The sequence below is a fragment of the Acinetobacter sp. YH12156 genome, assembly GCF_013418235.1.
Classification (GTDB): domain Bacteria; phylum Pseudomonadota; class Gammaproteobacteria; order Pseudomonadales; family Moraxellaceae; genus Acinetobacter; species Acinetobacter pseudolwoffii.
Genome location: NZ_VPCL01000006.1, coordinates 57672 through 104590, shown reverse-complemented (window position 1 = coordinate 104590; position 46919 = coordinate 57672). Strand labels below are relative to the sequence as shown.

Sequence of the window (46919 nt, the reverse complement as noted above, 5' to 3'; positions counted from 1 at the left end):
GACAGGCCGGTATTCTAACCAACTGAACTACCGCTGCATCGCAAAAGATTATGGTGGGCGCTGACGGGATCGAACCGCCGACATTCTGCTTGTAAGGCAGACGCTCTACCAACTGAGCTAAGCGCCCTGATAAAGAGTGTCAATCTTTAGTTTAATCAAATTTAAGCTCAGGGACCTAAATTTAATTTCTTTTGAAATGGCGCAGCGGACGGGGCTCGAACCCGCGACCCCCGGCGTGACAGGCCGGTATTCTAACCAACTGAACTACCGCTGCATCGCAAAAGATTATGGTGGGCGCTGACGGGATCGAACCGCCGACATTCTGCTTGTAAGGCAGACGCTCTACCAACTGAGCTAAGCGCCCTCAAAAGGTCTATCGTATAAATGGCGCAGCGGACGGGACTCGAACCCGCGACCCTCGGCGTGACAGGCCGATATTCTAACCAACTGAACTACCGCTGCATTTACACAATGTCGCTATTGTGGCAAACGAGAATCAAGATCTTAAAGTGGCGCAGCGGACGGGGCTCGAACCCGCGACCCCCGGCGTGACAGGCCGGTATTCTAACCAACTGAACTACCGCTGCAACTATAAGGTCTCAACATGAAAGAGCTTGGTGGGCGCTGACGGGATCGAACCGCCGACATTCTGCTTGTAAGGCAGACGCTCTACCAACTGAGCTAAGCGCCCTTTCTAAACGTCTATCATCGTTTGATGGGTGCATTATAGAGAATCTGCACAGCCTGTCAAACGCTTTTCGGAATGTTTTCCACTTTTTAGGTGTGAGTGATTAAAAAATAGGTTGTTTGTTAAAAAAAACAACACTTTTTGTTTATTTTTTAAGTCTCTACCGAAATTTTTTAATTTCCAAAATGAAAATCACAACAAAATTTCCTGTCTTCTCTTGCGAGATTTCAGACTCACTCAGGCAGTATGCTTTAGTTCCGATCAAGAATTATACAAAGCTTTAAAATTACTCGGCGTTGTGTTCATGTAATCTTTCAACTGTCATTTATTTTTATGTGAAAAATAGCGATAAAGTTTAGCTTTAGACGATGATTCAACCCGTTTCATGCTGTAAAAATAGGATCTGGATCAGATTAATAAATGTCTTAAACTGTATTAAATCATCTCATCCCGCCCGTAAAAACAAAATCATTTTCACATGACATTAAAGATCGATTCATTATTCAGTATGCACACCCTTCAGCATTTTTGAATCTAATGCATGTTCCGAGATATACACCAAGGCATTCTCACCCACCAGGTCAAAGAGTTCAGCGACCTCCAGATTACGCATACGAATACAGCCATGAGAAAGTGGCTCTCCCATCATTTCTGTTTCTGGCGTGCCATGAATATAGATATAACGTTGATAGGTATCGCAGCCCTCGCCTTGATTAAAACCAGCTTCAAGCCCACTCAACCATAAAATACGGGTCAAGATCCAGTCACGTTGCGGAAACTCTGCTGCCAGTTCAGCATCATAAATTTCACCCGTCGCCTGACGTGCAATAAATACACTGTTTAAAGGTGCATTCTGACCAAACTTTTCAGCGATCTTGTGCCAGCCACGTGGGGTCTTGCCACTATTTTCAGTTTCACCAATGCCATTTTTACCAGTGGAAATCAGATATTGCTTGTTTAGACGTGGCAAATACAGCTTTTGTTGGGCGAGATCAATCAGGATATCTGCTTGATCCAGATGCAAGGTATTCATGACTTGTTATTCTCTGAATCTACTTTATTTAACTCTGTTTTCTTTAACTTTATCTCTGTTTTCTTTAACTTTATCTCTGTTTTTTCAATATGAATCGTTTCTTGATGAAGCATCACCTGATCCGGTTCAGGACGTCGCCATAACCAGATGGCCACAATCAGCATGGTGATATTGGTAAAGGCTTTTACTGCCAAGGGTGCGGTAGTAAACAGCATGATAATCCCGCTGATCAGCATCATGATACTGGCCAGCCATTTGGCCTTACGCGGTACAGTACCATGTGCCCGCCAATCTCTTAAAGTCGAGCCATATTTGGGATGGTTCAATAACCAGTTATCCATTTGTGGCCAACCTTTAGATGCCGCCCAAGCAGCCAGAATCAAAAAGACCGTTGTTGGCATACCCGGCAGGATTGCACCGATAAAGCCCAGGATCACAAACAGCACCACCAGACTCCGCCAAAACAACACTTTCATACATCAACCCTAACCGCAGAATTCAGGTAGTATAAAGCGTTTTCCGATACTGTCCGTTGTATTTCTGCACTTTTCACAGGTTGTACCATGTCTTTTTCCAGTTTAAACCAAAATCTTGTAGAAGCATGGCATCGTTATCAACATCCTCTGGTACGGCAACTGGCATTTGCTGTCGGCAGTCCGAATATCCTGTCCGGTATTCCCGAGGAGCTTGAACTCATACATCGCTTTGAGCTGCATGACAGCCAGACTTGGCAGCAATATCTTAGCCAGTATCATCCACGTTTGGAATTTCTCGATCAGCATCCAGAAGAATTAATCGAGTTTGTGCAGCGACTGAAAAGCACGCGTTTGGGGCTGCGCTTTGAAATGCTGGTCTGGTTCTGGTTACTCGACGATGCTTATCATCCCTATCGGCTACTCGGTCATAGTATTCAGCAAATTGAGGGTGCAAAAACCTTGGGTGAACTGGATTTCCTAGTCCTTAATACCGATACCGGACTGGTTGAACACTGGGAAATTGCCCTAAAATATTATCTGGCCGAAGCAGATTTTAGTCTGCCGCATTGGTACGGTTTGAACCGCACCGATACCTTAATCAGAAAAATGAACCATTTCACACAAAAACAGTTCCAATTTGATGAAGCTTTAGCACATTCTATTCAAAAACGTTTTTGTGTGATGAAGGGACAGTTGTATCTGCCGACCCATCATGCTGACCAGCCTATTCCCACCTGGATCAATACCGAGCGTCGCCTAGGTCTATGGGGACAGCATATTCCTGCTGCACAAGATGCGTTCTATCGCCTGCAACGGCATGAATGGATTTATCCGCAAGCCCAGCCAAGCAGTTTGACTGCGACCTGGTGGACGGATGGTCTCTATAAAAAAATCGATCGCAATGACTTCTATATGTATCGCCAACCGGTACTAAGCCAGTATCCATCACATAAGCCCCTATAAAGCATTACATTTATTAACCGAAGCACTATGAAAACCACATATTTTTTAGTGCGTATATTTTCTACTCTAAGTTCCACATCATAATAATTTTATTATTGATTATACGGAGATGATGATGAAAAAAATTCTTGCTGCTTCATTAATGATGGCTTTTGTATTAACTGGCTGTAACACCGTAAAAGGTATGGGCAAAGACGTGTCTAAGGCGGGCGATGCGGTAACCAATACTGCTGAAAAAACCTCTGACGAAATCCGTCAAAACTAGTTTTTTCTTAAATGCTCATAGAACCCTATCTCAGATAGGGTTTTTTTATATCGATCGTTCACATTCAAGCCGATATTCGCCTATTATAGAGCCGAGAAAATTATCGACTGTTGAAAACCGCATGAGCTCTTCCGCTACTCTCGATTTAAGCCTGCAACTATTACGTCAGCCTTCTGTCACCCCCATTGATCATGACTGCCAGAATATTATGGCGGAACGTTTAAAAAAGATTGGTTTCAATATTGAATCCATGCGTTTTGAAGATGTCGATAATATCTGGGCACGCAAAGGCACAGAAGGTCCGGTCTTCTGTTTCGCTGGCCATACCGATGTGGTGCCAACGGGCAACCTGGATGACTGGAACTCAGATCCATTTTTACCCGAAATCCGTGAAGGTAAACTTTATGGTCGTGGCAGTGCCGACATGAAAACGGCTTTGGCAGCTATGATCGTAGCGACAGAACGTTTTGTAGAAAAACACCCAAATCATAAAGGTTCAATTGCTTACCTGATTACGTCAGATGAGGAAGGCCCATCAATTAATGGTACAGTCAAGGTCATTGAAACCCTGGAAGCGCGTAATGAAAAAATTACCTGGTGTCTGGTCGGTGAACCGTCAAGTACCCATAAACTGGGGGATATTGTCAAAAATGGCCGTCGCGGTTCTTTAAATGCCAATCTCACGGTAATAGGCAAACAAGGTCATGTGGCATATCCGCATCTGGCAGTGAACCCGATTCATACTGCCTCTAAAGCGATTGCCGAGCTGTGTGACACCGTCTGGGACCATGGCAATGAATATTTCCCGGCAACCACTTTCCAGATTTCCAATATCAATTCGGGTACAGGCGCAACCAATGTTGTTCCGGGTAGCATGAATCTGCTATTTAACTTCCGTTATTCAACTGAAGTGACTGCCGAAGAACTTAAAGCACGTACTGTGGAAATTCTGGATCGTCACGGTGTGGATTATGATATTTCCTGGACTTTATCTGGCTTGCCATTTCTGACCCCGGTCGGCGAGCTGGTCAATGCTGCTAAAACTGCTATTCTAAATGTCACAGGCACTGAAACCGAACTTTCTACTTCTGGTGGCACCTCAGACGGCCGCTTTATTGCACCTACAGGCGCACAGGTACTGGAACTTGGGGTGTTAAATGCCACCATCCACCAGATCAATGAGCATGTTGATATTGCCGATCTGGAGCCACTGGCTGAAATTTATGAACAGATTTTAGTAAATTTACTCGCCAATTAAGTAAATTTATAACGCAATAAAAAAGGAACTCCATGGAGTTCCTTTTTGATATTTGATAGTTTGCATTACAGCCCGATTGTAGCCTGAATATTCGTCATATTCGGAATATGGAACAGCTGTTCATTCATTCGTACATATTGGAAAATTGCAGGGTCATTCACCGGCTGATCGACATCGACTACTTCAGAAATACGAATCCGGATGGTTTTCGGCATTTCATTGCACATTAGGGCAAAACGCTGATTGATCTCATCACCTTCAATCACCAGTGCCACGCCATGTTGACGTGAAGGCTCATTGATGGCATAGACTGGCAATTGTGCTTCATGCCATTCCACTATCTTGACCTGGGTATTGCTGTCCAGCGCTGACAGCACAATGTTTTGTGGCAATAACATCGGATCTTTGCCATGACAGTCAATAATATAGGCATCAATAAATCCGGTCGATACCGTAATCAGATGCTGAAGTTCCTGCTGGCTAATCTGATCAGCCATCTTGCTCGTCGAATTGCTCTGACTCATCGATTACCCCTGTTTTTCGGCAATTAATTGTTGAATATTGGCCAGCAGTTCAGCTTCCTGGAACGGTTTACCCATGTAGTGGGTCACGCCCAGACTGAATGCACGTTCACGATGTTTCTCACCAGTACGCGACGTAATCATGATAATCGGCAAGTCACGGTGAATATCATGGTGACGAACCAGGTTGGTGACTTCAAAACCATCCATACGTGGCATTTCGATATCCAGCAGCATCAGATCCGGTCTGACATTTTCTAGCTGCTCGATCGCATCTACACCATCTTTGGCAGTCACAATGTCATAGCCCTGACGTTCAAGCAGACGCGAAGTTACCTTACGTACTGTCACCGAGTCATCGACAATCATCACTAGACGGCGTGCATTGGAATGACGCGAACCATCACGCTGATCATGCATCTGTTTCACACGCTGTGTCGCCTGAATCTGACGCGCAATATTCTGGCCATCGAGAATCAGACAGACCTGACCATCACCCAGAATCGTAGCACCCGCCACGACCCCGATGTTGGCAAACTGCTGTCCAATCGGTTTCACCACAATCTGTGCACGTGAACCCACCAGTTGATCGACCAGCAAGGCAATGGTTTGGCCACTGTTGCCTTTAATCAGAAGCACCGGCAATGAATGACCGACATTATTCAGACGTGGAATCGGCTGAGTACCGACAAATTCAGACAGATAACGCAGCTTGTAGTTTTCACCATCAATCTTGAAGTAATCGTCTTTACTGTTAAAGTAAGTTTCCAATGTGGTCGGCGCAATCCGCACGATTCGGTCAATCTGCGCCAGAGAAATTGCATATTGCTGATCGCCCGCTTTCACCATCAAGGCATCACTAATGGCCACTGTCGTCGGTACGCGAATCATAAAGACCGTGCCCTTACCCAGTTCCGAGCTGACCGAAACATGACCACCGAGCAACTTGATTTCACTTTGTACCACGTCCAGACCAACGCCACGACCGGAAATCTGGGTGACTGCTTTTGCGGTAGTGAAACCAGGATGGAAGATATATTGTAGTATTTCATCCTGATCAATCGGCTGGTCGGCTTTGATCAGATCCAGACTGAGGGCTTTCTCACGAATTTTCTCCGCATCGATCCCCTTGCCATCATCACTGAAAGAAACGATGACATCGGTTCCTTGGCGGCTGATGTTCAATACAATAGAACCCACTTCCGGCTTGTTCAATGCCAGACGATCTGCGGTATCTTCCAGACCGTGGTCAATCGCATTACGCAACATATGTTCAAATGGCGTAACCAGACGTTCCAGAATATTACGGTCCAATTCACCTTCAGTATTCTGCACAATCAGTTCGGCAGGACGGTTCAAGGTGGTTGAGGTTTGACGCACAATACGTTGTAAACGCGGCAACATCCGGTCAAACGGCACCAGACGGGTACGCATCAGGCTTTCCTGAATCTCGGCCTGAATACGCGATTGTTGTAATAATAAACCTTCAGTTTCACGAATCTTGTCGGCCAAGGTGCTCTTGAAATCGACCAGATCCGATGCTGATTCTGCCAGAGATTTGGATAACTGGTTCAACGATGAATACTGGTCCATTTCCAGCGGATCGAAGTCGGCATAGCGCGAATTTTCTGAACCATGTTTGGCAATAATCTGTGATTCCAGCTCGCCTTCCATTCGACGCAACTGGTCGGCAAGTCGTTTGATCGCCAGTTCCATCTCGTTCAGGGTATTGCCAAGCTGACCCAGATCCATCTCGATCCGCGAACGGTTAATCGAGTTCTCACCCGACAGGTCAATCATCTTCTCGACCAGATCAGCAGAGATACGAATCATCTCGTTATTGCTATCGCTACTGCCTGTATTCGCCCACTCACCCATCATCTGTGGCGGTTCAGTACCATCACCCTCAACAAAACCAAAGTCGGTACTGACCACCAGATGTTCTGTTTTTGCCAGACGCTCAGGCAATTGCGCAGTGACGTCCACATAAGCAATCTTTTTCAGACTGCTTTGAAGCTGCTCAAAACCGCTATAGTCGCGCTGGAAAATTGCCTGTTTTAACCAGGCCAGTGTTTTCTGCAATAAGCCATCATAGGCATTCGAGTTAAATTGATAAACTGCAAACTGCTCGAAAGTGGTTTCCAGTTCATAGGCAATGCTGGCCACCTCTTCAGTTTCAATCATGCGTGCACCACCTTTAATACTGTGGGCAGCACGTTGTAACTGAAGTAATAAACTACGGTCACTACGCTGATCAAACCATTGATTGAGCAGCTTCTCTGCATTGGCCAGAATTTCTTCAGACTCTTCGAGGAAGGTTTCTTCAACGATTGATTTCAGCTCATCTTCTTCAGAGCGTTCAACTTGATTTTCAGTAAATCCAGGGATTTCAACTAATTTTTCTGTTTCAGCCAGATCAGTTGCAGGCTGTTCTGTCGCCACTGATTCTTCGAATGGCACTTCAGGAGTTGATAGCGTCTCTAACGCGGTCACGTTAAATGCAGCGGTTGTGCTTTCAACAGCAGCCAGCGTTTGCCCAGAAAGTAGTGCCTGAATATTTTGTAAAATTGCCACCGCTTCTGTCGCCGGATAATCAATGCCATCATCTCGAATGGACTGAATACGGTCGGACACGTTATCCTGTACCAAACGGACAATCTGGATTAAAGCAGGTGTTACGGCAATCTGCTGACGGATCACCCGTTCATAAATACTTTCCAGTTCATGGGCAATCAAACCGATATGCGAAGCCGCAATCATGTTTGCACCACCTTTTAAGGTATGCAAATGACGCATCAGATTGTTCAGTGAAGTCGTATCATCCTGTTTTTTGCTCCAGGTATTCAGATCTTCATCAATACCTGCCAGCAATTCATCGGCTTCTTCCAGAAAGATACCTAACAGTTCTTCATCGAAATCACGGTTGGTTTCAGCACTCTCGCGCTGTTGACGATCGGCTGCAATACGCTGGCTCAAGGCAGCGAAATCTACGCTGCCTGTGCTTAAGGTGTCAGCCGTTGGGAGAGTATCTGTGGTCGGCTCAACGCCTGACTTTTCAGTCTCTTCAGCAAAGATCTCAAGATCCTGTTGTACAAATGCCGACAGTTCACTTAAAGTTTTTTGAATGTCATCATTTAGAATGACGCGCTGTCCTGCAGCCAGGGTATCAAATAAATGAATAAATTCCTGATGTGCCTGTGCAAACAGTTCATAAGCATAATTGCTGTTTAACAGCACCGGCTTTTTAAGCAGGGCATCATAAGCCGATTTCAGATCTGCCGTGAATTCATGAATTCCTTTGGCCGCGCGGCTATCAGTATGCGCCAGTAATTCTGCAGCCTGTTGACTCAGTGCCTGGATATATTCCGGATAATCGACTTGTGCGCGTTTATCGAATTCAAACTCAGCATCGAGCAACAGGTCAATATCCAGTTCAACCAGTTTGGACACCAGACCTTGGGTTTGAACCGCATCTGATTCAGTGACCGCAAAGCCATAATCACTCCAGACTGCTTCAAAAGTGGCATAGACCGCATCTAGTTTTTCGGTATCCCCCTGACCTAATAAATGCACATAGTCACTGATAAATTCGGCATATTGAATCAGTAAGGCTGTTTCTTTTGAGGTCGAGACTATTTCATCTTGTAGCAAGGTTTTAAATAACTGTTCAACTTTAGAGCTGGCTTCAAAAATCTGTTCAATCTGCGCCATCGATGAACTGCCACGCAAGGTATGAATGGCACGAATCAGGGCATTATAATCTTGTGATTTTTCATCTTCAGTACGCAGGAAGGTGGCAATCGTTTCCAGATGCTCTTCGGCTTCTTCAATGAAGATGGCCACGGTTTCTTCAATATCAGTGCGAACCGCTACTTCTACCGGCGCTGTTTCGATAATAGCAGCAGATTCACTTAGGTCATGATCTGCAATTTCCAGCCCTGTGGTCTGACCTTCGGCAGTCAAATGATCGGCCAATGCTAATAATTCTTCTAACGCAGGTTCAGGTGAAAGGTTTTGTTGTAATTGTTGTCCCAACAGCAGCATTGGACGCAGGTCGAGATCGATTTCCTGTACATGTTTGAATTTTGGATATAAAGCATATTGATAGACATTCAGTACCGCTTGGGCAAATTTTTGCACCATCGCTGTCAGCTGAATTGAACCGGACAAGACCCGGTTCAGGGTATCTTCAACTGCCCAGGCCATTTCCCCTGCCGATTTTGCACCCACCATACGACCTGAACCTTTCAGGGTATGAAAATGACGGCGAATGGTCTTCAGATTTTCCTGATGATCTGGATTGACCAGCCATTCTGGAAATAAAGCATTTAACTCAACGAAGATTTCTTCGATTTCCTCAACAAAAATTTCAAGAATTTCTGCATCTTGATCAAGATAACTATCTTCAGGAAGCGTTGTCGTTTCAACTAAATTTTTTAATATTTCTTTCATAGCTTATGCTTCTTACGTTATGCCGCCAAGAAGGGCGCTCAAACTTAATTGTGACCGTCACGCAATACCTAATGTTTGAGGTTAAGTACATCTTGTCGAGGCTTTATCTGTATTTTTTGAATGTGCCTCAATCGTAATCAAGGCACATTCTCCCCATCATCGCTAACTTTATTCTGGTAGTTTAAAGTCAGCTACAGATTCACGTAATGCATCGGCCATATTTGCCAGTTCAGATACCGAACGTGCTGTATCGAAGGTGGCACTGGTGGTTTGCGAAGTAATTTCCTGTACGACATTCATCGTGGTCGCAATATGACCTGCAGATGCAGACTGCAGTTTCGCTGCATCGGAAATGTTCGCAATCAGTTTCGCCAGGTTATTCGATACTGTTTGAATCTCATCCAGTGCCACACCGGCATCTTTAGACAAGTTCGCACCACGTACAACCTCGGCTGTAGTTTGCTCCATCGAAATAACCGCTTCGTTGGTATCGGTCTGAATGGTTTTTACCAGGCCTTCAATCTGCTTGGTTGCAGACGCAGAACGCTCTGCAAGACGCTGTACTTCATCGGCTACAACTGCGAAACCACGACCGGCTTCACCCGCCATCGACGCCTGAATGGCTGCGTTCAATGCCAAAATGTTGGTTTGGTCGGCAATATCGTTAATCAAGGCAACGATGTTACCAATTTCCTGAGAAGATTCACCCAGACGTTTAATACGTTTTGAGGTTTCCTGAATCTGTTCACGAATCGTGTCCATCCCCTCAATCGAGCGTTGTACGACATCCGCACCATTTGCAGCAATTTGTACCGAACGGTCTGCTACCACAGCAGATTCATCGGCGTTGGCAGATACCTGATCAATCGACATGGCCATTTCGTTAATTGCCGCAGAAGCACCGGCAATTTCCTGAGCCTGATGTTCAGAAGCTTCAGCCAACTGGTTGGTAATGCCCTGTGTGGTTGCGGTATATTGCGCAACTTCTTGTGAAGTTTCAGTAATACGCGATACCAGGTCACGTAACTGGTCGATTGCAAAGTTAATCGAGTCGGCAATCGCACCGGTAAAGTCTTCCGATACTGTTGCGTATGAACGTAAATCACCATCTGCAAGATCGGCGATTTCATCCAGTAAACGTAAAATCGCATTCTGGTTACGGTCATATTCTTCTTGTAAACGGCCTACACGCTGCTTATCCGATACACCACGTAAAGAAAGCAATTTGAATACACAAAGCAAGAAACCAAGTAACAAGGCAATCAACAGGATGGCTGGAATAACGGTTTTAAGACCTGAGTTACCTGATAATTTGTTCAGGTTATCTAAAAGCACATCAGACTGGGCAAAAATAGATGCAGCGGCCTGACGAACTTTTACAATTTCAGTCGAGTTCTTCAGAATAATTGCTGATGCTGATTCGAGTACTTCATCATATTCAGCCTTAATACCTTCTAGAGATTCACGCATTGCTGGATCAGCAATACGCTGTACGCCCAGTTCAACAGAACCATTCAATTGTGCATTTAAATAAGAGCCGAAAGTTTCGGTATCGGCACTAAAGTCATCCGCCGATTCACGAGAGCCATCACTACCCGTCAATACCAGACTGATTGAACGTAAAATACGTTCTGCAATAAATACCTGGTTCTTGGCAATCACCACCTGGCTCGATGGCATATCTTGACGCGCCATCTGGTCAACCATCAAGTTATATTCCGCCTGAATCCCGGGAATTGCTTCACCAATGGCAATGTTGGTGTCGTATAACTGGTTAATGATTTTTTGTTGCGAAGTAATCAGATCAATACCGCTAGAAACTTCTGTCCACTGTTTATCAACAGCTTGTAGCGCCTCATTATCTGAATGAATATTTTTAACTGTTTCAAGGTTCTCAGCAAAAGATTTTTGCGAGTCAGTTAGGTTTTTCATTGCCTCCGGTGTACCCGAAGCGGTTGCTTCAGTTGCTTGGCGCGAAATCGTTTGCGAGAGGAGACGTAAATCACCCAGACTTTGAGTGAGTTCGTTGCTACGTGGCACACTATAAAAAAGATATAATAAAGTGATCAGTGCGGCTAAAAGACAGCCTGCTGCCCCATAGATCAGCGGTTTTGACTTTTCACTATCACCAAATACACGTGATAATTGATCTATTTGCGATTGAATCTTAGTGAAAAAAGCATTACCGCCTTTGCGGCCAGTGCTTTCACCTGTATTTTTCTTTTTAAGTTTAAAGCCCATGCAGCCTCTCCCCGGTTGACGCCTTGATCACTTTCGTGCGCGACATTTAATTTATAAATTTTATAGATGCGTTCATAAAATTTGGATTTTGCAACAGACGACTGAATAAGAACACATGCCACTGCTGGTTGTGCTGATGAAAAAATCCTTGACAGTATTCTTGTAAGTTTTCATCTAATTCAGATTTCTTCGAAAAGAAACTTTTCTTATTGAAATGTTGTATACCCAAAACTTGATCTACGACCAAACCGACATACTGGTCATTATGGTTGATGCACAATACTTTTTGAGTCGGTGAAAACTGACTGCTATGCCCTGATACGTATTGAGTGAGATCAGAAACGGATAACAGTCTTCCCCGGATATTCGCCAGACCCAACACCCATGCTTGTGTCTTGGGTACCGGCGTATATTTTGGGGGATAAATCACTTCTGATACTTCCCCCAGCGGAGCAACAAAATATTGCCCCATCATCTCAAAAGCAATGCCCGACCATCGGTTCACTTCATTGTCATTGGAAACGTAGTTTTTATTTCCCCGTTTCGCAATGCGAAGCAATTCGATAAATCCATTTGCTGCCATAGAGCTTATCCTGCATTGAGGTGTTGCTTAATTACTTCTATTAATTGTTTTTCATCTACTGGTTTTGTTAGATAGTCTGCTGCACCCTGACGCTTGCCCCACACGCGGTCAGTGGCCTGATCTTTGGTACTGACAATCACAATTGGAATGTGTTTGGTGGTCGCCCCACGCGCAATCTGACGGGTCGCTTGGAATCCGTTTACGCCCGGCATCACAACGTCCATCAGGACCAGATCAGGCAATTCAGCCTGTGCCATGGTGACGCCATCGGCCCCATTGGCTGCTTCAATCACCTCAAAGCCATGTTTAGAAAGAATTTCTCTAAAGCGAAAAGTTTCTGTCGGTGAGTCATCCACAATTAGGATACGTGCCATGCCAATTCCCCAAAAAAATCAAATATTAAGCACTAATATGGTTACGGATTGCGTTCAGCAATTCATCTTTACTAAAAGGTTTGGTCAGGTATTCATCTGAACCCACAACACGACCTTTGGCCTGATCAAATAAACCATCTTTACTTGATAGCATAATCACAGGAATATTCTGGTAATTCTGAGAATTTTTAATTAACGCGCAAGTTTGATAGCCATCTAGACGCGGCATCATGATGTCTACAAACACGATATCTGGATTTGCTTCGGCAATTTTTGACAAAGCTTCAAATCCGTCGACGGCAGTAATCACTTCATAACCTTCGCGCTGAAGAAGAGTTTCCGCGGTACGACGAATGGTCTTTGAGTCATCAATAACCATAACTTTTAGATTTTGGAATTTATCGTCCATTTGTTTAACCCTTCCCATTTTAGAAACTATTATGCCATAAGGCTCATAGGATTATTTTATTACGATCGATAAACATTTTTAACATAAAGTCACTTGTATTATCAATGAACATTTTCTACACAAGTAGACAAAATCAGTTATTTTTAACAACAGCTTCACATTTTACCCACGCCGATGTTTTTTTTTTGACTAACGGTAGTTTTTAATTCGTAAATTTAAGTCTAATATAACAAGATTATTACTTTAAAATAAGTAATTTAGTCAACTTTAAATTTAGGGAGCCAATGATGGGTCAGTTTTCAGAAAAACTTGCTGTCATTGATAAAAATAAAATGACTGGTCAATTCATTGTTGCTGTGCTGTTACTATTACAGGTGACCTTAGTTTGTGCCAACAATAACCAAATCCAGCAAAAGGCCACTTGGTACCGCTATTACGATAGTAAAGGCGTGGCCAATATCAGCACTAATGTGACGCCCAATCATATCCGTTACGGTTATGAAGCGCTTGACCAGAATATGCAGGTCATTAAACGTGCTCGTCCTTATAATGCCGAAGCCGATATCAGACAGGCTCCCCAACGTGCTCAACAGGCCAAGCGGATCGCTGAAGACAATAGACTGAAGCGAGCGTACAATAATAGTCAGACCGCCTTACAGAAAAAAAATGACAGTCTGCTACAGTTGAAAAAGCAAATTGATTTTCAGCAAGAACAAATGAAGCAATTGCAAAAAGATCGAGTGATGTTTGTACGCCAAGAACGTGAATATTTACGTAAAGGTAAGGCTCCACCGGCACACCTGAAAACCACACTTGAGAATAATCATAAAAATCTCATTTCCCAAAAAGAAAATATTCAATCTTTACAAAGTCGCTATCGAAATCTGGAAGCAGAATACGACAAAATTATCGCCCGTTTAAAAGCACTTGAATAAATACAGATAGCTTGTGTTGGTTTTAAACCACAATAAGCTACAAGGACTCTTATGCAAACTGCACCACATGCTCATGGTTTAAATATGCCTTCTCCGCGCTCTCTCCTGATCATGAGTGCACTTTGCTTAAATATGTTGTTAGTGGCTTGTGATAAAAATGAACCCGTACAGCAAGCCGAAACACCCACATCCATTGAAGTCATTCCTCAAGACCTGATTGCAGTACAGTCCGGCAACTCAGTTCAAAAAACTGCGTTTACCGGCACGATTCGGGCTGTCAATCAAAGCAGTATTCAGGCGCAGGTGTCTGCCACCGCCACCAGTGTCAATGCCCAAGTCGGTCAGACCGTTTCCAAAGGTCAGGTGCTGGTACGGCTAAACAATCAGGACAATGCTGCCCGACTGGCACAGGCACGTGCCAATCTGGCCTCTACTCAAGCTCAGGCCAATCAGGCTCGAAACATGATGCAACGTAAAAAGCGTCTGCTCGATCAGGGCTTTATTTCAAAAGTAGAATATGAACAGAGTCAGGTCGATTATCAGGCACAGCTGGAAAATGTACGTGCCCAGCAAGCCAATGTCGATATTGCCGAGAAAGCAGATCGTGACGGAACCATGACCAGTCCGATCAGTGGCGTGATTACCCAGCGTCAGGTGGAACCTGGCCAAACCGTGGCGATTGGACAAACCCTGTTTGAAATTGTCGATCCTAAACAGCTGGAAATTCAGGCACGCGTGCCTAGTGACCTACAATCAAACTTAAGGCTAGGCAGTCAAGTCGAATACAGCATTCAAGGCAATCCCAATCGGCTCACTGCAGTGATGAGCCGGATTTCCCCGATCGCCGATCAGGCCAGTCGCCAGATCGAATTCTTTGCTACACCGAATGAAACGATTCCTTCTTTAAGTATCGGTTCCTTTGTAGAAGGCAATATTTTGAGTTCACGCCAAATCAGTGGGCAGATTATTCCCCTAGATACGCTGCAGGATATCCAGAACAAACCCTATGTCTGGGTGATTCGCCAGAATAAACTTATCAAGGTCAATGTGCAGGTACTGGAACAGCGCTATAACGACAATATTGCGGTGGTCAAAGGATTGGAAAGCACCGATCGGGTCAGCCGAATTAAATTTAGCGAAGCCGATCTACAAAAAACTGTCACACTTCGCTCGAACTAAAGCGCCTCACACAGGATCATTGACATGTGGTTTACCCGAATTAGTGTGAAGTATCCAGTTTTCACCATCATGATGATGTTCTGTCTGATGGTATTGGGACTGGCTTCCTGGCAGCGGATGGGCGTTGAAGAATTTCCCGATGTCGATTTTCCCTTTGTGGTGGTGTATACCAACTACCCGGGCGCTTCTCCAGAAACGGTCGAGTCAGAAATAACCAAGAAACTCGAAGATCAGATCAATACCATTTCTGGTTTAAAACAGGTGATTTCACAGTCCAGTGAAGGCCTGTCGATGATCACCACTGAGTTTAATCTGGACGTACCTTCTACCACGGCCGCTCAGGATGTACGGGATAAAATTGCCTCGGTAACTGCTGAATTTCGTGATGAAATTCAGGATCCGATTGTCGAACGTTATGATCCAACCGCCAATGCGGTCATGTCGATCGTATTTGAATCCAATAACATGGATATCAAAGCACTCAGTTCTTATCTGGATCAGCGGATTGTACCCCAACTGCGCACAGTTGCTGGCGTGGGAACGGTGAATTTACTCGGCGATGCACAGCGCCAGATCCGGATTCAGGTAGAACCACAAAAACTGCAAGCTTTTGGCCTTGGTGTAGACAGTGTCATCAATACCTTAAAGGCTGAAAATATTGAAGTTCCAGGCGGCACACTCAAATCTGGCAACTCGGAACTGGTGATTGAGATCAATTCTAAAGTGCTGCATCCCTTGGCCTTCGGCGATCTCATCATTGCCAATAAAAATGGCGTACCAATTTTCCTGAGACAAGTCGCAGAGATCCAAGACAGTCAGGCAGAACTAGAATCTGCTGCCTTTTTAAATGGCAAAACCGCAGTTGCGATTGATATCCTGCGTAGCTCGGACTCTAACGTGATTGAGGTGGTCGATAGAACTTACAAAACTTTAGAAAGTATTGAGACCCAGCTTCCTCAGGGGACGACCTTGCAAGTGGTGGTGGATTCTTCCAAAAGTATCCGTGGCACCATTGGCGATGTAGCCCGCACCATTATTGAAGGTGCGGTACTTGCCGTGCTGATTGTTCTGCTCTTCCTTGGTTCATTCCGCTCCACTGTGATTACCGGTTTAACTCTGCCGATTGCATTATTAGGTACTTTGACCTTCATCTGGGCCTTTGGCTTCAGTATCAACATGATGACCTTGCTGGCGTTATCCTTGAGTATTGGCCTGTTGATTGATGATGCGATTGTAGTGCGAGAAAATATTGTCCGGCATGCCGACATGGGCAAAGATCATGTGACTGCCGCACTGGATGGCACCAAAGAAATTGGTTTAGCTGTTCTGGCCACCACCCTGACCATTGTCGCCGTGTTTCTGCCGGTGGCCTTTATGGGCGGGATTATTGGTCGTTTCTTTTATCAGTTCGGGGTTACAGTTAGTGTGGCTGTGCTGATTTCGATGTTTGTTAGTTTTACTTTAGATCCGATGCTTTCTGCACATTGGGCCGAAAAGAAAAAAGATCCAAATAAAAGACCCGGACGGGTGAAACGTTTCTTTAGCTGGATTTCTGGCAAGCTGGACAATTTAAGCCATGTCTATGAAAAGCTGCTCAAACTGGCGCTGCGCTTCAGATTCATTACCTTAATGATTGCCGTAGCTTCATTATTTGGTGCCTTGGGATTATCGAAACTGATTGGCACCGAATTTGTACCGGTTCCTGACAAAGGCGAAATCCGCATTAAGTTTGAAACACCGGTAGATTCTTCGCTTGAATACTCACAAGCCAAACTGCAACAAGTCGATCAGATTATCCGTCAACACCCTGATGTTAAAGCAACTTATGGCGTAATTAATGGTGTAACTGACCGTGGTAAAAACCACGTCAGCCTGCGAGTGACCGTGACACCACGGATCGAACGCGAAAAAAGCCTGACCGAGCTCAACAATGAGTTTCGACAACGCCTGCAATCGGTTGCCGGGATCAGTATTACCTCGGTTGCATCTGCCGATGAAACCGTTTCGGGTGGTCAAAAGCCAATTATGATCTCGATCAAGGGCCCCGACCTGGATGAACTGCAAAAAATTTCCGATCGTTTTATGACAGAGATTGCCAAGATTGACGGTATTGTCGATTTGGAAACCTCACTGAAAGAACCCAAGCCAACACTCGGCGTGCAGATCAATCGTGTCTTGGCCAGTGATTTAGGATTATCCGTGAATCAGATTGCCAATGTGGTTCGTCCACTGATTGCCGGTGATGATGTCACCACCTGGCAGGATGAAAAAGGCGAAACTTATGATGTGAATTTGCGCCTGACGGAAGACCAGCGCAGCTTGCCACGTGATTTACAGAACATGTATATCACTTCAAATAAAACCGATGCCAATCATCAGCCGATTCTGATTCCACTTTCGAGTGTGGCCAAGTTTGAAGAAAAACTCGGTGCTTCACAAATTAACCGCCGTGATCTGGCACGTGAAGTTCTGATAGAAGCCAATACCGCTGGTCGTCCTACAGGAGATATCGGCACGGATATCAGCCGGCTACAAGCCAATTTTGATATGCCGCCAGGTTATAGTTTTGATACCCAAGGTTCAAATGCCGATATGGCAGAATCCGCAGGCTATGCCCTGACCGCCATCACCCTGTCGATTGTGTTTATCTACATTGTGCTGGGTTCACAGTTTAATAGCTTTATCCATCCTGCGGCGATTATGGCCTCCTTGCCATTATCCTTGATTGGTGTGTTCCTGGCGCTGTTCCTGTTTAATTCCACCATGAACCTGTTTTCGATTATCGGGATTATCATGCTGATGGGACTGGTGACCAAGAATGCGATTCTGCTGATCGACTTTATTAAAAAAGCCATGGATCGCGGTGAAGAGCGTTATGATGCGATTATTGCCGCGGGGAAAACCCGACTGCGTCCCATTTTAATGACCACCAGCGCCATGGTCATGGGTATGGTGCCCTTATCCTTAGGGCTGGGTGAAGGCGGTGAACAAAGTGCGCCGATGGCCCATGCCGTGATTGGCGGGGTGATCACCTCAACCCTGCTCACTTTGGTGGTTGTCCCCGTGATCTTTACCTACCTGGATGACTTTAAGAATTTTATGCTGCGTCAGATGCGTAAAATCATGGCATAATTTAATGCAACACAATGAGGTGACATTCCCAAATGCTCATCTCATTTTTTATTGTATAATCTCTGCTTTAACGCTTAATTTTTTAGGACAGTTTCCATGCGCGCGAGTCGCTTTTTATTTGCAACGTTAAGAGAAACCCCGAACGATGCTGAGGTTATTTCCCATCAGTTGATGCTTCGTGCCGGTATGATTCGTAAGTTGGCTTCAGGTCTGTACACCTGGTTGCCGATGGGCGTTCGCGTATTAAATAAAGTTGAAGCGATCGTTCGCGAAGAAATGGACAAGGTCGGTTCACTTCAGGTCTATATGCCGGTGACTCAACCTGCGTCTTTATGGGAAGAATCAGGTCGTTATGTACAATACGGTCCTGAACTGTTACGTTTCAATGACCGCCACGGTAACCCGTTTGTACTGGGTCCAACCCATGAAGAAGTCATCACTGATTTAGCACGCAATGAACTAAAAAGTTATAAGCAGCTCCCTGCCAACTTCTATCAGGTGCAAACCAAATTCCGTGACGAAATTCGTCCGCGTTTTGGGGTAATGCGTTCACGTGAATTCATCATGAAAGATGCCTACTCTTTCCATGCCAATCAGGAATCATTGCAACAAACCTACGACGACATGTATGCAGCCTACTGCAAAATCTTTACTCGTCTTGGTTTAGATTTCCGTCCGGTTCAAGCAGATACCGGTTCGATTGGTGGTTCAGGTTCACACGAATTCCATGTACTGGCTTCAAGCGGTGAAGATGATATCGCATTTTCGACCGAATCAGACTACGCCGCCAATATTGAAATGGCTGAAGCCGTTCTGGTCGGCGAACGTGCGGCACCAACTCAAGAACTTAAACTGGTTGATACGCCAAATCAAAAAACCATTGCGGATGTATCTGCCTTCTTGGGCACGGATCCAGCTCACTCAGTAAAAGCATTGCTTGTTCAAGGCATTGCAAAAGAGGATGGTTCTGTTCCTGTGGTTGCTTTATTCCTTCGTGGCGATCACGAACTGAATGAAATTAAAGCCGAGAAGCATGCACAAATTGCAGCTCCACTCACTTTTGCAACCGAAGAGCAAATCGCAGCACTTGGCTTGACAGCTGGTTTTGTAGGCCCACAAGGTCTGGTTGAAAAAGGTGTCATCGTCATTGTTGACCGTGCAGCATCAGTATTGTCTGACTTTGTTGCAGGTGCTAATACAGCTGACAAGCATGCAACCGGCATAAACTGGGAACGTGATGCACAGTTCACTGAAGTTTATGACTTGCGTAATGTAGTTGAAGGTGACCCTTCTCCAGATGGCAAAGGTACACTGCAAATCAAACGTGGTATCGAAGTGGGTCATATCTTCCAGTTGGGTCAGAAATACTCTGAAGCATTGGGCTGTAAAGTCTTGGGTGAAGATGGCAAACCATTCACTGTGACCATGGGTTGCTATGGTATTGGGGTAACACGTGTGGTTGCGTCTGCCATTGAACAAAACTTTGACGAGAAAGGCATTATTTGGCCAACTGCCATTGCCCCGTTTGAAGTGGCCATTGTACCGATGAATGCACATAAATCACCACGCACAGTAGAAGCAGCTGAAGCGCTTTATGCTGAACTCACTGCTGCGGGTTATGACGTAATTCTAGATGATCGTAACGAACGTCCAGGCGTTAAATTTTCTGACCTTGAGTTGACCGGTATTCCACATCGTATTGTGATTGGTGAAAAAGGCTTGGATGCAGGTACTTTTGAATATAAAGGTCGCCGTGATGCTGAATCTGTAAATATTTCCAAAGAAGAGTTATTGGCTAAAATCGCGAAATAATTTTGCTTTCTTAATAAAAAAATCCCGTCAAGTGCGGGATTTTTTATTCTTTTTAACTTAACAGAATTTATGTCCACCGAAGCAGTTCGGTTGAAAGTTCTGGCCTTTAAGCTCTAAATTTTTCAAAGGAAAATCAAGAAGTGCCGGGTTTTTAATTTCTTTCACATCTAAAGCTCCATCAAATACACAATTCAAAAGACTTCCACATGCTCTGGGTTTTGATGTTAAATCATGATTAATCCCTGCAATGGTTTGTGCTAATACCGCATTAGTAATATCCACACCTTTATTTGGACTAATATCACCAAGATTTACCTCATCCTCGATTGCCATCCACCAACCTTGATTAGCAGCAACGGCAGCACCCGGCCAAAGTATTTTTTGCGATTGTAATGATAAAGATGCTGGGTTATTCAAATACAATGCATGGATTAAGCCAAGATCTTGATCCACTGTAATATCTGTTCTAAGGCCTGTCATATAGCCTGTAATTTGTTTATCCAGTGTAAGCTCGAATAAATCCAGTGGCTTTAAAATGGCCTTTAATGGGCCACTAAAATCAATTCTGTCAACTGTACCAGTCCCCTTTAATTTAACTTCACTCATTCGTGTTCCTGAAACTATAGTGGCTGGAATCACAAATGGCGCATTGGTACTTGTTAAATTAAAAGTATAATCATTCGATTTATAATGAAGTTCCAGATCCTGCCCCAATATTGTTCCCGTAACAGCACCTTCAATATATTTATTGCCAGTTGATGCATAGGTCATTGTTCTTGGATTAGTTACAGCTGTTCCTTTGGCTTCTTTAGTCTTCATATATCCACTAAAACTATTAATACCATTTGGTGTGGCCGTATTTTCTGTACCCATAGTCAGTAGACCTGAAATCTTTTCTGCACTTAAACGGAAACCCAAAACTTCACGTGTAGATGCCTGATTTGGATTTTTTATAGCAAATTGAACAAAAGGATTAGTAATCAAGGCAGAGGTCGCAGCACGATCCATTCCATTTGCAGAATTACCACTTAAGGAAATATGATCAATATCAATATCACAACCAGTTGCACCATTAATTCCTCCACAACCAAGTTGCAGTTTTTTAATATTGGCATTAATTTCCATTTCAGCTTCTAGACCCAATTTATAAAATGAGATATTTCTCTGGTCATATGCCTCTCCCAAATTATCAACTTGGTTAAATCCGGCCTGAACCTCCATTGACAATAAAGCTTGTCCATTAATATTTGAAAGCTCCTGATCTTCTAATGAGGTTAATGCAGATACATGACCACTCAATCCCACCATCGCCGCAACTAGACTCTTTAATATTATTTTTTTCATTTTTCTCATCCTGAATTTAGCGTGGTGTGATTCCCAGCGTGCTACGAATAGTGCCACCAGTCAGTGCAATACTTGCCATGTTTTGCATATTGCCATTGGTCGCCATCGCAAAATTGGTTTTAAATGGTGTCGCGATATTATTTTCATAATTGAGTTTGACTTGATTATCCAACGTTACGGTATCAGCACTGACACGAACTTTCCCATTAACACCCAAATGACCTTCCATCCGGTTAAAGTTGATCGAAGAAACGTTTAATGCTCCTGTTGTTAAATCAATATCTTCATTGGAGATACTGAAGTAGCTACCCAGATTAGCTTTATCTGCACTTTCTTCTGATGTGAGTGGCCTAAATTTAAAGTTTGCATCAAATGACAAAAAGTTGGTATCTGGTGAACTTGCGGTTGGATCTACCCCAGGAATAATCAGAAGCTCACCATTTCCATCGAGCTTAAAGGCAATATTGGTCAGTACATCATCACGTTTAGAAAAGTTATCGTGAGGCACATAGCCTCCGCATTTACTGACTGATGCAGTGCTACAGTTATATTTAGATCCTGGTAATTGCCCCATTGCGAGCTCTGCTTTTGCTGCAATCAGTAATTTATCGGCACGAATATAAATCCCTTCATCTTCATAGCCAATAATCCCTTCAGATTTAATTAAAGCATCGATATTTCTAAAGCCTGCATAATAGTTAACAGCTTCACCCTGTACACCGTCCTGACCATCAATCAATATAATTGAAGTTGTACTTGGCAGACCGGTTTTCTTGTCGACCCCGTATCCTTCAGTAGAGGCCATGATGTTATAAGCAATTGCCTGCTTATTATCTGTTCCATAAGTTGTTCCAGACAATGCGACATTGGCATTTAAATTATAAATAGGAATACCAATCCCCCATGAACCGCCATCCCCACCAAGTTCTGTCAAGGAATTATCTGAAATAAAACGTGCTTTCGCAGCAATTGACTGAAAGTCCATTCCTCGTACTGCAATAAGAGCAAAATCCTCTCCATCTCCTGCTGTACTCAATGTCTGTTTCAGTACATCACTACTATGCCCCAAGGTTTTTCGCATATTTTCATTGATGATAAAATCGAGACTTTTAGCCGTAATAGTATTTATATAAATATCACCAAAATCGATATAGGCATTTTTACCATGTAAATTTCCATCAGCATTCCGTGTTGTCAGGGGCCTAATATTGGAGAATTGGACTGCATAGCTTCCATGGCCAGTATGACCAATTTCAAGCACGGTAGGTGCCATGTTGCTTGGGTGACCACTAGCAGCACCAGTAAAGTCGGCAGATAAGCCCAGATGCAACCCCCCTTCACCCACCAGATCGCTATATCCTGCTGCAGTTTTGTCTTGACGCTGTAAAACACCATTTAACTTGTTACTTACATCAAAAGTACCAATCTGGGTTTGACCGGCATTCATGGATAATCTGGCATTGGTCACCGCACCTGAAGCCCCAAGACGCATAATATTTTTACGTTCGTTATTTGGCGTGTTATAACGCAAGTCAATATTAACGCCAGGATTGGTGGGATTAACCCGGCCAACAGCAATATCAGTGGTATCTTCAACACGTTTCAAATCCACGTAATGGTCTTGATTGCCATTTCGGGTGGTGAGTACAACACCTTCATTGGGGTCAATGTACATATAGCCCTGACCCGCAAAATTAAAGTTAAAGTCATTTAAAATCAGGCTATTTTCACCTAGTTTATGACTAATGGTGGCATTTTTAAGTTGAAAGTCGATACTGGCAATTGCTTCTTTATTAAATAAACCTGCAGTAGTTTGTAATAGAACACTAAGCGGCGTAGAGGTACTAATCCCTAATGCACCTAGACTTTGACTAGATTGTACGCCAGCAGTCCGAATACTATTCGCAGACTGGCTACATGGATTGGTCGTACAGGCTGTCTTTACCAGTTTTAAATCTGCAGTGGCTTGAAATGGTGAAACACTTGCAGCAAGCCGAAGTCCTGCCCCTTGTGAAGTAGCACCTACATCTATTTCAAGTTGACTAATAATTGGCTTATTATCTTTTCCAATAATTTCAACATTATGTAGACCTAAACCCATTTTAGTACTGGCATCTGGATTGGGATCATACCAATTGACTTGAGCAATGTTGGCTTTAGAAATTTCATGAGTAATCACCATACCATCTTGTCCAGTGACTTCGCTCAATTCCTGCTCTTCAATGGTTTCAAGTGCATAAGCTTGCTGTATAAGACACATGCATACTGTTAGTAACTTCAACTTTATTGTTGTTTTTTTCATTTTTATATCCTTATGCTGTACTTGACGCTGCAATTAACAACGACTTTGTGCCCCACCTGTACAGTTATAACCAAATATTTTCAAATTACCGGACATATGCAGATTTCCATGAATATTCAATCCCATAAAACCTTTTTCAGCCCCCTTATCAAATGAAGGCACATCTTGTGTCGAGGTAGAAAAACCGCCTTCGGTATTATAGGTGCGTGCTGTATAAGTGTCATAAGCACCTGTATTGGCATAACCTTCTAGTGCACCACCCCCTGTACCCGTTTCAATCGACACTGTACTGAAACCCAAATTTCTGATTTTCAAAGGTTTGTCATCATAAAAGCTGACTTTCATCGCTGTTTGCGGTTCATTACGATGATTAATGATGGTTGTTCCATCGATAGAAAACTTGTCAATCTGAATCGTGCCCTGAATACCTTTAAATACTAACCATTTTTTATTCCCATTGGCATCGACATGATTATTTGGGGCTATTGCCAAACGGCAAAACTGTTTTGTTGCACCACATGTTGTCGGATCTAAAACATAAAATACTTCTAGTGGATTATCATTTCCATCAAGTCGAGAAATTGTATCTTTGGTTAAATCTGTGGCGTAAATATGATTTAAGGATAAAGTCCAGTTAAGGTCTGCTCCGCCCTGTCCTACTGTCTCAGTTAACTCTTGCTGATTAAGGACTTCCAATCCGGCTTGACTAAGCATAGAGGTACATATTAATGCGCAGAAGGTCAATAATTTGGACATTTTTATACTCCCTTACAGACCAGTTGTTCTAATTTTTAAATGCTGAATCAGCACGCCATCAATGACTGCAGACCCAAAATTCTTACTTATACCATCAGTACTCTTAAATACGACTCCCGTGGAGTTGGGGCTATCTTTGGCGCGCAGCAAATTTGTTCCTGGGATACGCTCTGTAGTCCCTATTGAAATACTACTGTGAGTGGCATTACGCCCTTGATAAAGCACGGTCGCATCTGAAGCATTATTTTTAATCGGCGTACCACAACTATAGACATTACAGGTTGAACCTTTTAAATCAGATTCTCCTAGTCCACCCCCATAATTCTGATAAATTTGATTATAGATAGCAGGAATATTTGGAATACGTGTCACTTCTAAAATAATATTATTGCCTTCTGAACCGACCACAAAAGGCTGATACATATTACCGAGCACCAGGTTAATATTTGGGCTATATAAATATAAACCCTCAGAATCATGAAATATGGGAGCAGCACTTCCGTTTAAGGCTGGGGTCGGGACATTACCATCAAGTGCATCTGTTTTTGCTGCGGTACTTAGACGAATACCTTTACTGTTAAGATTGCTATCGCTACTGCTTAGAGTTTCTGGCCGATCATTGGTATTTAAACGAACGATACTTGCCATTCCTAAAGTTTGATTATAGTCCTTATTATCCGATTCCAAGGTTTGGAATAACCGAACTTGCGAACCATTTAAACTGAGACCATTAGCAACAAATTGCGTTCTTAATCGGTAATTTGTATCAAGCCCTGAAGTTGGCCCACCTGTGACAGGATCGACAACATTGGAGGAATTAAGCTCACGTGCAAAAATATCACTCCAAAACCCCAGTTTAATATTGTTATCACTTTCATCTGGAGCAATCTTGGCAAGAGGCGCTTCTAGAGCAATATAACCTACATCTTTAGCAGCGTCCTTAAACTGTTTGACGTTTTCAGTTCCTGCCCGGAATAACCAAGGATTATCTGCAGATCCCCAGCTAAAACCCTGATTACTGTATCGCGTGCTCAGCGAGTCATCACTTTTTGATAATGCCAGGCCATAAATGAAAACATCTGCCTTGGTACGCAGGCTTCCAATATTGGCATTTTGTGCAGCAGCTTTTGCCATATTTATTGCATTTCGTACAACTTCATCATGCACGGTATTACTGGCTGTTGTTGCCTGTTCTTTCGCATAATCTGCAGCCAACTGATTTAGCATTTCAGTGGTCTTGGCTGCAAGCTGACTATCTACTGTATTTTTAATGACATTTGCACGAATATAGCTTGGAAACTGCTGTTTAAAACTTTGGTAAAAAGGTGAATTTGGAAGATTCGCTGCATAATTATTTCCGTATAACAATTCAATCATTTCCAGAGTATTTTTAAGTGCAGCTGCTTTCGACCGATCAGTTAACCATGGGGTAATTGACTCTTTTGTTGTACCATCATTTACAAAATTCAAGCCAGCTGAACTACCATTATAATAATCAGCATAACGCTGATCATAATACTGTTTCATAATTGGTGAATCGAGATATTGTTGGACTAGACTACCACGATAGCTAGCAGCATATTCAGCTGTAATTTCACTCGCTACGCGGGTACGATTGTCTGTAATATAAGCATCTCGGCTTGATGCATACGTATCTCCATATACATGGTTATAGATTCTCGCACGTTCAGCTAGATAAGCATTATGGTAAGTATTGCTATAAACTTTATCGTATAAACGCTCCCCTAGCTTTTCGTAATTCTCACCCGTCGGAATAATACGAATAAATCCTGTATCTGCTTGTCCGGGATTTTCAATACCTCTGGCATAACTGGAACCAGCAGAAATATCTTTAGGGCCTTGAAACACCATTTTAAAATCATCAAGTACGAGCGCAACCCCCTCACCCGTGGTGTCAGAAAGAGAAGAATCTGATAATTCCTGCATCGCATGTGCAGAAGGCAACAGGCTTAAGCCAATGGTCATCGCCAAATAACTTTTGCGAAATCTTAATATGTCTTTTATCTGAGTCATCCCGCTCTTTCCTTTTTATCCGATGCTCCGCATCTTTATGTTTCAGCTTCCCAGCCGCTACATTTTGTTTTTTATGATGCATTGCATCTTTTTTATGGTTATTCGGAATCTATTATGCTGATTTTTAATTTAGATGCCAAAGCCAATTAGGCGAAAAATCGCAGTTTCCGATGAATGAAAATCTCAAAAAAATAAACGGGACATATAGTCCCGTTATTCAATATCTTAAACTACTTAGGTCTTCGGCAAAGTAACGCCAGTTTGACCTTGATATTTTCCGCCACGATCTTTATATGAGGTTTCACACACTTCATCAGACTCAAAAAATAGCATTTGTGCGACGCCTTCCCCTGCATAAATACGCGCAGGAAGGTTGGTGGTATTCGAGAACTCTAAAGTTACATGACCTTCCCACTCTGGCTCAAGCGGAGTGACGTTGACAATGATACCGCAACGCGCATAAGTCGACTTGCCCAGGCAAACCGTCAGTACATTACGTGGAATACGGAAATACTCGATGGTACGGGCCAATGCAAATGAGTTCGGTGGAATAATACAAACATCCGATTCAATATCAATAAAGCTGCGTTCATCAAAGTTCTTCGGATCGACAATTGCAGAATGCACATTGGTAAATACTTTAAATTCCCGTGCACAACGCACGTCATAACCATAGCTCGATACGCCATACGAAATCAGCTTTTGACCATTTTCATCCAAACGTACCTGGTTTTCTGCATACGGTTCAATCATGCCGTGTTTTTCGCTCATTTCGCGAATCCAACGATCAGACTTAATTGCCATTGATATAATCCAAAAATCTTAAGAACAAGTTATTGCGACGTACTTTAACTGAAATTGCCCTCAATGAAAATAAGTGAAGTGCTTGCAGCCAAAGTGGATAAAAAATTGCTGATGGATATCAGCTTATAAACTTAAAAGTGCAGAATAGCTTAAAGGAATCGAAAAGCTCATTAACACCAGTGATGCGGTTTTTTGCAGGTTTTTTTGATTGAGCCAGCGACTGTTTTTTCTAGCCAGTATTGAGCCGAGGAAAGTCCAGAAGAATGCAATCGGAATCAGCAAAACCAGGAATACTAACATATGAGTCACATAGTGCTGACTGCTTTTCCAGACAATCACCGGAAAGATCGCTGAAGCAAATAAAAGTGCTTTAGGATTTAACAAGGTTGCCAGAAATAGTTCTCGTGCACGAATCGAGACATTTTCAAAATTTTCACTGAGTTCTGCCGTGCGCCATAATTTCACAGCCAGAAAAAGGATATAGCCGGCACTAAACAGCTTGAGAATGGTCGGCAAAAGCGGAAGATGAACGGAAATTTTTCCGATCAGAATGCCCCAAAAGCTAATGGCAATCAGATAGCCAAAGGCTTCAGCAGGAATTAAACGAAATGTTTTTTTAAATCCGACCTGTATGCCTGAAGATGCCAATAAGGTATTGGTTGGGCCTGGTGTTAAAAGAATGGTTGCCACTAAACCAATAAAAAACCATGAAATCATAGTTTGACCTCGCTCTAATCCGCGTAGCATAGAATAGTTCGGTCAATGCTGCAAAAAAATAATTGTAAGAGAACATATAATCAGAATTCACACTGAATTAAATCAATTTAATTCAATCACTTGAAACCATTTTGGGAACCAATACGCAACAGTCATTTCAGTCAATTTTCTTAATTTAAAGCTGTTTATTTCCGTGAATTATTAATAAAAAAGCCCTAACTTGAATTAGGGCTTAAATATGTGAACTCTCTATTTAATGGGTCAATTAGAAAATTCGGCTCTGATCTTTTTCGGCCTTAGGTAGCTGCGCTGCAATTTTTTCTGCAATCAGCATATAGCTTTCGGCTGCATCATCTCCGGCAATGACTGAAGGTGTGCCAGCATCGGCATTTTCACGAATTTCAGCATCTAAAGGTAAGCGACCCAATAATGGAATATGATATTGCTCAGACAGTTTATCTCCACCGCCTGTGCCAAAAATCTGTTCTTCAAAACCACAATTTGAACAGATATGGGTCGACATATTTTCAATCACGCCCATGATCGGAATTTGCACACGGTTAAACAGTTCAATGCCTTTGGTCGCATCGAGTAGGGCCACGTTTTGTGGTGTAGTGACAATCACTGCCCCGGTTACCGGAATGCGCTGTGCCAACGTCAACTGGATATCCCCTGTACCGGGTGGCATATCAATCATCAGAACATCAAGATCTGGCCATAAGGTCTGGTTAAATAATTGCATCAATGCACCGGTGGCTTTCGGTCCACGCCAAGCCACTGGAGTATTGTGATCACCAGTTAAATGGCCAATCGATAACACTGCCATTCCATAGGCTTCGATAGGGACAAACTGTTCCGCTTCGATCATCGGCGTTTTGCCCGCATTACCGAGCATGGTCGGAATACTCGGACCATAAATATCGGCATCCAGCACACCGACCTTTAAGCCTAATTTTTGCAGAGCCAGTGCCAGATTCACTGTAGTCGTCGATTTACCTACACCGCCCTTGCCGGATGACACCAGAATCACATTTTGAATACGTGGATGTTTTGGTACATCACGTTGCTGAGGTGCAGCTTTTTGAATCGGTGGATTATTGGGATCAGCTTCTTCTTGTTTTGCAGGCTGGGCGGAGGCATCCACCACAGGGGGAAGATTGGGTTTTGCTTCTGCTTTAGGCTGACTGGAACAGCTTTCACCTTTGGCATGCTTATGCCCGCAGCCATCCGATTTATGACTTTTAGGCCCAGTTTTTTGCTGAATCACATGCATATTCAGTTCTTGAATACCACATTTTTGCAAAGCTTGCGCCAGTTCATCATGGATTTGTTGCAGATCTTGTTTTTCTTCAGGATAAGTATTTAAGGTGATTTGTAGGATCTCAGCTTGAACATTGACCTGAGTAATACGCTGTTTGAGCGGATCATTTGAATTTGGTAACAGATAGTTTTGCAATACTTTTTGCACAGCTTCTTCGTTCACCTCCTGCGAAGGTGAAAAGACCGATTTGAGCGAAGAAAGCCACGACATAGGTTACTCCAAAACTATAGATAGATATCCGAATGGCATAGTTTAACGGGGTTTTCGCTTAAGGTTAAGCACTCTGCCGAGAAGATCGAGGAGATATCTGCAATTTCCAACCATTTTACTTGGTTTTGTTGGATTGTAGCGGATAGGCATGCTAAAAGTGAATCAATCAAAGTAAAGCCAACTGGATTCTTTTTGATGTGAAAAGAATTTTTATTGATTTTAGGTGTAGCAAGCCACTTTAACCTTCTTTGATTAAAGTGGCTCTACAATAATCACAGTCTATTTATGATTTTTATTATTTTCAGACTTGTGCTGCTGATCCTTGGCATTTTTATCCTGATCTTCTTTAGATTCACTCTTGTCAGACTGACCTGATTTCGATTCTGAATTTTGAGCTTTGGCATCTTTTTGCTGATCAGAATCATTGCCCTGAGATTGATTTTCTTTCATTTTATTCATGCTATCAGCCGCCATCTGTTTCAGCTCACCCAGCTTGGTAGAGGCTTCACTGACTAACTCAGTAATCTTCTGTTTTGTATCTTCAAACTTATGTACAGCCTCATCTTTTAAATTGGCCATGCTTGCCTGTTGATCGGTCTGAGCTTCTTTAGCATTTTGTTTATCTGACTGATTCGATGATTTATCTTCAGTGCTATGATCAGCTTTTGCCTTTTTTGCGTCATCTGAACCTTGATCATCATTTTTCTGACCGTTGGACTTGCCATGTTTTAGCTCATTCAGAAGTTTTTCGCCTTTTTGTAATAGCTCCTCACCAATCGCAATGGCCTTCGCTTTTAAATCATCCATCTTAAAGCTTTCAGTTTTGTTATCTGATTGCTCATTTTTCGAATTATCTTTTTGATCAGATGGCTGCTCTTTAGAGGCTTCATCCTTCGATTCCGAGTCAGCGCCTGTATCTTTAGAGTTTTGTTTGCTATCAGAATTCTCATCAGTCTGGTGTGGCTTTGTATCTTGTGTATCATGCGACTGATTGTGCTTCTGGTCATTCTGGTTTTGCTTTTGCTCTTCTTTGGCTTTCTGATTTAATTGTTTCTCATGTTGTTCTTTGTCTTGATTTTGCTTTGAACTATTACTCTGGTTCTGCTGAGTCATGAGGTACCCTCCTTAGGCATATCATATAAACAATCGGCCATTTTTTAGCACAAAGCGTGGGGGCAAATCGGGCGCAGTAAGCAAACTGCAACAAAGCCTGTACATGTTGTTGCTATTGTTTGCAGTCTGTAGCATGAGCTGCGCCCAATCAGTATTGCAAAGTCAATAATCCAACTCTTTTGGATTCTGGCGATTCAAGTCCATCGATTACTTGGGGTTTCGACAAAGTCTGGCTTGGTAAACCTGTCAGCACATTTTCTTTGGCTTCTCATTCAAATGCCGTTATAGCATAGTTTCCAAAGCCAAAGAATCAGTGTTGCCAATTCACAGCAGATGTTTATAGGATGCAAATGCATCAGGAGATATTATTTCAAGTCAGACACGCAAGGTGCTCATAAAGCTGAGCGCAGAGAACAACCAGATCAACAGAATGAAGCTGCGTGCTTGATTGAAGTTGTCGACATCTGTGCCATGTAGCATGTTATGACGGCTCATGGTCACATTCGAGCTTGAATCCATTTTATAGGCAGCAAGTTCAGCAAAATACGGATTCAGTTCAATCGCAATTTTAGACTTATGCCACAGGCTTTTAATTTCATTGCCTTTTAAACCCGGTACGATTTTATAGACATCGACAAACTTGGTGCCATTTTGCTTTAAGAAACCTGCTTTGATCAGGATATCTGTCAAAATACCTTCGAGCTGCGCATAGACATTTGGAATACAACCGCTGTAAAAGCCAAGTTTGTACATTTTCAAGCTTTCAAGCAGCACCAAACGGCGCTTGGCTTTGATGTCTTCATCAATCTCTAAGGCATCGAAGGCTTTCAGCATTTCAGTCTGGAAATATTCGCTATTGATCATATCGAGTAGCTTAAATTGCTCAATATCTTCAAACTGGTGAATGGCCGGCCAAAAATGCATCAAATTTAAAGCATCATTGGCAAACTTCGCGCCAATCGGTTGATCCAGCTGATCTGCCAGCACTTGGAAATAAGCATCTTGCGCGACTAAACCCGATAAGTTTTTGATTAAAAGTGTATGTTCATCTGCCGAGATGTCTTCAAGATAAGCTTCTGCATCTTTTAAAATCTGACTGCCCAACTGTTTTTGACTCGCTGCATTTTGTTTAATACGCGTGACAGGTTGGTCAAAATCAAAATCATCTTCGTCAATCATGGTTTTCTAGCTCAAAGCTTTTAGATCAATGGCCTATTATCGCTGTTATTGGCAACGCAATATAGGGAAATCTACATTTCCAAGACATTCTGTAAATACAAAGACCTTTCGACACGAATTCGCGGTGAAATGGAATTGATTCGCTTAAAGGATTGCTTTGTATTCGGACCTGCATCAGGTAAAATCATCCACCTTGCATAATATACGAATGAGAGAGTCATATCCGTGCGTAATATCTTAGTCACTAACGCCCTTCCATACGCCAATGGCCCGATTCATATGGGTCACCTACTCGGTTATATCCAAGCTGATATTTGGGTACGTGCGATGCGTGCAATGGGTCATGATGTGACTTATGTCTGCGCGGACGATGCTCACGGCACAGCCATCATGTTACGTGCTGAAGCCAACGGAATTTCACCGGAAGCACAAATTGCCAACGTGCAAAAGGAACATATCCGTGATTTTGACGGTTTTGCGGTGCACTTCGATCATTATGATTCTACCCATAGCGATACCAACCGTGCACGTGCATCTGAAATCTATATCAAAAACCGTGATGCCGGCAATATCGCGGTTCGTCCTGTCACCCAGCTTTTCGATCCTGAAAAAGGCATGTTCCTCTCCGACCGTTTCATTAAAGGCACCTGCCCGAAATGTAAAGTAGAAGATCAATATGGCGATTCATGTGAAGTTTGCGGTGCAACTTATAATGCAACCGAATTATTGAACCCACATTCGACTTTAAGCGGTGCAACACCCGTCGAAAGATCATCTGACCATTACTTCTTTAAGTTGCCGAATTTTGGTGAATACCTGCAAAAATGGACACGTGATGAAGGCCGCTTACCGGTCTCGATTGCCAACAAGTTAGATGAATGGTTTGAAAATGGCCTGAATGATTGGGATATTTCGCGTGATGCGCCATATTTCGGTTTTGAAATTCCAGACGCACCCAACAAATACTTTTACGTGTGGGTCGATGCGCCAATTGGCTACATGTCGAGTTTTGAAAACTATATCAAAACCAAACGTCCTGATTTAAGCTTTGATGACTACTGGAAAAAAGATTCTAAAAATGAGGTGTATCACTTCATTGGTAAAGACATTGTGTATTTCCATGCGCTGTTCTGGCCGGCAATGCTAGAAGGTGCTAACTACCGTACGCCATCAGGTTTATTTGTAAACGGTTTCTTGACTGTCAATGGTCAGAAGATGTCGAAATCTCGCGGCACATTTATTAAAGCGGAAACCTATTTAGAATATTTAAACCCTGAATATTTACGCTACTACTTCGCGTCGAAACTTTCGGATAAAGTTGAAGATTCTGACTTGAATCTGGATGATTTTGTGCAGAAAGTAAATTCTGACTTGGTTGGTAAAGTGGTCAACATTGCCAGCCGTTGTGCGAAGTTCATCAATACTAAATTTGACAATAAATTATCTGCAACTTGTGCAGAGCCTGAATTGGTTCAAAGCTTTATTGATGCGGGTGATTCAATCGCAGCGCAATATGAGTCACGTGAGTTCTCTGCTGCGATTCGTGAAATCATGGCACTTGCAGATAAAGCCAATCAATACATCGATGAGAAAAAGCCTTGGGCGCTGGCGAAGCAGGAAGGCCAGGAACAACAAGTACATGACGTATGTTCTGTCGGTATTAACCTGTTCCGTCAATTGGCTGTTTATTTGGCTCCGGTGTTGCCAACACTGGCGCAACAAGTTCAAGATTTCTTGCAATTAGAATCTTTCAACTTCGCTTCTCGTGAAACGATTCTGCTGGGTCATGAAATTGCATTGTTCCAACCATTGATGCAACGTGTAGATCCAAAAGCGGTTGCCGCAATGGTCGATGCATCTAAAGATTCTTTAGCTGCTCCTGCTGTTGAACCAGCTAAAGCTGAAAAGAAAAAAGAGAAGAAGGTCGAGAAGAAAGCTGAACCTAAAGTCGGTGAAGCTGAAATTATTGGCATCGAAGACTTTATGAAAGTTGACCTACGTGTGGCTGAAGTTCTTGAAGCAGCTATAGTTGAAGGTTCTGACAAACTGCTTCAACTCACTTTAAACGTTGGTGAAGCTGAGCCACGTAATGTGTTCAGTGGTATTCGTGAGTTCTATCAACCTGAAGACCTAAAAGGTAAATTGGTGGTGATGGTGGCTAACCTTGCGCCACGTAAGATGCGCTTTGGTATTTCAAATGGTATGGTTTTAGCTGCGGGTAATGGCGATGGTGTTTGGGTGATTTCACCTGAATCTGGTGCTAAACCGGGTGATAAAGTGTCTTAATTTTTAGACCTAAATATAAAAATCCCCTCAATTGAGGGGATTTTTTACTGCTGAGGACTTATCGAATTCTGTGAAAAATTCGGAGATCTTGGTCCATATAACAAACCTTTTTGCTGATTCAACCGTGGCGAATACAACAATTGACTTACCGTACCTGATAGTACATACGCCTTATCACTTAAATGATTCGAGATTTGATCCACCAAAGCACCAACCAACATACCCACTAAACCAGCATTATTATTGCTGTTAGCAAGGATCTGCTTTTCTGAACCTTCCCAAAGAAGTTGACCAGTTTTTAAATCAACCAATTTAGCTTCTACAGCTACCGTAGCTACCGTTTGAATCACTTGATACTTCGAACCATACTCTTTTACTTTCACATACAAAGCAGCATCAGCGCCAAAAATCTCTTGTAGCTTTTGAGTGCTTACTGTTTGAGCATCAGAACCGTTATAAATACCATTTTCCTTAAACATCGTATCGACAACGCTAATAGGGAAAACGTAATAACCTGCCTCTGCAACAGGAACAGTTACTGTTGACCAATAACTATAAATTGCACGTGTATCAGGAGATTCATTCACAGGTGGCATCACCAAAATAGACTTTGGCATATGCGCGGTGTAGCTGCTTAAATCACGCGTATTTTTAGGGGCTACTGCACAACCTGTAACTAACAATGTTACTGCAACTAAAACGAATAAATGTTTTAACTGTTTCATTTTTTCGCTCCTGCAATAATAGTTTGACTTGTCATTTTTTTCAGTAAACGATCCATCAAAACAGTTGATTCTGGATAAACCTGACGCTCTAACTCAAAATACTCTACTGCTCGTGGGCCATTATTAAGATTTAAATTTAATAGCCCTAAATGTGCATATAAACCCGGGGGCACAGCCGCATTTTTAGCTTTAGCCTTCTCTATATCTTTTTCAAGTTTAGCAATCTGCTCTTGAGGAGAGGTTTTTTCAGGAACACTTAACAACAAATAAGTTTGTTGCGGATATGTACCCCAACTATATAAAGATTTAGGACCACTTGCACAACCAACCAAACTTAGTGACATCACAGCACCAAGTAATAAAAAAATATTTTTCACAGAATAATCCTATTACTTGTTTGACCATTTACCAGTCTGTAAATCAAGCACAAGATTATTCACTGCTTCACGTACAGCTAAATCTAAAACCTTACCGTTTAATGTTGAGTCATAAGATGCGGTCGAACCAAAACCAAGCACTTCACGCTCACTTAACGCATACTCACCTGCACCTTGTACTGAGTGAACCACTTCTGCAGTTTTTACATCAACTACATTAAGATTAACTTTTGCATAAGCGATTTGCGTTTTACCACGACCTAATACACCAAATAATTGGTGATCACCTACTTCTTTACGACCAAATTCAGAAACATCCCCTGTTAGTACAAAACGTGCGCCTTTAATTGATTGTGTTGATTTTCCAAATCCTGCTTCTTGTTGCAATTCAGATAAATTATCACGATTTAAAACAGAGAAATAACCCGTTTGCTGCAAATGAGTTTCTAAAATTGTTTTTGCTTGCCCCCCCAGACGATCTACATTGTCAGAAAAAATCCCGCGCATATAACTTGAACGGTTATCAAATTTCCCAATAGAAACTGCAGTTTTAGCGCCCGTATATTTTACTTGTGCGGTTGCAGCTGTTACTTGCGGTGCTTGTATTGTTTTTGAGGTTTCAGTTGTTGAACACGCTGTTAAAGCTAAGCAGGTTAAAGAACAAACGAGTGCTGTTTTTTTCAAAATATTAATCCTTGTGACTTAAAAAAATTTTTATTAATTCAAAATAATCTTAACAATAAATAAACAATATCTCCACATAATAAACAAATTAACAATATTTTTTTATAATTCTTATTCATTTAAATAATTAACTTTACTCTTCTTTATAGTCAATAAATACACCTGTATAACCGAGTAAAACTTGGTAATAACAGGATTTTTTCTATAAAATAATTATAAAAACACTGAGTAAAGTCCTGATATGCTAATTCTTAAAAAAATATTCATGTATACACTCTATTATTAAATTGAGAATTTTTTTATTTATTGCCTATAAGACCCAGTCGAAGCATGCTAAAAAACACGTCTTTATAATAGATAAAAATAACGATGAAAATATTCAATCAAAAAATCGTCATAACAGCATTAACGCTTAGCTTATTTATAGCTCTACCCCAAGCTCAAGAAACCGAATTAATCCCCTAAAAAAACAAGTTGCTGGTTACTACCACCACCAAATCATTGCACTACTTGATGGAACAAACTATCTCAATCCATCTATGCTTTAAGGCTTAATCAATACATAAAAAAGCCTCTATCTCTAGAGGCTTTTTTATTGCTGGGTCACTTAGCCTTGCAACACAAATTCCCAAATCACATAGCCCAGTCCAAAACCAAGTAGTGAATATAAGGTAATAATGAAAAATACAAAGCTGGCATTGTTTTTTCTTTTCCAAAAACTCATCGCGACACCCAAAGCTTGTTCGTAATACCCTATGTTAACGAGCTTTTAATAAAAAGTGAAATACATCTAAGCATTTTATTTATAATAATATTTTTACAAAAAACACATTCTTTACTTTCAAAAAATCAATATACAGATTCAGATTGAATTTTTAGTACAGATGCTAAATCGCCATTTCGATTTAAAAAAAATGGTAAATATATTCATATTCTTTTTTGCTGGCATCCATGCTAATACATAGAGTTGACTTTAATTACATAAGAATAGCCATGAAATACCTCAGCTCTTATCTTGTCGGATCACTCCTTGCTTTAGGTTCATTGGCAGGTATTTCCCCAACACACGCACAAACGCCTTCCACTTTAGAACAACAAAAACAGGTTCCCGGATATTATCAATACAGCTTTGGAGATTACCAGATTACTGCCCTGCTGGATGGCACCAATTATTTAGCCAAAGTCTTGTTTAAGGATATTCCTGAAGCAGAAGTGAATCAGATTTTAAAAAAATATTATGTTGACCAAAGCAAAGGCATCCAGACCTCCGTCAATGCTTTCCTGGTAAATACAGGCAAAGAACTGGTCTTGGTGGATAGCGGTGCTTCTAGCTGTAATGGGCCAAACTTTGGGTCTATTTATTCAAATTTACAGGCATCTGGACAAAAGCCTGAGCAAGTCAATTCAATCTTATTAACGCATTTACATCCTGATCATGTTTGCGGCATCAGTAATAACGGCGTTGCCAATTTTGCCAATGCGAATATTTATGTATCGCGAGCCGAACTGGATTTCTGGATGAATCCTAAAAGTGTAGAAAAATTACCAAAAGCAAAACAGGCCGGTTTTTTGGGTACAGTCGATAAAATCAAGAAAGCCATCGCACCTTATCAGGCCAAAGGTCAGTTAAAGACCTTTAAGACTAGCGATAAAATCAATGGTTTTGATGTGATCAGTTCAGCTGGGCATACACCGGGACATTTTGGTTTTAGCTTAAAATCACAAGGTCAGGAAATGATATTTATTGGGGATATTGTACATTCCCATACCATTCAGTTTGATCGTCCACAGACAGCTATAGATTTTGATATCGATCCGAAAAAAGCGGTTGAAACCCGCTTAAAGTATTTTGCGGAATATGCAAAGAATGGCCAGACGGTGGCAGCACCACATTTACCATTTCCGGGAATTGGGCATGTCTATTCTAAAGATGTTAAAAGCTATCAATGGATTCCCGTGCATTTTAAAGATTAAGTTCAAATGATTAGCCGTCCCTTGGAAAGCTAGTAAGAATGATCACTTTCCAAGGATGAGGACTTCAACTGTTGAAACTATTTCATCCCGAAAATAAGTTTTAATCCGAGCACGGTCATCACCGCACCTGCTGCACGGTCAAACAATGCCTTAAACTTTAAATACACACGGCGTGGCTTTTCAGCAGAAAGTGCGACAGCCACGAGTGAGCACCAGCCAGCATCAATAAAAAAACATAAAATGGGCAAAGCAAAATAGAAATAGTTCGGAATTTCTTTTGGTAATAAGGCGGTAAAAATACTGGCCAGCACAATCGCAATTTTTGGATTCGACAACTGCGTGATTAAACCTGTGGTAAAAGCGCGACGTAAAGACATCTGTTTGGTAATGCTCGAATCTGCCTCAATCGGATCTTTGGCATGCTTAATAATTTTAAAAGCCAGCCAAAGTAAATATAGCCCCCCACAAATTTTTAAGGCCAGATAAGCCGAAGGCACAGCCAGCAAAAATGCCTGCAAACCCAGTACTGCCAGCAAACCGAAAATTGCTGCACCTAGACCAGTTCCCAGTGCAGTAAATAAACCATGTTTACGTGAAATCGCAATTGAATTTTTTGCCACATAAATAGAAGTCGGCCCGGGACTCATTGCACCTAACATCAGGGCAACAGCAATTGAGCCTAAAATCCAGAATGATTCCACGAGATAACCTGACTTAAAAATTGAAGGATTATTTTAAGCAAAAACCGAATCATTTGCTCTAAAAATTTCAGTATTGGTCAGGAATTTTAGTTACTGTAATGGCTTACTGTTTTAACTGATCCTGAGCAATGAATTGCGTGTCTAACAGTTGGTAATCCTGATCATGTACCGGTACACCACCAATAATCATGGTACGGGTCTCTGTTTTAGGCTTATTCATCGCATCATCACAACCCGACAAACTGAGCATTACACAAACCAAAATAGCATAGGACAATATTTTCATTATTCTACCCTCCTCAAGGGTTTCCTGTATTTAGATTAGCATCCCTGCTTAAATAATCAGCAGAATATTTGTGACATTCTGCGTCAATTTTTATCTCATGCCTGAAAATGACTTATTCTCAATCCCTGATCTTTACTGCTTTCGCTATAATGGCCGAATAACTGACTGTGTTAATTTTTATGTTTGCAGAGATTGCCCAAAATATTCCCGATCAACAGATTAATTTTCACGATATTATTTTAACAATACGTCGTCTGGATCTGGTACATCCGCAAATTTCAGGCAACAAGTTTTTTAAACTGAAATACAATTTTCTGGAAGCACAAAGACAGGGTTATCGGCAGATTCTCAGCTTTGGTGGTGCGTATTCCAATCATATTGCGGCCACTGCATTTGCCGCACAGCAGTTTGGTCTTCAGAGTGTGGGGATTATTCGGGGTGAGGAGCTGGCCCATCGACCACTCAATCCGACTTTAGCCACCGCACGGCAGTTGGGGATGCAGCTACATTTTGTCAGTCGTGAACACTATCGTCGCAAGCAACAGCCTGAGTATCTGGCCGAACTCGCACAACAATTTCCTGAGCATTATCTCATTCCTGAAGGTGGAACCAACGCTTTGGCCATTCAGGGCTGTCAGGAAATTTTAAGCCCGCAAGATACTCAATTTGATGTGGTTTGCTGCGCAGTAGGCACTGGTGGAACCATCACCGGTCTGATCGAAGCCAGTCAGGCGCATCAGCAGGTTTTAGGATTTTCAGCGCTGCAAGGCTCATTTTTAAAAGATGAAGTCGCGCAACTAACCAGCAAAACCAACTGGACTATTCTGGATGATTATTGCTGTGGCGGCTATGCCAAAACCAGCACAGCCCTCATACAGTTTATTCGGGATTTTGAAACCGAATTTGCAATTCCACTAGAGCAGGTCTATACCGCTAAAATGTTGATGGGCATCTTTGATTTGATTGAAAAAGATTATTTCCCAGCAGGATCTAGACTGCTGGTGATTCATAGCGGTGGGTTGCAAGGCCGTAACATGGATACTACTTCTACAATTGCTTAAGCCTGAATCGGTTGATTATTATTCAGCGCAATCATCCCTTTGACCAAGCGGTAGATGTGCCAGATAAAGACCAGAAAGATGATTAGAAATCCGATCAAGATCATAGTTAATAAGCCACCAACAATATAACCCAGCAAACTGACCCAGAAGGTTTTAATCTGCCAGTCCACATGACTTTCCAGCCAGGTGCCGCGCATTTCATCACGTTTAATGTAGTTCATGATAATGGCTATAAATGGGGTCACACCCAGAAAAAACCCCAGAATATAAAGAATATAAAGAATATAAAGAATATAACTGATCAGGTTGTATTGTTTTAGTTCCTCTGACGTTTCCATAAGCCCTGCCTTATTATTGTGACTTTTGTAAAACTGTACAAAAACTATGCATGATTTTAAGCCGACTTACAAATATTTTATGTTTAAACTCTAATACGGATTGGCAATCAGCCTGTTGATTGTTCAGGAATAGAGAAAGCGGAAATAAAATTGTCTATAATGCTTTCCTTTTGTTCTCCCTCGAGTGTTTTATGTCTTCCAAGCAATACGATGTTCTCGTCATAGGTGCCGGTGCTTCAGGTTTAATGACGGCGTATATGGCTGCACAACGTGGACGTAAAGTCGTAGTGGTGGAAAAAGCCAATAAAGTTGGCAAAAAAATCCTGATGTCTGGCGGCGGTAAATGTAATTTTACCAATCTGGAGGTCGAACCAAGCCATTATATTTCGCATAATCCACATTTCGTCATTTCAGCATTAACGCGTTATAGCAATTGGGACTTTATTGGCCTGGTCTGTGAATATGGTATTGCTTATGAAGAGCGCAAACATGGACAACTGTTTACCCTCAATGGTGCAAAAGATATTCTGTCGATGCTGTTAGCAGAATGTGACAAGACCGGTCTGGTCGATCTTAAAACCAGCTGCGAAGTAAAGGCAGTCAATCCAGTCGATGATCAAGGATTTCAAGTCGCTACATCACTTGGATATTTTGAGGTTGAATCTGTGGTGGTGGCATCCGGTGGCTTGTCCATCCCGACGCTGGGGGGTTCGGGCATTGGCTATGATATCGCAAAACAGTTTGGACATCATGTTTATCCAACCCGTGCCGGTTTGGTGCCCTTCACTTTCTCTGATGGATTTAAGGAGGTGACGACTCGTTTGAGTGGCAATGCCGTAGAAGCGACACTCTCCAATGAGCTCAACAGTTTCACCGAAGCACTGCTGTTTACCCATCGTGGTTTAAGTGGCCCAAGCTCCCTGCAATTGTCCAATTACTGGAATGTCGGTCAAAGCTTTCAAGTCGATTTCTTACCAAGTGCAGATTTACTGGATTTCTTTAAAAGCAAAAAACAAAGCCAGCCCAAAGTGTTATTACGCACCTTAGTCAATGAATTTTTACCGAAAAGTGTCGTGGCTGAATTACAGAGCCTGATCTGGGCTGAGGTCGCAGAAACCGTAATTGGTAATATCAGTGATGATAAACTGGAGCAGATTGCGACACGGCTGCATGGTTTTGAAGTGAAACCATCCGGAACAGAAGGCTACCGTACTGCGGAAGTGACTTTGGGCGGTGTGGATACCAGCGAGGTTTCTTCAAAAACCATGGAAAGTCAAAAGCAGAAAGGCCTGTATTTTATTGGTGAGGTGCTGGATGTTACCGGGCATTTGGGCGGCTATAATTTCCAATGGGCATGGTCATCCGCGCATGCCGCATCGGAATATGTTTAATCAATAGATCATCAAGACTGATATTTAGTTCATTCCAGATAATCTGTCTTAAACAGCTTGAGATTGGTCGTATTTCCTAAACGGTCAATCGTCAGCTGCATTTTTCGAGTGGCTTCTCGCAAATATAGCGGTACTTCATCTGCTGAAGTGTTCTTGAATGTATATGATAGTGTTTGCCACATGATGTTGATCTCCCTTTTTTATATTTTTAATGCAAGAAGAATACCAAAATCATTTTAGTATTCACCTGAATATTATATATTTCTTAAAGGCCAAATTCTATTGTTTGTTATTCAGCAGAATTCTTTCAGTTAAATTCGTCTGTATCAGGTATTTTCCTATCCAGCGCTCGCTCTGACTGCTCGTCCTGTTTGCTCTTCACAAAAATAAATCGATAGGCAGCGGTAAAAAAGCCAAGGGTAATTCCCGCGATAACCAAAGGAGCCAGAACTTTGTTGGGTTTCTTGCTATTCATTTATTTTTCCTCGTGACTGAAAAAAATCGACCACATGAGCGTGGCCGATTTTGGTTAAAAATGACAGGTTATTTCAGGTCATCTTTTTTCTGAGTGGAACGATCAATATCGACATTTGGTTCTTTTTCTCCGGTTGAACCAAATGGATTATTGACTGGCGGATGAGTCGGATCGACTTTTACTGAATCAGGTACGGCTTGATCCGCATCCGGATTGACCGGATCAATACCCAATGATTCATCATCCTGCGGTGCAGTGGTGAGGATTGCCGGTGTGGTATGCGATAAGTCCGTACTCATTGGCGTAGTACCCTCTGCGTCTGAATCTTGATTTGGCACAATACCTGCTCCTGGCGTAGTGGTTGAAGAATCAGTAGTACCGGTCATGTTTTGTGAACGGTCGGAGTATTGTCCCATTGATGTATCTGTAGAACCCATCTCCATCGCTGCACCTGTCGTGCCTGCCATGTCCGTTGTACTTGAAGTACTCTGAGTACCTAATCCTGAAAATATGCTGTTTTCAGCTTGATCTTTGACTGGATTCGGTTCTTTGGCTTCGCGTTTTGCTTTATCAATCAGATCTGTTAAAACTCGCTCCGCAGGCTGACGACCACCCAGACCAAAAGCCAGAGCAAATGCTACTGCGACAGCACCCAGCGTTAAACCAAATGCCAGATTCACAATCGAGTCGGCAATACCCATGGCACGTAGCCCCATGGCAACGACCAAGCCCATAATCAGGACACGCACCAGATTCGCTAACCAGCGTGAGCTGTTATATTCACCGCGTTGTACAATGTTCGCGACAATATTTGCCAGCCAGAAACCGATCACCAGAATCACGGCACCGAGCAAGATGTTGGCGCCGAAGTAAATAAACATCGCAATCAGGTCGCTCACCTGTTCAAAGCCGAGACGGTCTGCTGCTTCGGACACTGCAAATAACATGGTGAACAATACGATCAGATAACCGACCACACTCGAAAGTTTAGTGGTGCCTAAAAAACGCTGTACATCCAGTTTGGCAGGAATTTCATCAACACCTGTACCCGATACCACTTCAACCACCAGACGTGCGACCAGTTTAGAGACCACATAAGCCAGAATCAGAATTAAGGCAGCAGCAATAATATTCGGAATGGCATTCATGATTTCATACAGCATCGCCGTGGCAGGCTGAGAAATCGCTTCGACACCCAATGCTTCAAAAGCAATAATCAATGCAGTAATGATCACGACAGCGAAGATGAATGAACCAATCACCTGTGCCACATTGGAATTTTTGAAAATACCTACTTTTTCAGCTTGTTGTTGTACATTCAGACTGTTTAATAGGCCTTCAACAATACCGCGAACAATTTTTGCCAGAATATAACCGACAAAAATGATCACTGCAGCAATAAAGATATTTGGTAAGTAGCTTACGACATCAGTCAGCATATTCTGAACTGGTAACAACAGACCGTTGAGTCCCAGAATAGACAGTACGATTGGCAAGAACAGTAATAAAATTAACCAGTAAGCAATTTCACTGATGTTCTGACTAATGGGACTGACACCCACTTCAGCACTGAGTTTTTCGTCTAGTTGGGTTCGGTCAAGTAGCTTTTGTAGCCCTATTTTCACCAGGTTGGCGACAATCCACCCTATGAATCCGACTGCAATTGCACCTAGTAACTGCGGGATAAATAACAGGAATTGCTGAATCATATTACTGAAAGGACCACTGATACTGGTCAGGTTGAGTACATTCAGTGAACCAATTACGGCAATAATCAGAATAATCCAGAACACCACCCGGGCAATAATACTTTCGATATTAGAGCGATGGCCTGTCGCCGTATTTAAGTGTGTATTGGTTCCAAGTTTTTGCAAGACTTTCTTGACTGCTGCCGAAACCAGTAATGCAATGATCCAACCAATGACTAATATGGCAATTGCACTCAGAATGGGATGAAACTGATCCCAATAATACATGGCGTCGAAGCCGCCACGCGGACTTCTCATATAATCATTCATGTTGTTTTACCCTCTTTGTTATTAAGCTATTTATCTGAAATCGGGAGCCTATCCTTGAAACATTCAGCCCCTTCTTCTTTCGGATTCACCTTCAGATTTGATGTTTTTAGACTTGAGCCAGCTAGCTATCATTAGCTTAAACATCACAATATATTGCAAAAAAGCCCCAGTGGTTTCACTAGAGCTTTTGATATATGTCTGAGTTATCGAGCCGCCTGTGCATCATCTGTCGCAGTTGCTGTTGCTTCTGTTCCATCACCTAGCGTTGCAGTAGCTTCTGTAGGTTCACCGACTGGAGTCGTATTGTTTGGTGTCGCAGGTTGCACACTAGGGTTCGGATGTCCAGCAGGTGCATCATTTGCGTCTGGATTCATGTCAGCAAACATATAGAACAGTAATGCCAGTAAAAAGATACCTACCAAAATCAAGATATAAACAGGAATACGCTTTTTTTGCGTCACTGCTGTCTGATGATCTAAAGGTGGTTTTTTATTGAAATCATCGACCATAACCATCCTCACTCTTTGTTATTCATAAGTAGATTTTTAGCATAACAAGCAGTTAAAACAGCTTCTGTGACAAAACATGGTGAGATGGTGACGGGATGTAAGTTATATGTATGAATAATATTTAGAATAATCTTTAAGCAATCGTGCTCATTTTTAATTCACTGATCGCTACTGGTTGATGGTGAATGGGTTTAACTCAGTATTATCCTGCTATTCATTTTCCCCTCATGTGAATGACATAGAAAATTACTGGCAGATCAACACATCTAATCGCTTGAATAATTGCAACACTATTCGCTTAAACCTTCTTATAGAGCGATATAAAGCGTATCAGAAAAGAAAAAGGCTTTATAATCAATCTGATAATGAGGTTTAGCTTCTCCATTCTTTTCCAATCCCAGTTTGCTTGAGTTGCCTGAGTGGTATGCAGTCCTTTGAAATTCAAGAGCTTCAGTACGCGACCTCAGGGCAGAACCAACACTAAAATTTGCGCTAAACAATAGCACTGCTCAGTTTCTATAAAATGGGCTATAATGTGTCCCTCATTTTTTTATTTCATCGAGCTCTATGGCGTATCGTCAACAAAGTGTATCGTTGGATCTTGACACTGATGTCACCCACCAATGCACTTTGCATCATACTCGCGATCAGCATCTGATCGGGATTATCGAATTCAGTAAACCGAGTTTTGCACTGCGCTGGCAAGACTTGGAGTATTTCCGTCGTCGTACTGAAGAGTTTTCCGTGATGCCTTTCCCGGACTGTGTCAACGCAATGATTATCGATATCCGAGATGTAACAGCATGGCTTGACAATGAAGTGCCAATTATTCCATGGCGTTTATTGGAAGAGGATTGTCCGGTACGCTTAGTCGTCCCTGCGGATCGTCTTGAGCACTACGCCGGATTCTTTGAACCGACCTGGCTCAGTTCCGATGTCGAAACGGCCATTCAAGAAATTCGTGAATCGATGGATATGTTTGTGCATTAAGCTTGAACCGATAAAAAAACCTCCAGTTTGGAGGTTTTTTTATGACTTTTTCTTTCTTATGCTTGTAGTTCAATCTCTTTATTTATTTGCATTCCTTTGAGCATCTCGCAGATTTCCTTTTCTGATTCAGTAACATTTCAGCAATAAATTCAGCTTGAGTCATGCTTGAATCATCAACTAAGATGAATATAAACGAATACTTAGACTTTATAGCAATAATTAGAATATTGTCTCAGCAGCGCCTGAAAACGGGCGTACTCATAATAATTGAAAATGAAAAATGGAGTTTCACGATGAAAGCAAAGACTCAATTCGCTACGCTGCTGTGTGCCAGTGCCCTGACCTTGGGACTGAGTGCCTGTAGTGATAATCAGGCACCAAGCAATCAGCAAGGCAGCCAGAATACTTCTGGCGCGCTCAATAAGATCAAACAGTCCGGCACGATTGTATTAGGTTATCGTGACTCCTCGATTCCATTTTCTTATATCGCTGACAATCCGAATCAGCCGGTCGGCTATGCCCATGACCTGCAACTAAAAGTGGTCGAAGCCGTCAAACAAAAGCTGAATCTTCCTGATTTAAAAATCCGCTACAACCTGGTGACCAGCCAGAACCGGATTCCACTGGTCTCCAACGGTACGGTTGATCTGGAATGTGGCTCGACGACGAATAATAAGGAACGCCAGCAACAGGTCGATTTCTCTGTTGGCTTTTTTCAAGTAGGTTCCCGTCTATTAACCGCAACCAATTCTGGTATTCAAGATTTTAGCGATCTGAAAGGCAAAAAACTGGTGACCACTGCCGGCACCACATCGGAACGCTATATTCGTCAGCATGAAAAAGAATTGGGCCTTGGTGAAATTATTTCGACCAAAGACCATGCAGAATCCTTTTTAATGCTGCAAAGTGGCCGTGCTGCTGCATTTATGATGGATGACATTTTACTGGCGGGAGAAAAATCCAAGGCTAAAAATCCGCAACAATGGCACATTGTGGGTACAGC

General features: G+C 42.4%; 40 protein-coding genes, 6 tRNA genes and 1 pseudogene (1 of these 47 only partly in view). 13 read left to right on the top strand and 34 right to left on the bottom strand.

The annotated features are described in order from the left end of the window. Nucleotides 1-51: 51 nt before the first annotated feature. From FTU87_RS07805 to FTU87_RS07770, 8 genes and pseudogenes are all read right to left on the bottom strand, one after another. Nucleotides 52-127: transfer RNA gene (locus FTU87_RS07805), tRNA-Val, on the bottom strand. A gap of 70 nt (nucleotides 128-197) precedes the next feature. Beyond that, a tRNA-Asp gene (locus FTU87_RS07800) sits at nucleotides 198-274 on the bottom strand. 14 nt (nucleotides 275-288) lie between these two features. Beyond that, nucleotides 289-364 (bottom strand) — tRNA-Val (locus tag FTU87_RS07795). A 21-nt stretch (nucleotides 365-385) separates the two neighbouring features. Further along, nucleotides 386-462: transfer RNA gene (locus tag FTU87_RS07790), tRNA-Asp, on the bottom strand. Nucleotides 463-510: 48 nt separating this feature from the next. Further along, nucleotides 511-587 (bottom strand) — tRNA-Asp (locus FTU87_RS07785). A 28-nt stretch (nucleotides 588-615) separates the two neighbouring features. Continuing rightward, nucleotides 616-691 (bottom strand) — tRNA-Val (locus FTU87_RS07780). A gap of 496 nt (nucleotides 692-1187) precedes the next feature. Further along, on the bottom strand, nucleotides 1188-1721 hold the full coding sequence (elsL, locus tag FTU87_RS07775) for a cell wall-recycling L,D-carboxypeptidase ElsL (RefSeq protein ID WP_005097834.1): 534 nt from the start codon (nucleotides 1719-1721) through the stop codon (nucleotides 1188-1190). A 122-nt stretch (nucleotides 1722-1843) separates the two neighbouring features. Then, nucleotides 1844-2197 (bottom strand): annotated as a pseudogene (locus FTU87_RS07770) (YbaN family protein); the annotation flags it as partial. 87 nt (nucleotides 2198-2284) lie between these two features. Here FTU87_RS07770 and FTU87_RS07765 point away from each other — a divergent pair. The 3 genes from FTU87_RS07765 to dapE all read left to right on the top strand — a co-directional run bounded on the left by FTU87_RS07765 (nucleotide 2285) and on the right by dapE (nucleotide 4683). Further along, nucleotides 2285-3160, top strand: a complete 876-nt coding sequence (locus tag FTU87_RS07765; RefSeq protein ID WP_180096942.1) for a DUF1853 family protein — start codon at nucleotides 2285-2287, stop codon at nucleotides 3158-3160. A 112-nt stretch (nucleotides 3161-3272) separates the two neighbouring features. After that, nucleotides 3273-3425 carry an entericidin A/B family lipoprotein gene (locus FTU87_RS07760; protein ID WP_004280704.1) on the top strand — a complete coding sequence of 51 codons (153 nt, stop codon included), beginning with the start codon at nucleotides 3273-3275 and terminating at the stop codon, nucleotides 3423-3425. 121 nt (nucleotides 3426-3546) lie between these two features. Beyond that, nucleotides 3547-4683: a succinyl-diaminopimelate desuccinylase gene (gene dapE / locus FTU87_RS07755; protein ID WP_180096941.1), complete on the top strand. Its 1137-nt coding sequence runs from the start codon at nucleotides 3547-3549 to the stop codon at nucleotides 4681-4683. Between the two features lie 65 nt (nucleotides 4684-4748). Here dapE and FTU87_RS07750 read toward each other — a convergent pair whose 3' ends face one another. The 6 genes from FTU87_RS07750 to pilG all read right to left on the bottom strand — a co-directional run bounded on the left by FTU87_RS07750 (nucleotide 4749) and on the right by pilG (nucleotide 13263). After that, nucleotides 4749-5207 carry a hypothetical protein gene (locus FTU87_RS07750; RefSeq protein ID WP_100355571.1) on the bottom strand — a complete coding sequence of 153 codons (459 nt, stop codon included), beginning with the start codon at nucleotides 5205-5207 and terminating at the stop codon, nucleotides 4749-4751. A gap of 3 nt (nucleotides 5208-5210) precedes the next feature. Continuing rightward, entirely contained in the window at nucleotides 5211-9656 is a 4446-nt protein-coding gene (locus FTU87_RS07745) for an Hpt domain-containing protein (protein ID WP_180096940.1), read from the bottom strand. Between the two features lie 168 nt (nucleotides 9657-9824). After that, nucleotides 9825-11897, bottom strand: a complete 2073-nt coding sequence (locus tag FTU87_RS07740; RefSeq protein WP_005097845.1) for a methyl-accepting chemotaxis protein — start codon at nucleotides 11895-11897, stop codon at nucleotides 9825-9827. Nucleotides 11898-11943: 46 nt separating this feature from the next. Then, on the bottom strand, nucleotides 11944-12480 hold the full coding sequence (locus tag FTU87_RS07735; protein WP_005097846.1) for a chemotaxis protein CheW: 537 nt from the start codon (nucleotides 12478-12480) through the stop codon (nucleotides 11944-11946). Nucleotides 12481-12485: 5 nt separating this feature from the next. Continuing rightward, nucleotides 12486-12854: a response regulator gene (locus tag FTU87_RS07730; protein ID WP_005097847.1), complete on the bottom strand. Its 369-nt coding sequence runs from the start codon at nucleotides 12852-12854 to the stop codon at nucleotides 12486-12488. Between the two features lie 25 nt (nucleotides 12855-12879). Next, nucleotides 12880-13263 (bottom strand): twitching motility response regulator PilG, encoded by a 384-nt coding sequence (gene pilG / locus FTU87_RS07725; RefSeq protein ID WP_005097851.1) that lies wholly within the window; start codon nucleotides 13261-13263, stop codon nucleotides 12880-12882. Between the two features lie 287 nt (nucleotides 13264-13550). Here pilG and FTU87_RS07720 point away from each other — a divergent pair, with 287 nt between their 5' ends. From FTU87_RS07720 to FTU87_RS07705, 4 genes are all read left to right on the top strand, one after another. Then, entirely contained in the window at nucleotides 13551-14198 is a 648-nt protein-coding gene (locus FTU87_RS07720; protein ID WP_180096939.1) for a hypothetical protein, read from the top strand. A gap of 51 nt (nucleotides 14199-14249) precedes the next feature. Next, complete coding sequence (locus tag FTU87_RS07715; protein ID WP_179999751.1) at nucleotides 14250-15377, top strand: efflux RND transporter periplasmic adaptor subunit; 1128 nt, start codon at nucleotides 14250-14252, stop codon at nucleotides 15375-15377. Nucleotides 15378-15401: 24 nt separating this feature from the next. Then, nucleotides 15402-18509 carry an efflux RND transporter permease subunit gene (locus tag FTU87_RS07710; protein WP_005169687.1) on the top strand — a complete coding sequence of 1036 codons (3108 nt, stop codon included), beginning with the start codon at nucleotides 15402-15404 and terminating at the stop codon, nucleotides 18507-18509. A gap of 96 nt (nucleotides 18510-18605) precedes the next feature. Further along, nucleotides 18606-20321 (top strand): proline--tRNA ligase, encoded by a 1716-nt coding sequence (locus FTU87_RS07705; protein WP_180096938.1) that lies wholly within the window; start codon nucleotides 18606-18608, stop codon nucleotides 20319-20321. Nucleotides 20322-20378: 57 nt separating this feature from the next. Here the strand turns inward: FTU87_RS07705 and FTU87_RS07700 are convergent, their stop codons facing one another. The 9 genes from FTU87_RS07700 to FTU87_RS07660 form a co-directional block, all read right to left on the bottom strand. Next, nucleotides 20379-21665 carry a hypothetical protein gene (locus FTU87_RS07700; RefSeq protein WP_159516130.1) on the bottom strand — a complete coding sequence of 429 codons (1287 nt, stop codon included), beginning with the start codon at nucleotides 21663-21665 and terminating at the stop codon, nucleotides 20379-20381. 16 nt (nucleotides 21666-21681) lie between these two features. Next, complete coding sequence (locus tag FTU87_RS07695; protein WP_180096937.1) at nucleotides 21682-23967, bottom strand: DUF6160 family protein; 2286 nt, start codon at nucleotides 23965-23967, stop codon at nucleotides 21682-21684. 33 nt (nucleotides 23968-24000) lie between these two features. Next, the gene (locus FTU87_RS07690) at nucleotides 24001-24723 is read right to left on the bottom strand and encodes a hypothetical protein (RefSeq protein ID WP_074383441.1); all 723 of its coding nucleotides are present in this window, start codon (nucleotides 24721-24723) and stop codon (nucleotides 24001-24003) included. Nucleotides 24724-24735: 12 nt separating this feature from the next. After that, entirely contained in the window at nucleotides 24736-26757 is a 2022-nt protein-coding gene (locus FTU87_RS07685) for a hypothetical protein (RefSeq protein ID WP_180096936.1), read from the bottom strand. Between the two features lie 234 nt (nucleotides 26758-26991). Continuing rightward, nucleotides 26992-27561, bottom strand: coding sequence for a dCTP deaminase (gene dcd, locus FTU87_RS07680; RefSeq protein WP_004280726.1), 570 nt, complete (start codon nucleotides 27559-27561; stop codon nucleotides 26992-26994). A gap of 123 nt (nucleotides 27562-27684) precedes the next feature. Continuing rightward, nucleotides 27685-28278 (bottom strand): LysE family translocator, encoded by a 594-nt coding sequence (locus FTU87_RS07675; protein ID WP_100329137.1) that lies wholly within the window; start codon nucleotides 28276-28278, stop codon nucleotides 27685-27687. 265 nt (nucleotides 28279-28543) lie between these two features. After that, a complete protein-coding gene (gene apbC, locus FTU87_RS07670) occupies nucleotides 28544-29809 on the bottom strand; it encodes an iron-sulfur cluster carrier protein ApbC (protein ID WP_074383443.1) in 1266 nt (421 codons plus the stop codon). Nucleotides 29810-30088: 279 nt separating this feature from the next. Continuing rightward, on the bottom strand, nucleotides 30089-30922 hold the full coding sequence (locus FTU87_RS07665; RefSeq protein ID WP_005097864.1) for a hypothetical protein: 834 nt from the start codon (nucleotides 30920-30922) through the stop codon (nucleotides 30089-30091). 375 nt (nucleotides 30923-31297) lie between these two features. Beyond that, nucleotides 31298-32101 (bottom strand): hypothetical protein, encoded by an 804-nt coding sequence (locus FTU87_RS07660; RefSeq protein ID WP_100329138.1) that lies wholly within the window; start codon nucleotides 32099-32101, stop codon nucleotides 31298-31300. A gap of 225 nt (nucleotides 32102-32326) precedes the next feature. Here FTU87_RS07660 and metG point away from each other — a divergent pair, with 225 nt between their 5' ends. After that, nucleotides 32327-34387: a methionine--tRNA ligase gene (metG, locus tag FTU87_RS07655; protein ID WP_180096935.1), complete on the top strand. Its 2061-nt coding sequence runs from the start codon at nucleotides 32327-32329 to the stop codon at nucleotides 34385-34387. A 44-nt stretch (nucleotides 34388-34431) separates the two neighbouring features. Here metG and FTU87_RS07650 read toward each other — a convergent pair whose 3' ends face one another. The 4 genes from FTU87_RS07650 to FTU87_RS15295 all read right to left on the bottom strand — a co-directional run bounded on the left by FTU87_RS07650 (nucleotide 34432) and on the right by FTU87_RS15295 (nucleotide 36897). After that, nucleotides 34432-35112 carry a GNA1162 family protein gene (locus FTU87_RS07650; protein ID WP_180096934.1) on the bottom strand — a complete coding sequence of 227 codons (681 nt, stop codon included), beginning with the start codon at nucleotides 35110-35112 and terminating at the stop codon, nucleotides 34432-34434. Further along, the gene (locus FTU87_RS07645; protein ID WP_171304303.1) at nucleotides 35109-35456 is read right to left on the bottom strand and encodes a DUF4810 domain-containing protein; all 348 of its coding nucleotides are present in this window, start codon (nucleotides 35454-35456) and stop codon (nucleotides 35109-35111) included. Before FTU87_RS07645 ends, FTU87_RS07650 begins: the two co-directional genes overlap by 4 nt. A 45-nt stretch (nucleotides 35457-35501) precedes the next feature. After that, complete coding sequence (locus FTU87_RS07640) at nucleotides 35502-36173, bottom strand: CsgG/HfaB family protein (protein ID WP_005097869.1); 672 nt, start codon at nucleotides 36171-36173, stop codon at nucleotides 35502-35504. A gap of 607 nt (nucleotides 36174-36780) precedes the next feature. Further along, entirely contained in the window at nucleotides 36781-36897 is a 117-nt protein-coding gene (locus FTU87_RS15295; RefSeq protein ID WP_086044934.1) for a hypothetical protein, read from the bottom strand. A 269-nt stretch (nucleotides 36898-37166) separates the two neighbouring features. Here FTU87_RS15295 and FTU87_RS07635 point away from each other — a divergent pair, with 269 nt between their 5' ends. Then, entirely contained in the window at nucleotides 37167-38147 is a 981-nt protein-coding gene (locus FTU87_RS07635) for an MBL fold metallo-hydrolase (protein ID WP_180096933.1), read from the top strand. Nucleotides 38148-38224: 77 nt separating this feature from the next. Here FTU87_RS07635 and FTU87_RS07630 read toward each other — a convergent pair whose 3' ends face one another. Together FTU87_RS07630 and FTU87_RS07625 are read right to left on the bottom strand one after the other, a co-directional pair. Further along, nucleotides 38225-38848: a LysE family translocator gene (locus FTU87_RS07630; protein ID WP_005097872.1), complete on the bottom strand. Its 624-nt coding sequence runs from the start codon at nucleotides 38846-38848 to the stop codon at nucleotides 38225-38227. Nucleotides 38849-38951: 103 nt separating this feature from the next. Next, nucleotides 38952-39134 (bottom strand): NF038215 family lipoprotein, encoded by a 183-nt coding sequence (locus FTU87_RS07625; RefSeq protein ID WP_179999761.1) that lies wholly within the window; start codon nucleotides 39132-39134, stop codon nucleotides 38952-38954. Nucleotides 39135-39313: 179 nt separating this feature from the next. Between FTU87_RS07625 and FTU87_RS07620 the strand changes: the two genes are divergently transcribed. Next, nucleotides 39314-40195: a 1-aminocyclopropane-1-carboxylate deaminase/D-cysteine desulfhydrase gene (locus FTU87_RS07620; protein WP_180096932.1), complete on the top strand. Its 882-nt coding sequence runs from the start codon at nucleotides 39314-39316 to the stop codon at nucleotides 40193-40195. On the opposite strand, the gene FTU87_RS07615 is transcribed toward FTU87_RS07620, so the two are convergent. After that, the gene (locus tag FTU87_RS07615) at nucleotides 40192-40533 is read right to left on the bottom strand and encodes a hypothetical protein (protein ID WP_180096931.1); all 342 of its coding nucleotides are present in this window, start codon (nucleotides 40531-40533) and stop codon (nucleotides 40192-40194) included. The genes FTU87_RS07620 and FTU87_RS07615 overlap by 4 nt on opposite strands. Before the next feature lie 191 nt (nucleotides 40534-40724). On the opposite strand from FTU87_RS07615, the gene FTU87_RS07610 reads away from it, so the two are divergent. Beyond that, nucleotides 40725-41924 carry an NAD(P)/FAD-dependent oxidoreductase gene (locus FTU87_RS07610; RefSeq protein WP_180096930.1) on the top strand — a complete coding sequence of 400 codons (1200 nt, stop codon included), beginning with the start codon at nucleotides 40725-40727 and terminating at the stop codon, nucleotides 41922-41924. Nucleotides 41925-41953: 29 nt separating this feature from the next. Here FTU87_RS07610 and FTU87_RS07605 read toward each other — a convergent pair whose 3' ends face one another. The 4 genes from FTU87_RS07605 to FTU87_RS07590 form a co-directional block, all read right to left on the bottom strand. Then, complete coding sequence (locus tag FTU87_RS07605; RefSeq protein WP_180096929.1) at nucleotides 41954-42106, bottom strand: hypothetical protein; 153 nt, start codon at nucleotides 42104-42106, stop codon at nucleotides 41954-41956. A gap of 125 nt (nucleotides 42107-42231) precedes the next feature. Next, entirely contained in the window at nucleotides 42232-42399 is a 168-nt protein-coding gene (locus FTU87_RS07600; protein WP_171294128.1) for a hypothetical protein, read from the bottom strand. 68 nt (nucleotides 42400-42467) lie between these two features. Then, nucleotides 42468-44417 carry a mechanosensitive ion channel gene (locus FTU87_RS07595; protein ID WP_180096928.1) on the bottom strand — a complete coding sequence of 650 codons (1950 nt, stop codon included), beginning with the start codon at nucleotides 44415-44417 and terminating at the stop codon, nucleotides 42468-42470. 203 nt (nucleotides 44418-44620) lie between these two features. Then, a complete protein-coding gene (locus FTU87_RS07590; protein WP_180078245.1) occupies nucleotides 44621-44926 on the bottom strand; it encodes a hypothetical protein in 306 nt (101 codons plus the stop codon). Nucleotides 44927-45493: 567 nt separating this feature from the next. Between FTU87_RS07590 and FTU87_RS07585 the strand changes: the two genes are divergently transcribed. Together FTU87_RS07585 and FTU87_RS07580 are read left to right on the top strand one after the other, a co-directional pair. After that, a complete protein-coding gene (locus tag FTU87_RS07585; RefSeq protein WP_005097893.1) occupies nucleotides 45494-45916 on the top strand; it encodes a hypothetical protein in 423 nt (140 codons plus the stop codon). A 293-nt stretch (nucleotides 45917-46209) separates the two neighbouring features. After that, nucleotides 46210-46919 carry the 5' portion of a transporter substrate-binding domain-containing protein gene (locus tag FTU87_RS07580; RefSeq protein ID WP_180096927.1) on the top strand. It continues 223 nt past the right edge of the window, so only the first 710 of its 933 coding nucleotides appear in the window; its start codon is at nucleotides 46210-46212; its stop codon lies off the right edge, out of view.

Coding starts and splice junctions, on each gene's coding strand:
- elsL (WP_005097834.1), bottom strand. CDS start 1,721: ATGAATACCTTGCATCTGGATCAAGCAGATATCCTGATTGATCTCGCC.
- FTU87_RS07765 (WP_180096942.1), top strand. CDS start 2,285: ATGTCTTTTTCCAGTTTAAACCAAAATCTTGTAGAAGCATGGCATCGT.
- FTU87_RS07760 (WP_004280704.1), top strand. CDS start 3,273: ATGATGAAAAAAATTCTTGCTGCTTCATTAATGATGGCTTTTGTATTA.
- dapE (WP_180096941.1), top strand. CDS start 3,547: ATGAGCTCTTCCGCTACTCTCGATTTAAGCCTGCAACTATTACGTCAG.
- FTU87_RS07750 (WP_100355571.1), bottom strand. CDS start 5,207: ATGAGTCAGAGCAATTCGACGAGCAAGATGGCTGATCAGATTAGCCAG.
- FTU87_RS07745 (WP_180096940.1), bottom strand. CDS start 9,656: ATGAAAGAAATATTAAAAAATTTAGTTGAAACGACAACGCTTCCTGAA.
- FTU87_RS07740 (WP_005097845.1), bottom strand. CDS start 11,897: ATGGGCTTTAAACTTAAAAAGAAAAATACAGGTGAAAGCACTGGCCGC.
- FTU87_RS07735 (WP_005097846.1), bottom strand. CDS start 12,480: ATGGCAGCAAATGGATTTATCGAATTGCTTCGCATTGCGAAACGGGGA.
- FTU87_RS07730 (WP_005097847.1), bottom strand. CDS start 12,854: ATGGCACGTATCCTAATTGTGGATGACTCACCGACAGAAACTTTTCGC.
- pilG (WP_005097851.1), bottom strand. CDS start 13,263: ATGGACGATAAATTCCAAAATCTAAAAGTTATGGTTATTGATGACTCA.
- FTU87_RS07720 (WP_180096939.1), top strand. CDS start 13,551: ATGGGTCAGTTTTCAGAAAAACTTGCTGTCATTGATAAAAATAAAATG.
- FTU87_RS07715 (WP_179999751.1), top strand. CDS start 14,250: ATGCAAACTGCACCACATGCTCATGGTTTAAATATGCCTTCTCCGCGC.
- FTU87_RS07710 (WP_005169687.1), top strand. CDS start 15,402: ATGTGGTTTACCCGAATTAGTGTGAAGTATCCAGTTTTCACCATCATG.
- FTU87_RS07705 (WP_180096938.1), top strand. CDS start 18,606: ATGCGCGCGAGTCGCTTTTTATTTGCAACGTTAAGAGAAACCCCGAAC.
- FTU87_RS07700 (WP_159516130.1), bottom strand. CDS start 21,665: ATGAAAAAAATAATATTAAAGAGTCTAGTTGCGGCGATGGTGGGATTG.
- FTU87_RS07695 (WP_180096937.1), bottom strand. CDS start 23,967: ATGAAAAAAACAACAATAAAGTTGAAGTTACTAACAGTATGCATGTGT.
- FTU87_RS07690 (WP_074383441.1), bottom strand. CDS start 24,723: ATGTCCAAATTATTGACCTTCTGCGCATTAATATGTACCTCTATGCTT.
- FTU87_RS07685 (WP_180096936.1), bottom strand. CDS start 26,757: ATGACTCAGATAAAAGACATATTAAGATTTCGCAAAAGTTATTTGGCG.
- dcd (WP_004280726.1), bottom strand. CDS start 27,561: ATGGCAATTAAGTCTGATCGTTGGATTCGCGAAATGAGCGAAAAACAC.
- FTU87_RS07675 (WP_100329137.1), bottom strand. CDS start 28,278: ATGATTTCATGGTTTTTTATTGGTTTAGTGGCAACCATTCTTTTAACA.
- apbC (WP_074383443.1), bottom strand. CDS start 29,809: ATGTCGTGGCTTTCTTCGCTCAAATCGGTCTTTTCACCTTCGCAGGAG.
- FTU87_RS07665 (WP_005097864.1), bottom strand. CDS start 30,922: ATGACTCAGCAGAACCAGAGTAATAGTTCAAAGCAAAATCAAGACAAA.
- FTU87_RS07660 (WP_100329138.1), bottom strand. CDS start 32,101: ATGATTGACGAAGATGATTTTGATTTTGACCAACCTGTCACGCGTATT.
- FTU87_RS07650 (WP_180096934.1), bottom strand. CDS start 35,112: ATGAAACAGTTAAAACATTTATTCGTTTTAGTTGCAGTAACATTGTTA.
- FTU87_RS07645 (WP_171304303.1), bottom strand. CDS start 35,456: ATGTCACTAAGTTTGGTTGGTTGTGCAAGTGGTCCTAAATCTTTATAT.
- FTU87_RS15295 (WP_086044934.1), bottom strand. CDS start 36,897: ATGAGTTTTTGGAAAAGAAAAAACAATGCCAGCTTTGTATTTTTCATT.
- FTU87_RS07635 (WP_180096933.1), top strand. CDS start 37,167: ATGAAATACCTCAGCTCTTATCTTGTCGGATCACTCCTTGCTTTAGGT.
- FTU87_RS07625 (WP_179999761.1), bottom strand. CDS start 39,134: ATGAAAATATTGTCCTATGCTATTTTGGTTTGTGTAATGCTCAGTTTG.
- FTU87_RS07620 (WP_180096932.1), top strand. CDS start 39,314: ATGTTTGCAGAGATTGCCCAAAATATTCCCGATCAACAGATTAATTTT.
- FTU87_RS07615 (WP_180096931.1), bottom strand. CDS start 40,533: ATGGAAACGTCAGAGGAACTAAAACAATACAACCTGATCAGTTATATT.
- FTU87_RS07610 (WP_180096930.1), top strand. CDS start 40,725: ATGTCTTCCAAGCAATACGATGTTCTCGTCATAGGTGCCGGTGCTTCA.
- FTU87_RS07605 (WP_180096929.1), bottom strand. CDS start 42,106: ATGTGGCAAACACTATCATATACATTCAAGAACACTTCAGCAGATGAA.
- FTU87_RS07600 (WP_171294128.1), bottom strand. CDS start 42,399: ATGAATAGCAAGAAACCCAACAAAGTTCTGGCTCCTTTGGTTATCGCG.
- FTU87_RS07595 (WP_180096928.1), bottom strand. CDS start 44,417: ATGAATGATTATATGAGAAGTCCGCGTGGCGGCTTCGACGCCATGTAT.
- FTU87_RS07590 (WP_180078245.1), bottom strand. CDS start 44,926: ATGGTCGATGATTTCAATAAAAAACCACCTTTAGATCATCAGACAGCA.
- FTU87_RS07585 (WP_005097893.1), top strand. CDS start 45,494: ATGGCGTATCGTCAACAAAGTGTATCGTTGGATCTTGACACTGATGTC.